This window comes from Phycicoccus sp. Root563, from assembly GCF_001427915.1.
GTDB lineage: Bacteria > Actinomycetota > Actinomycetes > Actinomycetales > Dermatophilaceae > Pedococcus.
In genome coordinates this window covers 461,964-517,902 of record NZ_LMGM01000001.1, presented here as the reverse complement: position 1 = coordinate 517,902, position 55,939 = coordinate 461,964, and the positions used below count along the sequence as shown (strand labels likewise).

Below are 55,939 nucleotides of genomic sequence, written 5' to 3'. Positions count from 1 at the left end.
AGCACCCAGGGGAGGTGCGGCTCCCGGCAGCGCTCGCGGTGGTGACGGCGATCGGCCTGTATGCCGCCCTGCCGCAGAGCCTCCTCTTCGCGCCGCGGCTCGTGGTCCCGGGCCTGGAGGCGCTGCTCTTCATCCCGCTCGTGGCTGCCAACCCGCGGAGGATGACCCGCGACAACCGCGGGTTGCGCAGGGTGTCGATCGGCCTGGTCCTGCTGATCGCCATCACGAACGGCTGCGCCCTGGTCCTGCTGGTCCGCGCCCTGGTTTCGGGGCAGGCCGAGCAAGGCAGCAGCCTGCTGCTGGCGGCCCTGCAGGTGTGGCTGACGAACGTGCTCATCTTCGCGCTCGCCTTCTGGGAGCTCGACCGTGGCGGTCCCGTGGCCCGCACCCAGACCTCCCGCCCCGGCCTGCCGGTCGCGGACTTCCGTTTCCCCCAGGACGAGGACCACGACGCCATCGGCGAGGTGGCGGCCCGCTCGTCGGCCAGGTCGGGTTGGGTCCCGGGCTACATCGACTACCTCTACGTCTCGGTGACGAACTCCTCCGCGTTCAGCCCGACCGACACGATGCCGCTGTCACCTCGGGCGAAGATCCTGATGGCGTTGGAGTCCGTGTCGGCGCTGATGCTCTCGGTCCTGGTCATCGCGCGGGGGGTCAGCCTGCTCAAGTAGGCGGCGTCGGAGGTGCGACCGCTCAGCGCATGTTGCCGGTGTGACCGAGGCTGAAGCGCCCGGGCTGAGGCCACACGCACAGGCCGTGCGGACCGGAGTCGACGGGGATCCTGTGCAGGAGCCTGCCCGTCGTGGTGTCGAACACGTAGACCACGGCGTCGTAGCGTCCGGCGAGCCACAGCTGCGACCCGTCGGCGGTCACGCCGCCCATGTCCGGCGACCCTCCGCCCGGGATCCTCCACAGAGCCGTCCTGGCCAGCGTGGTGGAGTCGAGCACGGTGATGGTGCCCTCATCGCGGTTGGAGACGTAGACGTGCCTGGCGTCGCGCGACGGGTAGATGCCGTGGGCGCCGAGCCCGGTGCGGATGAACCTGGTCACCGTCAGGCGGCGTGCGTCGACGACCCAGACGCCGTTGCGCAGCATGTCCGCGACCAGGAAGTGCCTGCCGTCTGGGGCCAGCCGGACGTCCTGGGGCATCGCGCTGGCGCCGGGGGCCAGGCCGTTCTTGGGACTGCCCGGCATGGCCATCGCCTCGCCCGGGGAGGTCGCTCCAGGTGTCCTCACCGCGTTGAGGTCGATGACCTTGCGGACCTTCGTCGCTGCCCTGTCGATGACGAGGAGCTTGCCGCTGAACTCGCAGCTCGCCACGAAGAAGGACTGGTCGGCCGAGTAGTCGGCGTGGTTGATGCCCGAACAGGGCACCGACAGCGAACGCTGCAGCTTCATCGTGTGCGCGTCGCGGACGTCGATGCGGTGCAGGCGCTCGGCCATCACCAGCGCGTGGGCGCCGTCCGGGGTGAAATACAGGTTGTAGGGGTCCTGGACGGCCACCGGCCTGCCCGCGTGACCGGTCACCGGGTTGATCGGGGTCAGCGTGTTGCCCTTGTCGGCGTTGACCCACAACGTCTTCAGGTCCCACGAGGGCACGACGTGCTGGGGCTCCCGCGCGGTGTGGAAGCGCCCCACGACCTTGTAGGTGCGCGGATCGATGAGCTGCACCGTGTTGCTCAGGGTGTCGGGCACGTAGACCATCGGTCGCGCGCGGCGCGTGACGGTGGTGAGCGCCTGGGCGCCGGCGGCGGCATACACGTCGGGCGTGGTGGTGGTGCCGGCAGCAGCCACGGGTGCGACGCCGGAGGACGTGGTGGCCGCCGACGACGAGGTGTGGGGCGTGCTGTGGCCGGCGGCGCAGCCTCCCGCGCCCACCGCCAGGAGGAGGGCGAGGGCGGCGGTTCGCGCCATCCGCGAACGGCCGCGGCCGGTGGAGCGCGAGGGGAGCAGCCGAACGGGCATCGCAGGCACAGGCGTCCTCACGCGTCACGCAGCATCGTCGAGAGGGTGACGGCCCGGAGACCCTTGCGCTGCAGGCCCGCGAGGATGGCGGGCAGCGCGTCCACCGTGCCCCGGTGGCCGAAGTGGAGGCTGACGATGGACCCGGCCTTCACCGCTCCGAGGGTGCGGTCGCGGACGGCGGCTCCGCCGGGGTCACGGAAGTCCTCGGGATCCACGTCGTAGGAGACGCACCGGTGGTAGCCGGCGGCCGCGGCGGCAGCGCGGATCGTCGGGGTGCTGCGTTGCGTACCCGAGGGACGGAACCACCAGCCGGGCGTCCCGATCGCTGCCTCGAGGGCGTGGGCGCCACGGACGGCCTCGTCCACGGCCTGCGCCGCACTCAGCTGCTTCATCTGCTGGTGGCTCCACGTGTGGTTGCCGAGCTCGTGGCCCGCCGCCACCACCTGCCGACCGAGGTGCGGGTTCTGTCGCAGCCACGTGCCGACGGCGAAGACGGTGATCCCTGCCTCCGCGTCGGCGCACGCCCGGAGGATCTCGTGGGCCAGGTCTGCCGGTCCCTGGCCGTGGAAGGTGAGGGCCACCTGGTGGGTGGACGACGGGCCGTGGGTGATGTCGTCGCCGGCGGTCAGGGCGATCGCCGGCGGACCCGAACCGGGCCCCGCGACGTGGGCGGCCGTCGTGGTCGGAGCGCTCGTCGAGGACGTCGGGCTGCCTGCGGACGCGGGCCTCGCAGGCGATGTGGGGGAGGCCTGCGGCTGGCCTGACGGGGTGGAGCAGCTCGCGACGGCCAGGGCGGACGCGCCGGTGAGGGCCGCGCCCAGGACCGCCCGACGGGTCGGCGCGGGCGGGGAGGTTTCGGTGACCGGGTCCGGGCGCTGCTCCACAACCGCCCACGCTAGGTGGGTCGACTTGAGCGGTTCCTGAGAGAGCGTCGTCGAGTCAGGTCCTTGGTCCCGCAACCGCCGGTCCGACCGGTTCCTCGGGGACGGATACGGGCTCAGGAACCCGCGTAGAGGCTCGTCATCTGGCCGTCGGCGTCCAGCGTCGACAACAGGGCGTCACCGAGCTCGCGGAGCTGGGCGACCTGTCGCGCGTCGAGCGCGTCGAAGACCAGCCGCCGCACCGCGCCGACGTGCCCGGGTGCCGCCGCCACCACGGCCTCCATTCCCTCGGGCGTCAGGCGCGCGTTGGTGGCCCGTTTGTCCTGGGGGCAGGGGAACCGTTCCACCAGGCCGCGGTCCTCGAGGCGGCGCACGACGTGGGACAACCGGGGGAGGGTGGCATTGGTGCGCTGGGCCAGGGCCGTCATGCGCAGCGTCCGGTCGTCGGCTTCGGAGAGCATGGCCAGGACGAAGTACTCGAAGTGCGTCACCCCGGCCTCGCGGCGCAGCTGCGAGTCGAGTGCCGCGGGCAGCAGCTCGACGACCGCCATGAGGCGCAGCCAGGCCGCCCGCTCGTCGGGCTCGAGCCAGTTCGGTTCCATGGGCCGAGGCTAGATGAATACTTGATGGAACAACTAATTGGTGTAGGCTCTTACTTGAAGCATCAACCAATCACCACACCCCCGGGAGAGCGTCATGGCACACCTCAGCATCATCGGCACCGGCACCATGGGTCAGGCGATCGCGGCCGTCGCGGGTCGCGGAGGCCACACCGTCCAGCTGCTCGGGCAGTCCGACGCGAGCACCTCGATCACGGGCGACATAGTGGTGCTCGCCGTCCCCTACCCGGCCGTCGCCGCGGTCATCGCGGAGCGCGGGGAGTCCTTCGCCGGCAAGGTCGTCGTCGACATCACCAACCCCCTCAACTTCGAGACGTTCGACTCGCTCACGGTTGCCCCCGACGGTTCGGCCGCGGCCGAGATCGCTGCCGCCCTGCCGCAGTCGCACGTGCTGAAGGCGTTCAACACCAACTTCGCCGCGACGCTGGCCGGCGGCACGGTCGGAGACCTGCCGACCACCGTCCTCATCGCCGGTGACGACGCCGACGCCAAGTCCACGCTCGCCGGCATCGTCACGTCGGGCGGTCTCAAGGCCATCGACGCCGGACAGCTCTCGCGGGCCCGTGAGCTCGAGGCCATCGGCTTCCTGCAGATCACGCTGGCCGCCGGCGAGAAGATCGCCTGGACCGGCGGTTTCGGCGTCGTCCCGGCCTGACACGCAGGGGCGCCCCTGGTGCCTCACCGTCCCGCGAGCGTCACACCACCCACCCCCTTGGAGCACCCGTGAGCACCCCCGTCAGCCCGACCACCGGACCGACCCAGCCGTTCGGCCGCCCCGTGGTGGCCTGGTCCGGCTCGACCGACCCGAGCGTTCCGCTCGTCGTCCTGCTGCACGGGCGTGGTTCCACCGAGCGGGAGATCCAGGCGCTGGTTCCCCACCTCCCGCAGCAAGTGTCGTATGCCGCGGTGCGGGCTCCGATCGCCGAGGGTGGCGGCTTCGCCTGGTTCGCCAACCGGGGGATCGGCCGTCCCGTGGCCTCGTCGCTCGAGGCCACGATGGGCTGGTTCGAAACGTGGCTCGGCGAGGTCGCCCCTGCCGGGCGGCCCGTGATCCTGGTCGGGTTCAGTGGTGGCGCCGCGTTCGCCGGCGGTCTCGTCCTGTCGGATCCCTCCCGCTACTCCGGAGCGGCGATCCTCTACGGCACCTTGCCGTTCGACGCCGGTGTCCCCGTCACGACGGGCCGACTGGCGAACCTCCCCGTCCTCGTGGCCCAGGGCGAGGCGGACCAGGTCATCCCGCGCGAGCTCCTCGATGCCACCTGGACCTATCTGCTGGGCGAGTCCGGGGCGCCGACGGTGGCGCACCGGGCCCCGGGCGGTCACGGGATCACAGCCGCCAGCCTGCAGCGGCTGTCCGGCTGGATCGCAGATCGGTGCGACCACCTGCAGCACCACCCCGCCGCGCTGGTCGGTGTGCCGGTGTACCCCCACTGGTCACTCGTTCCTGGCGGAGTCCTGCCGCAGCGGTCTGGCGGACGGCCGGACGTGTCCTGGTCCATCCCGCAGCAGCAGGTGTCGCAGAACGCTCCGCTGGACCTCCAGGAGGCCCTCTTCAGCAGGATCAGCGCGCTGGAGGGCGTGACCGTCGCGGACTCCATGATCTCTGTGCCGGGGGCCCGCGCGTTCCTCCTCGCGGATCCTGGTGGCCCGGCTGAGGCCTACCTCGTTCCCCAGGTGGGGGAGTTCGCCCACCTCCACCCGGGGTACGACGGCTCGCTGCACCTCGCCCTCCCCGCCGAACTGGCCGCCGACCTCGTCGCGCACGGCTGGGGCGCCCCGCACCCGTGGGCGGGTACGCGTCTGGCCGCCGGCTTCGTCATGGTCTTCGGGCCGCGGACCCCGCAGGAGCTGGAGACGGTCTTCGGCGTCGTCGCCACGGCGCACCAGCTGAGCGCCGCCACGGCGTAGCACCGGTCTCGGGGTCCAGGAGGCTGCGCGGTCTCCGGCCGCCGACGAGGATCACCCCGGCCGCCGCGACGGCGAAGGCGATCATCGCCGGACCGTGGAGTGGGTCCAGGGCCGGGACCCAGCGCGCCAGGTGCAGGGCGAGGACGACCGTCAGGCTCCACCAGGGCCAACGCCTTCGCGATCCCGCCACGTCCCACAGCAGCGCCCCTGCCGCCAGTCCGGCCGTGTAGTAGCGGTTGGTGCCCGGGTCGAGGGCCAGCCGGCTGGCCATGACGAGCAGCAGGACCCCGGTCGTCCTCCGGCGCCACACCGCGACCCCGCCGAGGACGAGGCCGATGGCGGTCTGGAGAGGCCGGTCCCAGAACGGCGTCCGGGCCGCGCGGGGGTCCAGGAGGTGCAACCTGGACAGGGGGCGGTTGACGATCGTGTAGTGCATGGCGCGGATCGTCTGCGGGTCGGCGACGAAGAACGGCAGCCACCCCGCGGTCACGCCGACCACCGCCGCGCCGACGCCGATGGCCCGGGAGCGCAGGCCGGGGAGGGCCAAGAGCACGACCGTCACCGGGAGGGCCCAGGGCTTGGAGTCGACCGCCGCGGCAACGGCCACTCCAGCCCAGACGGGGTGGTCGGAGAGAACGCACGACAGGGCGATGACGCAGAACGTCAGGGCCAGGACGTCGTCGAGGTGGGCCGAGCTGATCGCGGCGTACAGCCAGACAGGCGTGAAGCACAATGTGGCCAGCAGGAGGGGACCCTCGGCGCCCTTGCGGGCCGCTGCGCCGCGTTGCCGGCGGAGACGGGCGTCGATGCCGTGGACGAGGACCACCACGGCGGCGCCCGACGCGGTTCCGAGGGCCTCTGCGGCGAGCAGGCCGTGGCCGGCCGACAGCTGGGGCAGCGCCCAGGCCAGGCCGAGCGCCACGGGGCCGATCTGGAGCAGCGGGTGCTCGGCATACACGTGCAGTCCCGCCGTGGTGCCGTCGTCGAGGTCGGCCAGAACCCGGCCACCGGTGGCGAAGAAGTGCCACGAGCCGCCGCCGTGCACCGCCAGGGCGGCGAACCAGCCCGCAGCCCAGACGGCGAGGACCACGGTGCGCCACCACGCCACGACCAGCGCCACGACCGACGCCACGACCGACGCCGGGTCCGGCGCCAGGAGGCGTCGGACGGCGCCGGAGGTCGCCATACGGGTCACGGCCTGAGTGTCGGCCGCCCGCCCTGAGCAGCGTCTGAGAGGTCGTGGACCACGCGGTGCGGTGGGCCCGGTTCGGCCCGGAGGAGGCCGGGCGGGACGCTCGCGAGGCAGGGGTGATCCGCAGTACGGGCTGCTCGACGTCCACCTCGGCGGGGATGGCAGCATGAGGCGACCACTCGAACGAAGGCTCAACCGGAGGACATCGCGTGAAGGTATTGCTGCTGGAGAACGTGCACGCACGTGCTGCCGAGGCGTTCCGCAGGAGTGGCCACGAGGTGGACCTGCGGGCCGCCTCCATGACCGAGGACGAGCTCGTCGAGGCGCTCGAGGGAGTGTCCCTGCTCGGCATACGGTCGAACACCAAGGTGACCCGACGGGTCCTCGAGTCGGCGCCCGACCTCCTGGCCGTGGGCTGCTTCTGCATCGGGACCAACCAGGTCGACGTCGCCGCGGCCTCCACGCTCGGGGTGGCGGTCTTCAACGCGCCCTTCTCGAACACCCGAAGCGTCGTCGAGCTCGTGCTCGGCGAGCTGATCGCGCTGGCGCGCCGCCTGCCCGAGAAGACCCAGCGCATGCACGACGGCATCTGGGACAAGTCGGCCAAGGGCAGCCGCGAGATCCGCGGTCGCACGCTGGGCATCATCGGGTACGGCAACATCGGCACCCAGCTGTCCAACGTGGCCGAGGCGGTGGGCCTGCGGGTCGTGTTCTACGACACCGCGGACCGTCCGGCCCACGGCAACGCCCGACGGGTCGACACGCTCGAGGAGCTCCTCGGCCAGTCGGACGTCGTGAGCCTGCACGTGGACGGTCGGCCGGGCAACGCCGGCCTGTTCGGCGCCGAGCAGCTCGCACAGATGAAGCCGGGGGCGGTGCTCATCAACGCCTCCCGCGGGATGGTCGTCGACGACCTCGCCCTGCGCGACCACATCCTGTCGGGACACCTCTCGGGTGCTGCCATCGACGTGTTCCCCGCCGAGCCCAAGGCGCAGGGCGACCCGTTCGACTCGCCGCTGCGCGGCCTCGACAACGTCATCCTCACCCCCCACGTGGGCGGTTCGACGCAGGAGGCGCAGGAGGAGATCGCCGGCTTCGTGTCGACCAAGCTGCTCGGGTTCGTCGAGGGCGGCTCCACGTCGCTGTCGGTGAACCTGCCCGAGGTCGCCGCACCGTCGGCCGACAGCGTCCAGCGGCTCGGGTACCTGCACCACAACGTCCCCGGCGTGCTCGCCTCGATCAACCAGATCTTCGCCGAGGCCGGCACGAACATCACCGGCCAGTCCCTGTCGACCCGCGGGGAGTACGGCTACGTCGTCACCGACACCGACACCCCGGTCCCCGAGGAGACGGCCGAACGCCTGCGCCAGCTCGACAACACGATCTGGATCCGGTCATGGGCCGTCTGAGCGGTCCGTGCACGCCGGGCCGGGGGAGCCGGGCATGACCGACACCGCCGCGCTGCAGGATCTCGCCGAGCTGCTGCCCGGACGGGTGGTCACCGACGGCATCGCGATGGAGGCCTTCTCGACCGACGCGTCCCGCGCCGTCCTGGTGGGCCCCCCGGCTGCGGTCGTCACGGCGACGTCGACGTCGGACGTCAGCGTGGCCCTGCGCTGGGCGAGCCGCCACCAGGTGCCGGTCTCGGTGCGTGGCAGCGGCACCGGGCTCACCGGGGGCGCCGTCGCCTACCCCGGGGGCCTCGTCATCTCCCTCGCCAGCATGGACGCCATCGAGGCCGTCGACCCCGCGAACCGCCTGGCCCACGTCCAGGCCGGCGTCATCACGGCCGACATCGACCGCGCTGCCGCGGCGCACGGCCTGATGTACGCACCCGACCCGGCCAGCTACCAGGAGTCGACCATCGGCGGGAACATCGCCACCAACGCCGGTGGGCTCAGGTGCGTGAAGTTCGGCGTGACGGCGGACAGCATCGCGGGCCTCGAGGTCGTCCTCGCGACCGGCGAGGTCATCAGGACCGGTGGCCAGACCCGCAAGGACGTCGTGGGGTACGACCTGACCCGGTTGTTCGTCGGCTCCGAGGGCACACTGGGCGTCGTCACGTCTGCGACGGTCCGGCTGCTGCCCCGACCCACGGGCGACACCATCACCTTCCGGGCGGCCTTCCCCTCCCTCGTCGACGCGGGGGAGGCGGTGACGGCGATCATGCGTCGCCCGAGCCCGCCCGACGTCATGGAGCTCATGGACCGCCTCAGCGTCGAGGCCGTCGAACGGCTCCAACCCACGGGGGCCGTCGTCGAGGGTGCTGCCGCCGTGCTCGTGGGCCAGTTCATCGGACCGGGGGCACGCGAGGACGTCGTCGCGGTGGCCGAGATCTGCCGCCGACAGAACGCGCTCGGCGTCGACCAGGCCGACGGCGACGTGCTGCTCGAGGCGCGTCGCGTGACCGGCCGGGCCCTCTCGGCCGAAGGGCTGCGGGTGTCCTCGGACATCGCGGTCCCGATCTCTCGCCTCGCCGACATGTTCGCCGCGATCGAGCAGATCGGTATGGCGCACGGGGTCTCGATCCCGACCTTCGCCCACGCCGGTGACGGGAACCTGCACCCCTCGGTCATCGTCGACCCCGACGACGCCGAGGCCCGCGACAGGGGGGAGATGGTCCTCGACGAGGTCAGCGACGCGGCCCTCGCCCTGGGCGGCACCCTCACCGGGGAGCACGGCATCGGCTCGCTGAAGCGGCACGCGCTGCCCAAGCAGCTCGACGCCCCCACGCTGGCGGCCCACCGGCTCGTCAAGCAGGCGTTCGACCCGCTCGGCATCCTCTCGCCGGGCCGCGGGATCTAGCGTCCGGCTGGGCGGGCAGGGACCCGTCGGGCGTCGCAGCACCCTCCGGGTTCCGTCGACTAGGCCTGCTCGCCGACCACGTGGGGCAGCCTGACCGTGAACGTGCTGCCCCTGCCCTGGGCCGACGCCACCTCGATGTCGCCCTGGTGCTGGGCGACGATGGCATGGACGATGCTCAGCCCTAGACCGGTGCCCTGGATCGCCTGCTCGGTCACGGTCGAGGAACGGAAGAATCGCCGGAACAGCTGACCGTGCTCGGCCTCGGGGATCCCCATGCCCGTGTCGTGGACGACGATCTCGCTGCCCGACGTGGTGTGGGCCAGCCGGACCTCGATGGAGCCACCGTCCGGAGTGAACTTCACCGCGTTGGTCAACAGGTTGAGCAGTGCCCGTTCGAGCTGCACCGGGTCGACGTGGCTGACCAGCGGCCCCTCGGGCACGACGGTCGAAATCTCGAGCGAGCGAGAGGCCAGTACCGGCGCGAGCGACTCGAGGGCCCCGCTCACCGTGCGGCGCAGGTCGGTGGGGACCAGCTTGAGCTGCAGGTCGGAGGACTCGATCTGCGACAGCGTCAGGAGGTCCTCGACGAGCAGCAGCAGTCGGCGGCTGTTGCGCTCGACCCGGCCGATGATGTCGTGCTGGCGGGTCGTGAGCTCCCCGGCCACGCCGTCGTCGAGGACCTCGGTGTAGCCGATGATGTTGGTGATGGGGGTGCGCAGCTCGTGGCTCACCGTGGCCAGGAAGTCGGCCTTGACCCGGTCGGTCTCACGCAGCCGCTCAGCCGCCTCCCGCTCGTGCTGGAGGCTCATCATCAGGGCCTCGTGGGCGGCCTCGCGTTCGGTGACGTCCTCCGCGGTCGCCAGGAAGCCGGACACCCCGCCGTCCTCGTCAGGGATGGCGCTGAGGGTCATCCGGACCGACCGTTCCTCACCGTCGCTGCGCCGGAACGACCACAGCCGGTGGGTGTCGCCGAGCCCGACCGAGGCCCGACAGATGCCGGCGAAGGTGGGCTCGGCGCTCAGGTCCGAGGCGTGGCGACGGAGCTCGTCGGGGGACAGGTAGGCGTCCAGCAGGCTCCCGACCACGGCCTCGGGCCTGCGCCCCAGCATCGTCTCCGCGCCGGGGTTGAACAGGACGACCCTGCCGTCGCGGTCCGTGGTGACGACCGCGGTGCCGGTGGCCTGGGCCACGAGCCGTTCCCGGGTCTCGCGTTCCCGAGCCGCGCTCGCCGCCGACATCCGTTGCTGGGTGGCCATGACGGCCAGCGGCAGCAGGATCAGTCCCGAGTCGATGAGGAACAGCTGGAGCACGCCGGCGGCGAGCTCGGGTGAGAGGTCGTAGCGCGCCCTGATGTCCCAGATGGGCCCGAGGTGGGCCGCTGTCAGGCCGGAGCCGATCACCCCGACCGCGGTGAGGAGCAGAGTGGCCTCCCGCAAGGTTCCGCGGAACGCCAGCCAGGCGAACATCGGCATCACCACGAAGATGATCGGTGGCGCGTCGGCCACCACGAACACCACCACGGTCGTGGCGAGGAGGATCACCGACTGCACCAGGCGCTCGCGCTGACCGGCCAGCGGCTGGAACCTGGGGGTCCTCAGGAACAGCGGCAGCAGGACCATCAGTGAGGCGGTGTGGGAACCGAAGGCGGCCAGCGCACCCAGCAGGGGGTTGCCGGTGCCGGTGACGGCGCACACCGCGCCATACCCCAGGCCCGCCACGGCGGCGCCCATGGCCGTGGAGCCGATCATCGTGGACACGTCACCCTTGTCGAGCAGGGCAGCCCGTCCGCTGCTGCGGATGAGCAGCTGCCGAACCACGTGCGCCGCCACCACCGAGCTGGCGCTGAACCCCGTCGCGATGGCCAACGGGTAGCCGCGCAGGAGGTAGGCGACCACCATGACGGCGAAACCCGCCGCGAGCAGCCGTGGTCGCCAGACCCGGGACGAGGTCAGGTGGAATCCCGCGATGAGCCCCACAGCGGGCCACACGGCCGGGACCCGGCTCGACGCGTCGACATCGCCCAGGACCAGCCACGCCGCGGCGAACACGCTCAGCTGGAGCAGGACCACCCGGAACGCCCGGTGCCCGGGCACGTGTCCAGCACGCAGCCGCCATCCCTGTGCGGCTCTCATCGCATCCACGCCGTTCCCTCGCCAGAGTCTCGACACGGAGTCATCGAGTACGGACTCCCATCGGCCGGGGGAGCCGCGACCTGAGGCCTCGGACCCGGCGGATTACGGGGGCGACGCCTGGCCCTCGACGGGCAGGATGGGGGCATGACTCGACTCCTCGACACCACGGCGCCCGTCACCCTGGAGCCTGTTCCCGCCACCACCGTCGTCGAGGGCAGCCCTCAGGCCGGTGCGCGGCCGCTCGCCGAGGTCGTCGGGACAGAGGTCGGCGTGTGGGAGCTGACGGCCGGCACCGTCACGGACGTCGAGGTCGACGAGGTGTTCGTGGTGCTGAGCGGGTCCGCGACCGTCAGCTTCGAGGATGGCGAGGTGATCGACCTCGGGCCCGGCGTCACCGTCCACCTGCGGGCGGGCGACCGGACGACGTGGACGGTGCACGAGGTCCTGCGCAAGGTGTACGTCGCCGGGGCCTGAGACCAAAGCGGCTCGGACGTGCCTCGCCGCAGGACCTGACCCGGCGTCAGCAGGCGCTTGGGTTCAGGCCGAGACACGCGTCCGGCGCGCGTGCGGAGCCGTTGCCGCCGGTGACGCCGGTGACGCGGATGACGTCGGTGAAGCCGGTGTCGCGGACCCGGTCGCCAGGGCGCGGAGCCGGTCGGTGCTCACCCGCTGCACGAGCAGCGGGACGTAGTCACGGACCGGTCCGTCGAACGTGCCGTAGACCTCGTCGACGACCGTTCGCACCGCCTCGGGGTCCACGGACGGGAACTTCGACACCAACTGGCCGACGACCTGCTCGAGGGCGCTGGCCTCATGAATGCTGGACACGTCCAGCAGCGTCCTCCTCGCGCCTGTGCTCCGCAAGGCTTGCCGGCTCCGTCTCGCCTGTCGTCCGCAGGGGGTCGGGGTTTGCTTGACTGTGCGCATGCCGACCGATGACTGGCACACCGACTCGCTCGACCTCGAGGGGTACCTGCTTCGGGTCGGGCTGCCTGCCAGGGCCCCGGGGGTCGATGCGCTGGCGGAGCTGCACGAGGCCCACGTCCGCACCTTCACGTTCGACAACATCGACGTGCTGCTCGGCCAGCACCCCGGTGTCTCGCTCGACGCAGTGCAGGAGAAGTTCGTCGGCCGGGGACGGGGTGGGTACTGCTTCGAGCACAGCACCATCTTCGCCGCCGTCCTGCACCGACTGGGGTATGACGTGCGCCGGCACCTCGGTCGGGTCGGCGATCCCGCGGCCGGGACCCAGCAGGGTCGCACCCACATGGTCGTCGAGGTCGTCCTGGACGGGCGGCGGCTGCTGTGCGACACCGGGTTCGGGATGAGCCTGCTGCGGCCGATCCCGCTGGAGGACGGCGCCCGCGCCGAACAGGAGCCGGGCTGGGACTACCGGGTGCGGCACACCCCGGGAGGTTGGGCCCTGGACCGCCGGCACGGACAGGACTGGGAGGTCACGCACACCACCGACGAGCTCGAGGTGCGGCCGGTCGACGTCGTGATGGGGCACCACTTCACGAGCACCTTCCCGGGCTCGCACTTCACCCGCGGCCTCATGGTCACCAAGCACCTGCCGGGCCGCCACGTCGCGGTGACCCACGAGGCGCTGACCATCCGCACTCCCGGCGAACCGACCCAGCACCGCCCCCTGGCGGTCGACGAGGTCGATGAGTGGCTGACGACGCTGTCCGTGCCCTTGTCGTCGGAGGAGCGACGTCGCCTGCTGCGCACGCTTGGCTCGTGAGGTGCCTCCGCCCGGGCCGGGGTGGGACCGGCACGACGTGACCCCGCACCCGTGAGGGAGGGTGCGGGGCCACGCCTGTCGATCGGGCGGTGCCTGTCGACCTAGGGGATGTACGGCACCACCCACACGTGGCCCCTGCCGGACCTGGCACCCGCCGTGACGTCCTCGGTGACGTAGAGGTCCGAGCTCGTGGGGTCCACGAACAGACCCTGGGCGAACGGGAACCCGGTCGTGCCTCCCGGCGTCAGGCTCGGGTCTGCCGGACGGGTGCAGGTGAGGGAGCAGTACACCGTCGCCTCGGGTGACCCGGCCGCCGGAACCTTGCCAGCGGTGACGTACACGGTGCCCGCGGACCCACCGGGCAGCGCGGCCGTCAATGTCGAGGCGTCGAACCGGTAGATCGTGGCGTTCGCGGTGCCGGGCGACTCCGAGATGTAGACCAGGTTGTGCTTCGAGTCAGCAGCCACCCCGGCGATGAAGACCGGCGCGGGGGTCGGCAGGAAGTCGACCGTGGTCGTCTGGCACGGTGCCGGGTTGGGGCTGGCGGTGGGGTTGGCGCAGGCGGCCGTGGTGTCGAAGTAGGTCGCGGCGTTGTTCTCCGGCAGGAAGAGCCGGTTGCCGAGGAGACTCATCGTCCCGTTGATCCCGCGGCTGGCAGCGCCGACCTTCTGCGCCTGCGTCACCGCCACGACGTCCACGGTCTGCGACCTCGGGTCACCCGCGATGCCGTTGATGCGGCGGATGTTCCCGTCCACCAGGTCGCCGACGTACAGGGTGTCGTGGGCGGCGTCGAGGGCCAAGGAGTTGGTCTTCAGGTTGTCCAGCAGCCCGGGGGCCATGCCGACGGGCGCATCGATCGTCGCGGTGTCGGGGTGGAAGGTCAGTCGCCAGACGCCGGGGCTCCGGACCGCGTTGTCGGGCACGTACACCCAGTGCGTCCCGTCGGCCCTGGCGCGCGGGTCGTAGACGGCCTGGCCGGGGGAGCCGATGGTGAAGCCGGGGTCGCAGGCTGCGACGTTGGGCGCGTTCACCTTGGTCCCCGGCACGGGGTCGAGACGGCACAGCCCGTTGCCGTGGTCGGAGACCCAGTAGTGCCCACCGGACGAGGTGCCGTCGGGGATCCAGGTCACCCCACCCTTGGGCGCGGTCACTCCGGAGCTGTACAGCGTGCCGATCGGCGCGGCATACGTGAACCGGTCGGCGGCCACGGCGGCGCTGGTGCCGGCGGTGGTGGTGACCTGGACGTCAACCACGGAGCCGTCGGTGCCGGCGGGACTCACCACGGTGCACTGGGACCCGTCGGCCAGGCAGCTGACGCCCGTTCCGGACGCCGTCCCGAAGCTGATCGTCGCGGTGCCGTCGGGGCTGACCAGGGCCGTGCCCTTGACGGTGACCGCCGTCCCGCCCTTGGCGAGGCCTGTCGTCGGGCTGATGCCGGTGACGACCGGGCTCCCGGGCGCGGGGGCCGTCGCCGTGTAGGTGAACTGGTCGGCCCCCACCCTGGCGCTGGTCTGCGACTCGACGTTGGTCACCCGCACGTCCACGACGCCGGAACCGGTCGAGGCCGGCGAGGTCGCCGTGCAGGAGGTCCCGTCGGCCAGGCACGACACAGCCGTTGCGTGCAGGGTGCCGAAGCTGATGGTGGTCCCGAAGGCGACCGGGTCCGCCGACCCTGCGACGGAGTTCACGAGGTTCTTGCCCGTGACGGTCACCGCGAGCCCACCGGCGACGTCGCCCGTGGCGGGGGAGACACCGGTGACGCTGGGCTGTGAGGCGGCGCCCGCCACCTTCCACTCGTGCGCCTGGGCGTTGACCGGGGTCGCGAGGGGGAAGCTGGGGTCGTCCCCGACGTACACGTCGAGTGTCGCCGGGTCGACGGCCACGCCGGTGATGTTCTGGTACTGCGTGCGGCGGACCCCGTCGAACGTCGAGGTGTACGCCGGGCTGATGTCGGTGGACAGGACGTCCGTCGCGCCCGTGCGGGGGTTGTACGTCAGGACCTGCGACGGCGTGTTCCGCGGTGCGTCGGCGATGTAGAGGACCTTGCCGTCGTTGGCCAGGCCGCCCGGGAAGCTGAAGAGCGCGGCGCCGTTGGCGCTGGCCACCGTGGTGGCCGTGCACGCCGAGGCGCCACAGGCGGGCCGCCCGCCGGTGCCGTCGACGTCCTTGATGACCGACATCCCCGCGCCACCGAGCTCCGCAACGTACAGGTCGTGGTGGGTGACCCCGTCGGACCCCGTCAGGGAGATCAGGCTGAGGGCGTTGACCCCGCGGCCGTCAGAGGTCGAGCCGATCTTCGTCACCGTCGGCGTGACCGTGGCGCCCGTGCGGTCCTTCCCGGAGGGGTTGAGCACCTGCATGATGTCGCCGGACTTGAGGTAGCCGACGTAGAGCCGTTCGGCGCCGTCGGGTCCGGTGCCGAGGGCGATGCCCTGGGCGCGTCCACCACCCGATCCGCCGCCGACTGCCGTCACGTTCGGCACCTGGAGCGCCGTGGCACCGCCCAGCCCGTCCGAGGCGGCGGTGTAGGTGAAGCGGAGGACCTGGTTGGTCTTGCTCGACGAGTCCGCTTGGTAGACAAGGTTCTTCGTGGAGTCGTAGGCCACCTGGCCGCCCTTTGCCGTGCCGTTGCACTTGGTGGTGCCGGCCGTCGCGGGAAGGGTCTCGCACAGACCCAGCACCCCGTCGCTGACCCAGAAGTGGCCGCCTCCCCCGGGGAGGAAGACCCCGCCGCCGGGTCGGGTGAGGTTCTGCGCCACCAGGGTGCCCGTGACGAGGGCTGCCTGGGCCGTGGTGGCCAGCGTCGCGGAACCCGCGACCGCCAGCAGGGACGCGACCGCGACGGCGCCCAGCGCCTTGCGACGCCTGCTCCCGACCGTGCTCGCTGCTGGTGGGACCGGAACCGCGAGGCCAGCCTGCCCCCAGCTCTGCCTCCGAGGCTGTGTGCTCATTTCGTCCTCCGTGGTCTCGGGCGGTGGTCCGAGGGATCCCGTCCCTGTTCGTCGACACCGGATGTGTCGTACCGATGCATCGTCTCTGCGTGACCTCGGGGTCACCTCGGGCCGCCAGCCCCCTCAGATGGGGGACCTGCTCAGGCGGAGCTGGCCACCCTCAGGCCGCAGCGGTGCCGGGCCGTGGCGATGAGGGCGTCGAGGGCCCGACAGGCCTCCTCGAGGCCCGTGGCGTCGCCGGTGCGCTCGACGGAACGAAGGGGTGGGGGAGAGAGCTCGGCGTGCACGCGCAGGACCGCTTGCAGCAGGCTCCCCAGCCCCCCGTCGTCACCCCGGGTCCCGGCGAGCAGTCGGCTGAAGGCCGCCCTGACCCCGGGACCGGGGGCGCAGCCGAGCTCTCGGTCGAAGAGTCGCCGGCAGGTGTCGTAGGCGCGCACACCGTCAGCGTGCAGGCCGCGCACCTCCAACGACTCCAGCAGCACCCTCCAGGCCGTCTCGTCGAAGGCGTCACGGTCCAGGGCCCGACGGGCCCAGTGTTCGGCGAGGACGGGCTGGTCGGCGTCGAGCGCCAGCATCCCGGCCTCGACCACCACCTTGCCGACGAGGGCGGCGTGCGCTCGGCGCTCTTCCTCGAGCCACGACGGGGCGAGCTCGTCCGGGACGAGGCCACCCTCCACGAGCAGGAGGCCGGCGGCGTAGTCCACCAGCGCCCGCGTCGGAGGGTTCCCGGGGCGTCGCGCGGCTGCCACGAGGGCACGGAAGCGCTCGACGTCCACCTCGACCAGCGACGGGTCCGCGAGGTACCCCCCGGGCACGGTGCGGACCGGGCTGTCCTGTCCCGGGTGCAGGGGCTCGATGCGCTTGCGCAGCAGGCTGACGTAGCCCTCGAGCGTGCCTGTCGCCCCCGACGGCGGCGCGTCTCCCCAGAGCGCCTCGACGAGGCGCGCCTTCGTGACCGGCTGGCCGGCCCGCAGGAGCAGTGCGATGAGGATGTGGCGCGGTTTCGTCCCCCCGAGCTCGCGCGGACCGAGCACCGATCCGTGCCCCGTGACCGTCACCCGTCCGCACAGCGTGGCCCGCAGCACCGCGGTGCCTGTGATGTCCTCGACCCCATCCCCACCGGTCATGGCCGTTCCCCTTCCGCCACGACCATGCTCGCGCCGAGCAGCGATCCAGGGCTCCGGCAGCCTCGGGGTCGAACGACACCCAATCTGGGGCGGTGGGATCCACGCGCCCACGGCGGTCGCGATCGTTCGCTGCGGTTTGCTGTGGTTCACGACACCATCGGGTGGCCACGATGGTTCGCACGGACTATGGCCCGGGGGACGGGCCGCGCGGATACTGGGCTTGCTGGGCGGGGGTCCACGGCGTGGGGGACGCCGCGCCCTGCATCGGGGGTGACCTGTGGGGAGGTGGCGGCTCTGGTGGGCGAGGTGATGACGCGCGTGCTCGTCGTCGACGACCACGGGACCGTCGCCGACGCCGTGGCCGTCGCCATCTCGAGGGAGGACGACCTCGAGTGCATCGCGACCACGGGCGACGCGGACGAGGCGCTGAGGTTGGCCGGCGAGCTCCGCCCGGACGTGGTCGTCATGGACGTCCGACTCCGCGACGCGGACGGGATCGACACGACGTCGCGGCTGCTCGCCACCGCACCAGCGACGCGGGTCATCATCCTCACCGGGTTCGTCACACGTGGGCTGCTCGAGCGTGCCGTCGCTGCGGGCGCCTGCGGGCTCATGCCCAAGGACGGGCAGCTCGACGACCTCCTGGCCGCGGTCCGGTCGTCGCGCCGGGACGACTTCATGGTGCACCCCAGCCTGGTGCGGCTCCTCGTCGGTGGTGGTGCCGGGAAGCACCACCCCCCGACCACCCCCCTCACCTCCCGGGAGCGGGACGTCCTTGCGCGCCTGGCGGCGGGCGAGGACGCCGGCGGGATCGCCCGCGGCCTCGGCATCTCGCTCCTGACGTGTCGGGGCCACATCAAGAACATCCTGTCCAAGCTGGGTGCCCACACCCAGCTCGAGGCGGTCGTGACGGCGCACCGCCGCGGACTCATCCAGCTCGATGACCCCGACTAGGCTCCTGGCGCGGTGGAGGAGACCGGTCGGGGGCCGGTCCCTGGCCTTCGCCGTCACGCGGTACCTCCTCTCCAGCGCGGTGGTCCTCGTGGCCGTCGGCATCGCGGTGGTGCTCGTCGCCCGCACCCTTGCCGCCGACATCGCGCTGGGTGAGGCGCGCGTGCGCGGTGCGGCCTTCGCCCACACCGTCGCCGCGCCCCTCGTCGACGCGGCCGTGCGTAGGGGTGACCCGGCGCGGACCACGGTGTTCGCCAACGTGATGCGGGCGCGACTGCAGGACGGGTCGATCGTCCACGTGAAGCTCTGGGGGCCGGACGGGAAGGTCATCTGGTCCGACGAGTCCGCCCTGATCGGCGAGCGCTACCCCCTGGACGCCGACGTGGCGGAGCTGTTCGGCACCGAGAAGGTCACCGCAGCAGTGTCCGACCTGACCAAGGTCGAGAACGTCGAGGACCGCCCCAGCCGCCAGCTGCTCGAGGTGTACGCCGGTGCGCACGACGCCGAAGGACAGCCGATCGTGTTCGAGTCCTACTGGTCGACCGACCGGATGCGCGCCGACAACCGCGACATCGTCGTCAAGCTGTCGTTGCTCGCCCTGGGTGCCCTGGCCCTCTTCCAGCTCGCGCTGCTGCCCCTGGTGCGCACCCTCGTGCGCAGGGTCGACAAGGCCCGGGACGAGCGGAACGTCATGGTGCGCCACGCGTTGTCCGCGTCGGACCTGGAGCGGCGCCGGATCGCCGCGGACCTCCACGACGGCCTCGTCCAGGACCTGACGGGGCTGGCGTACACGCTCCCGGCGGTGATCCGGGCGATCCCGGAGTCCGACGCCGACTCACGGCGGGTGCTGGTCGCCGTGCGTGAGGGGCTCGACCGGGACGTCATCGCCCTGCGTGGTCTGCTGACCGACATCTACCCTGCGGACCTGGCCGACGAGGGGCTGCTCGTCGCCGTCGAGGAGCTGGCCGAACGAGCACGCGAGAAGGGGCTGGACGTGCACGTGCGCATCGACCCCGAGATCCCACGCGCCTCCGCCGAGTCGGTCCAGCTCGTCTACCGGGTCGTGCGGGAAGCGCTGCGCAACGTCGTGCGCCACGCCCACGCCTCGTCCGCGTGGGTGGAGGCGTGGGTGGAAGGGCCGGTGGCCCGCGTGACGGTGGCCGACGACGGAGTGGGTATGGCGCCGGGTGCCACGGAGCGCGGTCATGTCGGCCTTCGCCTGCTCGCGGACACCCTGGTCGACTTCGGGGGCGGCCTCGAGCTGGGCACCCCGAAGGGTGGCGGGGTCGAGGTCCGGGCGACCATCCCGTTGACCCTCGACCCGCGGCTGACCTCGCTGGACACCGTGCGCTCCGATCCGGCGTCCCGCCGTGACTAGCAGGTGTTCGTCGGGCCCGAGGTCAGCCCGAGGCCGTTCGGCGACGATGCGTCCACGGGCCTGGTGCAGTGGCCCTTCCGCTACGACAAGGAGGTCGAGGTGATCCGGGTCCTCGTCGTCGACGACTCGGCCCCGGTGCGGCTGGGGCTGCTGGCCCTGTTCGCCTCGCAGCACGACCTCGTGGTCTGCGGGGATGCACGGGACGGCCACGCAGGGGTGCTCATGGCCACGACCACGTCCCCCGACGTGGTCGTCATGGATCTCTCGATGCCCGGACTCGACGGCCTGGAGGCCACCCGCCAGATCCTCGAAGCAGCCCCCCACGTCCGAGTGGTCGTGCTGACCGGACGCTCCCGCGCTCGCTCGGAGAAGGCGGCTCTGGAGGCGGGGGCCACCGTCTTCGTCATGAAGGGAGACGGGCCGGAGTCGTTGCTGGCGGCCGTCCGGGCGGCGAGCCCAGTGACCTGAGCACAACACTTCTCAGTGGTGGTGCCCCGCGACGGTGGAGCCGTGGGCGGGGGCGACGCCGAAGCCGTCGAAGCCCGCGAGCCCGGTGCCGGAGAACCCGACCGTGGTCACCGTGAGCAGGGCCATGACGGCGATCCAGCCGCGGTGTGGCCCGGTCCCTGGCCGGGACCCCAGCCCGGGTCGCGCGAGGACGAGGACGACTGCTGCCGCCAGGGTGGCGAGCTCGAGCAGGCAGGCGGAGACGTCCGCCAGCCCGACGGCCTCGGCGGTGCCCGGCTCGGGCCCGAACGGCAGCCCCACGGTCCGCGAGCAGAGCCACACCAGGAGCGGTCCCAGCGAGGCGACCGCCGCGGCCACCAGGGTGGATGCCCGGGGTCGTCGGATGACGAGGATCGCGGCGGCGAGCTCGACACCGGTGAGTGCGACGAAGAAGGCGCCGGCCGCGGGCCACTCGACCAGGTGCTCGGGTACCACGGCGCCGTGGATCACCGCGCTGCACACCAGTCCGACGGCGAGCAGGCGGCGCAGGTCGTCCGCGCGGGAGCGTGCCGCGCCCTCGGCCCGCCCGGGCGCGCTGACCCGGAGCCTTCCCCCGCGCACCGCCACCACCCAGCCGACCAGGACGAGGTTGGTGAGCAGGATCAGCCCCATCCCCATGACGACCGAACGCTCCTGCAGGGCGAGCGTCGCCCGGCGCTGGATGCCCAGGCAGTCTCCGGCCACGCACCGGCCCTGCATCGTGGCCATGAGGCCGAGCTGGCTGCTCTCGAGCTCGTAGTCGTAGGCCGTGCTGGCCCCGAGGGCGAGGAGTCCGGCGACGGTCCCGGCGAGGGCGATGAGCAGGGCCGTGACAGGGACCGAGGGCCGGGCTCGCAGCACCGGGCCGTACAGCCGGGCCGAGAGGACGAGCGCTGCGAGCACGGCCAGCACGAAGGCGGGGACGAGGACGGTGGAGTCACGCACCCAGCTGCCGAACAGGTCCTGCGTGCGTTGGATGGCTCCGAAGGCGCCCCGCAGCGACGTCATCCAGTACCCGTCCGCGAACGACATCAGCACGGCAAGCGGCAGGACGGTCAGCCAGGGGACGGCTGCGCGGCCGGCGACCGCGGGACGGTTCGTGGCGATGGAGGTGGACATGGAGGTGGACATGGAGGTGGACACGGCGCACTCTCTCGTTTCGGCTGTCGCCGGTCAGGAGGTGATCTCCCAGCCGAACATCATGGCGTGGTCCTCGTGGGCGAGGTTGTGGCAGTGGGCGACGTACGGGCCCACGAAGTCGCGGAACCCTCGGTAGACGATCACCGACTCACCGGGGTCGAGGGCGGCGAGGTCCTCGCGGGAGACGTCGTCAGGATGGCCCTTGTCGCCTCCGGCAGTGACGTCCTTGCCGCCGCGCATCACGGTGCGGTGCTCCTCCATGTGGAGGTGGAACGGGTGGACCCAGCCGCCTCCGCCGTTGCGGATCTCCCACAGGTTGAAGCTGTTCTTCCGCTGCTGGGCGAGGGGGGTCTTGCCGGCGTTGTTCTTCAGGCTCGTGGCGACGACGTCCGGGGTGAACGGGCTGCCGTTGATCAACCACTCGATCTCGCCGCCGGCGCTGCCTCGCTGGACCTCGAAGATCAAGCGGTTGTCCAGCATGGTCTTCCAGTTGCTGGGCAGAGGGGGGAGGGGCCGCATGGCCGTGGGGACCTGGCTGTCGTCGGGGGCGCTGTCGCCGATGACGAACTTGAGCACCGGCACCTTGTAGTTCGGGTCGGGGGAGAACCTCGAGGAGTTCGACCACATCCGGCCGTTCGGCATCTTCATGACGTCGGTGAGGTAGATGACGTCGCCCTTGGTGGTGGGCGTCCCGTCCTGGTACCGGGTGAAGTCGATGATGACCTCGCGGCGCTTGGCCGGCCAGAGCTCGAACGAGTCGCGCTTCACGGGGAACGGCAGCAGCCCGCCGTCGGAGGCGATCTGGGTGAACTGCATGCACTGCTGGCCGTCCGGGATGCGGTACTGGCCCTCGAGCTCGTCATCGGTGTAGCCGAGCGAGGCTGCCGTCCGGGGGCCCTGGGTCGAGGCCATCAGCTTGAACTCGTAGATCCGGGCGACCGAGCAGTCGAGGAAGCGGAAGCGGTACTTGCGGCGCTTCACCTCCAGGACCGGGTATGCGGTGCCGTTGACCGTGAAGATGTCGCCGACGAACCCGTGGCTGGGAAAGTGCTTGAAGAACGTCTTGCCCCACCACTCCGGGTGGACCGACGGGTTCTTGGCCGCGGGGAACTCACCGAGGGTGTCGTGCATGTCCTTGTGCATGGTGACACCGTCGTCGAGCCGGCAGTCGTAGAAGGCCAGCGGGATGTCGTAGTCCACGTCGAAGGAGCCGTCAGGGTGGTCGGTGCGGACGCCGGGCAGCCGAAGGCCCTGCCGCTCGTCGCCCATGTCCATCCCGTTCTTCGGGTCGTAGATGGGGTAGAGCCCGACCATGCCCTTGTAGACGTTGGCTCCGGTGTGGTCCATCCGGTGGTCGTGGAACCAGAAGAAGCTCTGCTTCTCCCGGTCGTCGTTGCCCGCCGGCCAGTTGAGGTAGAGGTTGTCGCAGAAGGTCTGCGGAAGGTAGCCGTGGTACTTCGGACCGGCCGTCATCGAGTAGTGCGGGTTGCCGTCGCTCTCGGGGGCCGTGTGGCCGTTGTGCAGGTGGGTCAGGAAGGACCAGTCGGGTGCGCCGAAGTCCTGGCGGTCCAGCCCGAGCGGGTTCTCGTCGAGGTGGTTCTCGAACCGCACGAGGACGGGCCGCCCGTACTCGGCGTTGATCATGGGACCGGGGAAGGCGCCGTTGAAGCCGTAGATGGTGCTGAGGGGGAGGAACCGCTTCGTCCCGGCGGCGACCGGGTGCCCCTGCTGGTCGAAGGAGAGCGTTGGACGCCCGTTCTTGTCGATGGGCAGGACCATGGACGTCGTGAAGGCGTGCTGGCGAACCAGCAGGTCGATCTTGTAGACGAGCGGGTCCGGGCACCCGATGTCGCTCGACCAGATCTGGTGGCGCTCGTTCTGCATCGAGTTCTGTTGGCCTGACCCGGGACCGGGTGGCTTGGACCACGAGCTGAACTCCGACACGGGCACGGGTGCGAGGGCCTTGGGCACCGGCAGGACGTCGGTGAACGGCGACAGGATCAGTGGGCTCGTGGGGAAGGCCTCGATGTAGACGAGGTCGGCCAGGGCTGTGGAGGTGGCGGCGAAGGCGCCGCTCGGCGAGAGCAGCCCCCGCTGGGAGAGGAAGAGGCTCCCCGGTCCCTGGGCGGCCGCGACGGCGAGGCCGAGGCTGCCGGCGGCCCCGAGGCGCAGGACGGTTCGCCGCGTCACCCCGGCGCTGTCATTGTCCTTCGTGGCGGTGCCGACGGGGTCGGCTCCCCCGAGCGGTTCGCCTGGGTCGATGGTCACGTCGTTCATGAGGTCACCGTCCCGCCGGGACCTCGGGATTTCCTCGGGTCAGGGACTAGTCCACACTGCGGTCAGGGTGCCTGCCCCTCACCTCGGGCCGTGCGAGCCGCTGGGTCGACGGCGTCGGCGAACCAGGCCCTGCACCTCCGCGCGGAGGGCCTGCGCCCTCCGCAGCTCGCGTTCGTGGAGGACGCCGAACACGAAGCTCTCGCCCGGCGAGGAGCCTGCGGCCGAGCCGAGCCGCAGCAGCAGCTCGGCACCCACGGTGCAGTCCCGGTGCTCTCCCAGCGCCTCCTGCAGCCGCTCGTGGCGCCGTGCCGACTTCGCGGCCGCCGGTCCCACGACCGGCAAGAGCACCTCTGCGGCATACCGGGCCCGCTTCGCCGCCTTGCGGGCACGGTGCAGCTCGTCGAGGTCGTCTGAGGCGGCCGCCCGGCGCAGCGTCCGGTCGACCGTCCGGTCGGCCCTGTCCACCATCGTGGCGACGGCGGAGGAGGACCGGAGGACGCCGCCGCTCCAGGCCGGACGGGCACCCCAGCTCGTGACGGCAACGAGGAGGGCGCGGTGCCTCACCCCGGCGTGCGCCTCCCGGACCCGGGTCCAGTGCTCGAGCCTGTCCCGCTCCAGCGCGGCATCGATCCGAGCCCTGACACGGTCCCGCGGCAGTGCCGGGTCGACCCCGGACACCAGCGTGTCGAGTCGGCCCTGGAGCACTTGCAGGTCGCGCACGGCGCCGAGAAGCCCTGACCACCAACGCAGCTCGCCATCGAGGGCATCGGCCGCCTCCCTGTCGAACAGCGGTGAGTACACCCGCAACGTGCTGCGGATCCGACGACCGGCGACCCGCGTGTCGTGGACCGCGGAGTCGTCGCCGGCACCGAGGCGCTGGTCGCCGACCACGAGGGCGGCGCACTGCTGCGCGAGGTAGGCCGCGACGAGGCGGCGAGCGCCCTCCTGGTCCAGCACCGGTAGAGCCGCCCCGGCCCAGCGGTCGCCTGACGCTCGGTGCCCCATGCGAGGACCCTACCCACGCACGGGAAGGGCCCCCGGGTCGCCTGGCGACTCGGGGGCCCTGCGTCCGTACGGGTCACTTCACCTCGGTGCGACGGACGACGAGGAGTCCGACAGCCATCGGCAGGAGGAACCACAGCGCCCCGGACACCCCGAGCTGCTGCCACTGCTGGCTGTTCAGGCTGCCGTCGAACAGCGGCCGCTGCGCGTAGCTGTAGTCCACCCAGGGCTGCAGGTCGGCGAACCACTTCTGGTTGGCGGCCAGCAGGCCCAGCAGGGGAGGCAGCACCAGGGTGTAGACGAAGTAGGTGACGATCGCCCCGGCGGAGTTGCGGATGACCAGCCCCAGCATGAAGCCGAACAGCATGCCGAGGACGCTGCCGAGGACGATCAGGGCGAAGTGGGCCACCGAGACGTTCCAGACGGGGTCGACCCCGGCGACGGCGCTGCCGACGAGCGTGCCGACCGCGCCCACGGCCAGGGCGACGAACATCGACACGACCCCCACACCGGTGGCGGCGAGGAACTTCGCGCCCAGCACCCGGCCGCGGTGGGGGACGAGGGTGAAGGTGGTCAGGCCGCTGCGCTGGGTCCACTCACTCGTCACGGCGAGGATGCCGATCATGGGCAGGATGACGGTCATCGGTGCGCCGATCGCCGCGGCGAAGTTGTCGAACGTCAGCTGGTCGTCGGGCGCGAACACGATGATCGCGGCGGTGGCCAGGAGGTTCGTGATGACCAGGCTCGCCATCAGCCAGAACCCGGCGCGGGTGTCGAACATCTTGCGCAGCTCGACCCCGACGAGACGGGTCAGGGGGATGCGCGTCTGCGTTCTCCGGGGACGGGGCGCGACGGTGCCGCTCGTGGACCGGGGCGGGCCCGCGGTCGGGGTCGACGGGGTCAGGGTCGTGGTGGTCATGCTGCTGCTCCTTCGCGCTGGGTGTCTGCGGTGAGCTCGAGGAACATCTCCTCGAGCCCTGCCCCCTCGGCGGCACGGAGCTCGGTGAGCACCACACGCGCGGCGAGGGCCGCCTCACCGACCTGGTCGGGCGAGGCGTCGGTGCGCACGCTGCCGTCGGCGTGCACGGTGGCGGCGAGTCCGGCCTGCTCCATCGCGCGGGCGAGGGCCGCGGCATCACGGGTGCGGGCGAGGGTGCCCGCAGCAGCGAGGAGGTCGGCCTTGGTTCCCTGGGCCACGATCCGCCCGTGCCCGATGACGACGAGGTCGTCGGCGATGACCTCGATCTCGTGCAGGAGGTGGGAGGAGAGCAGGACGGTCCCGCCCTGGTCTGCGAACCCGCGCAGGAGGTCACGCATCCAGCGGATCCCGGCAGGGTCGAGCCCGTTGGCCGGCTCGTCCAGGATGAGGATGCGCGGGTCGCCGAGGAGCGCGGTGCCGATCCCGAGCCGTTGACGCATGCCCAACGAGTAGTCGCGGACCCGGCGGTCGGCCTCCGCGGAGGTCAGGCTGACCAGGTCGAGCATCTCCTGGACCCGCGTGCGGGGCAGCCCCATCGTCCGCTGGGCCAGGGTGAGGATCTCGCGCCCGGTCCGGCCGGCGTGCTGCGCCGACGCGTCGAGCAGGACGCCGACCTCGGCACCGGGGTTCGGCAGGTCGGCGAACCGGTGCCCGTCCATGGTGACGGTCCCGGAGGTGGGAGGGGTGAGGCCGACCATGATGCGCATGGTGGTCGACTTGCCGGCGCCGTTCGGGCCGAGGAAGCCGGTCACCCGCCCGGTGGCCGCGGTGAACGAGACGTCGTCGACGGCGGTCATCGCGCGTCCGTAGGTCTTGGTGAGTGATTCGACGGTGATCATGACGAGCATCGTGTCGCCGCACGGGTGCCCGCCACATCGGGGAGGAACCCCTGCCCGTCCCTGACCGCACCCTGAGGCGGCCTCAGGGTTCCTCGATGAGTACCCTTGCGGGTACGTAACCGACCGGGTACTCTCGCTGCATGGATGCAGTGCTGCAGGCGTTGGCGGACCCGAGCAGGCGCACGGTGATGGGGATCCTTCGGGACCACCCGGCCACCGCGGGCGAGCTCGCCGACGCCCTGCCCATCGCGAGGCCCGGGGTGTCACGGCACCTGCGGGTGATGCGGGAGGCCGGGCTGGTCGAGGTCCGCCAGGACGCGCAGCGCCGGATCTACAGCCTGAGGCCCGAGGCGCTCGTCGAGGTCGACGAGTGGCTGGAGGACTACCGCGCCCTGTGGCAGAACCGCCTCGGTGCGCTGCACACGGAGATCGCTCGAGGAAAGAAGGCACGCAGATGACCGTCAACGGGACGATGAGGGCCTTGGACCAGACCAGGGGAGCAGTACGCGTGGAGGACGTCTACGACACCGACATCCACGACCTGTGGGACGCGTGCACCGTCCCCGAGCGGCTGGCGCGCTGGATCGCCGAGGTGTCCGGCGACCTGCGGGAGGGCGGCACCGCGCAGGCGGTGTTCACGAGCTCGTGGGCGGGGGCGGTGCGGATCGAGGTCTGCGACGCACCGCACCACCTCCTGATCAGCTCCGAGCCGGGGTCGGACGAGGCGTCCACGATCGAGGCCTGGTTCACCGTCGAGGGTTCCGGCACCCGTCTCGTGGTGGAGGAGCGCGGGCTGCCGGTGGGTGCGCTGGCCTTCTACGGCGCCGGCTGGCAGGCCCACCTCGAGGACCTCGGACGGTCCCTGCGGGGCGACGGGCCCGTCCACGCCACGGGGTGGTCCGCCGAGCAGCCCGCCCCGGCCTGGCACGCACGGTGGACCGAGCTCACTCCCCGTTACCAGGACGCCGGGGCCGCGACGTCCCCCTGAGCGGCCGCAGGTGGCTCAGACCGTGGTGCGCATGACCCAGCGCCACTTGGCGATCTGCCGGTCACGGACGAAGCCGAACTGCTCGAAGAGCTCCTCCGGGCCGGTGTGCAGGAAGGCGCCTCGCTGCGGAGGACGCTCGGCGGTCTGCTCGGGGTAGGCCTCGACCACACCGCCCCCGGCCGCCCGGATGGCCTCGAGGGCGCCGTCGACGGCAGCCCGGGCGACCCCCGCGCCACGATGCTTCGCACCGGTGAAGATGCACCCGATGCGCCAGTCGGGCAGGACGTCCGCACCGCGCTCGTACCTCGCGCGGTTCTGGATGTTGGGGAGCTCGACCGGCGAGCCGTACTGGCACCAGCCCACGCAGGTCGCGCCGTCGTAGACGAGCACCTGGTGCACCGTGCCGCGTTCGACGTGCCCCAGCTTCGCCTGCCGGTTTCCCTCGCGCGTGTGGCCCGCGCCGACGCCCTCGGGATGGAACCCCATGCACCAGCACCCGCCCCATACGCCGTTGTTGGCCTCGACGAGCGCGCTGAAGTCCGGCCACGTCTCGATGGTCAGGGGTGCGGTGCGGTAGGCGGTCCGGCGCTCCTCGCTCACGAGGGAGATGGTGCCACGGGCCACCGACACGGGTCGTGCCCCGAGGACGGCGCCGCAGCTGCGGCGCCGCCCTCGGGGCGATGGGTCGGGTGGCCCGGGATGCGTGACCGGTCAGGCGTCGCTGCGGGCGGGCAGGGCGGCCACGGCCCTGCGGTCGAAGCCCTTGAAGGTCATCCAGCAGCCGAGGGCGAGCTCCCACGCCGCGATCGGGAGGGCCAGGACCGAGGCGACGGGGGAGACCTGGTCGAAGGCACCGAACAGCGTGGCGAGGACCGAGCCCAGGAGCAGCGGTGCACCGACCAGCCCCACGGTGGTGATCAGGCGGGGCACGAGCCGTGCGCGGTGCAGGACGGTGGCGAGGAGGATGGCGTTGAGGGCCGGCATGAGCCCGGGCCCGAGCAGGAAGGTCCAGTTCCGCACGGCCACGAGCGCCTGCCCGGTGGCCGTCAGGGCCGTCGTGTCACCGGCGAGGCCGGCCGCGTCCTGGCGCAGGGTGACCACGGCCAGGAGGCTCACCACCCCGATCATCACGACGGCGCCCTCCATCAGCCGGGAGGTGACGAAACCCAGTGCCATGGACTCGTTGCGCCGCTTCAGCACCGGGAACAGGGCGACCGCGGACCCGACGGCGGTCAGGGCGTTCACGACGTCGAGGACGCAGCCCCAGATGACGCGGGTGTCCTGTCCGCCGCCGGTGATGTAGTCGGCGTCGTGGAGCACGGGCCCGAGCAGGATGAGCGCGGGGATGGAGGACGCGAACGTGAGCAGGTAGAAGATGCCTGCCAGTCGGGTGTGGTTGCGCGTGGCGTCGATGGGCGCCCCTCCGGTCAGGACGGGCGGTGCTGCGGCGGTGGTGGTCATGTCAGGCTCCTGTGGGTGAGGGGTCCTGCCGTGGTGTGCCGGGTGGGTCCCGTGGTCGGGCTGCGTGACCGAGGCCAGGGGCAGCCCGAGGTCGCGGAGCTGCTGGAGTAGGCCGTGCAGGGCGGCCTGGTCGGCGACGGGACCGCTGAGCTGGCTGAAGCCGTCACGGGTGGTCAGGGCCATGCCCTCGAACCGGGTCGCCCACCGCGGCTCGAGACGGCCGCGGAGGCGGATCTCGTACCACCCGGACTCGTCCGGGCGGCTGGTCGGTGCGGTGTCCATGCCCGAAACCTAGGAGCGCCGGTGGCGGCCTGGCCTCACCACATCTGGTGAACCGTGTGGTGGTCCTGCCTGGTGGTCGCAGGGGGTGGTCCCGGGCGGCGCGCCCCGGTGGGGCCGTCAGCGTCGGTCGGGGAGCAGGCCGAGCTCTCGGCCGCGCGTCACGGCGGTGAGCCGGCTGTTGACGCCGAGCTTGGCGTAGATGCTCTTGGTGTGGGTGCGGACGGTGTTGAGCGACACCACGAGCTCGCGCGCGATGGCAGGCCCGTCGAGGTCGCTCGCCAGCAGCCGGAGCACGTCGAGCTCTCGCCCGCTCAGGGGGTCGACCAGCCCTTGCTGCACTGCCGGGGCGGGAGGTGTTGGCACAGAACGGAATCCGTCGAGGACTCGACGGGGATGGCCCCACGTCGGGTTCGCGCGGACCAACGCCTCCATCAGGCTGCGCATCGGCGACCCCTCGTCGACGAAGACGCGGACGTGGCCCTCCACCTCCGCCAGGCGCACGGCCTGTTCGAGGACGCGTATGGCGCCGGGCTCGTCCCGACGGCCGTGCCGGGCCCGGTGGGCGAGGGACTGGAGGACCAGGGTCTCGATCACCGTCCCGGTCCGCCCGCCGCCCTGGGCCGCCTCGTGGAGCCGGCCGAGGAGGTCCTCGGCCGCTGCGAGGACGCGGGTCGAACCTTCGAGTGCGTTCTGGCGCAACAGGATCCGTGCGAGAGTGAGGTGTTCGTACTCCCGCACGTAGTGGAGCTCGTCGTCCGCGCCGAGGTGCTGCTCGCGCACCCAGTCGAGGGCGTCGGCGAGACGGTCCACGGCGAGGAGCGCCCTGGCCCGTTGCGCCGGGACGGGCCGGACGTTCGGTGAGAAGTCCCCGACGTAGACGCGGTCCGCCTCCTCGAGCAGGCGGATCGCCCCCGCCGGGTCTGCCGTCGCCCGGAGCAGGCCGGCCCGGGCGACGCGCAGGCGGTAGGGATGCTGGGGCAGCCCGTTGGGCTCGCCGAGCTCGTCTGCGCGACGGAGGTGCTCCGCGGCGGCCGACAGCTCACCGCGCTCGAGGGCGACCATGGCCAGCCCCACCATCATGTCCGCGCTGCCTCGCAGGGCGCCGCCCTCCGAGTGCTGTTCCGCCAGGCGCAGGGCCCCCTCGTAGGTGTCCACCGCATCACCGAGACGTCCCTGGGTGATGCGCAGGTCGGCCAGGGTGATCGAGCAGCCCAGCACGTCGGAGTGGTTGCCGGCCCGGCGCAGGCCCGCGACCGCGGCGGAGTAGCCGCGGTGGGCGGTGTCGAGGTCCCCCGTGGCCCAGGAGGCCAGACCGGACAGGGCTGACCCGGCAGCCACGGTGAGGTCGTCACCGGGCGCTGCCCGCGCCACCGCGAGGTCGGCGTGGGCGGTGGCGCCGGCCAGGTCGCCGCGGACCAGGGCGAGCGCCGCCCGGTAGGTCTCCATCGCCCCCGGCAGGCGTGGGAGCTCCGAGGCGACCAGCACGCGCGTGTCCGGTGGGGGGTCGTCGAGGACCGACTGGAGGTCGCCCAGGCGCTCCTCGACATCGGCGAATTCGCCGCTGGACATGAGGGCCCCGATGAGCCCGAGCGCCAGGACCGGGCGCCGGTGGGCGACCACCGCGGGGATGTCGGCGATCCAGCGTCGGACGGTGCTCTCCCGGCGGTCGCGCAGCATGCCGATCACGCACCCCTCGACGACGTCGGCCGCGAGCTCGACATCGTGGCCGGCCACGGCGTGACGCACCGCCGCCTCGGGCTCGCCGTGGGCGGCATACCAGCGGGCTGCGCGCCGGTGGAGCTCGACGGCGCGCCCCGGCGCCTCGTCGTCGAGGTGGGAGCGCAGCACCTCGGCGAAGAGGTGGTGGTAGCGGTACCACTGCCGGGTGTCGTCGAGGGGGACGACGAAGAGGTTCAACCGCTCGAGCTGCTGCAGCACGGAACGGCCGTCGTCGCCCCCGGTGACGGCATCGCAGAGCGGACCGCTGAGGCGGTCGAGGACCGAGGTGTCGAGCAGGAACCGGCGCACCTCCTCGGGTTGGCGGGCCACCACCTCCTCCACGAGGTAGTCGACGACGTACCGGTCGTCGCCGGCGAAACCCGCGATGAAGGCGGTGGGATCAGGACGGTCCTGCAGCGACAGGGCCGCCAGCTGCAGGGCCGCGATCCACCCCTCGGTCCGGCCCTCGAGGGCCGCGATGTCGCTGGCCCGCAGACCCAGGCCCACGACGCCGTTGAGGTAGGCGGTGACCTCGTCGCCGGTGAAGCGCAGGTCTGCGGCCCGGACCTCGAGCAGCTCGCCGCGGGCCCGCAACCGGGCCAGCGGGAGGTCGGGGTCGGCACGCGTGCCGATCACCAGCCGCACCTGCGGGGGCAGGTGCTGGAGCAGGAACTCGACATCGGCCGCGACCTGCGGGCCGTCGACCAGGTGGTAGTCGTCGAGGACGAGGTCGATCCCGTCGGGGTGGGCCGCGAGCTCGTTGAGCAGCAGGGTGATCGCGGCACGGACCGGGGTACGTCCGTCGTCGAGCAGGGTCGCCGCCCCCGCACCGACCCCCGGGGCGGCCTGCTCGAGGGCTGCGACGACGTGGGCCCAGAACGTGTCGGGGTGGCGTTCGGAGGACTCCAACGACACCCACGCGACGGCGCGCCCGGCGGCCGCTGCCGTGGCCGCCCAGGTCGCGAGGAGCGTGGACTTGCCGAAGCCGGGTGGCGCCGACACCAGCACCAGCCGCGGGCCTACGGAGCCGTGGAGACCCACGGAGCGTCGGTCGGGGTGGCCGGCGGAGGGGGCCGACAGCCGGGAGGACAGCCGTGGCCGGGGGACCAGGTCGTCGCGCGCGGGAGGGACGTGCAGCTTGGTGCGGACGAGGGGGGTCGGCAACGGGTCACCTCACTCTTCTCGCGGCGACGATCCCGACCCTAGGGCACGGGTGGCGCGCGATCAGGCGGGCTGCCAGAGCTCCACCCGGTTGCCCTCGGGATCGGTGACCCAGCCGAACCGGCCGACCCCGTCCATGTCCTGCGTCTCGGGGGAGACCGCGGCGCCGCGGGCCCGCAGCTGCGCCAGCATGGCGTCCAGGTCACTCACCCGGAAGTTGAGCATCACCTGCTGGCTGGGGGAGCCGAAGTAGTCCGTGTCGGAAGGGAATGCCGCGACGACGGTGGGCCCGGCCTGCGGCTGCCACGAACCGTGCTCGTCGAGGTCGAGGCCGAGGCACTCGCGGTACCAGGCCACCAGGGCTTCCGGGTCGGTCGCCCGCACGAACCATCCGCCGATGCCGAGGACACGTTCCATGGGGTCATCCTGCCAGCCCGGCCGCTACAGTCGCTGGCGTGCACCGAGCTGCGCGCGCCTTCTGGACGGTGGGCCCCTCGACGGGGGAGATCCGGCCCGTCGGGCTGGCGTCGGTGGGGCCCGACGACGTGCTCGTCCGGGCCACCCACTCGGGGGTGAGCCGGGGGACCGAACGCCTCGTCTTCGAGGGTCGGGTGCCGCCCGGGGAGTATGCCGCGATGCGGGCACCGTTCCAGGAGGGCGACTTCCCGTGGCCGGTGAAGTACGGGTACCTCAGTGTCGGCGTCGTCGAGGAGGGGCCACGAGAACTGTTGGGGCGCAGCGTGTTCGCGCTCCACCCGCACCAGACCGCGTACGTCGTCCCGGTGGCTTCGGTGTCGGTGGTGCCCGATGACGTCCCACCCGAGCGGGCCGTGCTGACGGGCACGGTCGAGACGGCTGTGAACGCCCTGTGGGACGCGGCACCGCGCATCGGCGACCGGGTCGCGGTGGTGGGCGCGGGCATGGTGGGGTGCTGCGTCGCGCGGCTGCTCGCAGGGGTCCCGGGGAGCCGCGTCACGCTCGTCGACGTCGACCCCACCCGGGAGGCGGTGGCGTCGGCCCTGGGGGTCGGCTTCGCCCCCGCCGAACGGGCCCGCGACCTCGCCGGCGGTTGCGACCTCACCGTGCACACCAGCGCGACGTCGGCCGGGCTCCAGCTGGCCGTCGACCTGCTGGGCGCCGAGGGTCAGGTGCTGGAGCTCAGCTGGTACGGCGACCAGGAGGTCACCGTGTCGCTGGGCGGTTCGTTCCACTCGGGGCGGCTGTCGATCCGTGCCAGCCAGGTCGGCGCAGTGGCCGCGGCCCGACGCCCGAGGCGTTCGCCCGCCGACCGGCGCGCCCTCGCGCTGGAGCTGCTGCGGGACCCGGCCCTCGACGTGCTGCTCACGGGCCGTTCGGACTTCGACGCGCTGCCCGAGGTCATGGGCCGGCTGGCCGACGGCAGCCTCCCCGCGATCTGCCACACGATCACCTACGACGCGGAGGCGCCATGTTCACCGTGACCGTCCGGGACCACATGATGGTCGCGCACAGCCTGCGGGGTGAGGTCTTCGGGCCGGCCCAACGCCTGCACGGAGCCACCTACGTGGTCGACGCGAGCTTTCGCAGCGCGTCCCTCGACGAGGACTCCGTCGTGGTCGACATCGGGCGGGCAACCGAGCAGCTGCACGAGGTGCTCGGGGAGCTCGGCTACCGGAACCTCGACGAGGTGCCGGCCCTGGCGGGGCTCAACACCACGACCGAGGCACTGGCCCGGGTGGTCGCGGACGCCCTCGCCGTCCGCATCCGTGCCGGCGGGCTCGGGGAGGGGGCACGTCGGCTGGCGGGGATCACCGTGACGTTGCGGGAGTCCCACCTCGCCTGGGCCAGCTACGAGCTCGACCTGTGAGGACCGTCCACGTCGTGCTGCCCGACATCGTCGACGACCCGCTGCACCCCAGCGGGGGCAACACCTATGACACCAAGGTCTGTGCGGCCCTAGCCGAGCTCGGCTGGGGCGTTCACCGGCACCTGCTGCCCGGAGCCTGGCCGGACGCGGACCCGGCGGCCCGTGGCGGGCTGGCGGCAGTCCTTGCCGAGCTGCCGGACGGCGCGACGGTGCTGCTCGACGGCCTCGTCGCCTCGGGCACGGCGGAGCTCCTCGTGCCCGCGTCGTCGAGGCTGAGGGTCGTGGTGCTCGTGCACCTTCCGCTCGGTGCGGCTGACACCGTGAGCGGCGCGGTGCCCGTCCGGACCCGACGCGATGCCGAGGGGGCGGTCCTTCGCCGTGCCGCCGCCGTGGTCGCGACCAGCGACTGGAGCCGGGAGTGGTTGCTCGAGCACTACGCGATCTCCCCACAGCGTGTGCAGGTCGCCGAACCGGGGTCGGACCCCGCGCCCGTCGCCACCGGGGCCCCCGGGGGGCGCGAGCTGCTGTCCGTCGCGGCGGTGGTGCCGGCCAAGGGGCACGAAGAGCTGGTGACGGCCCTGACGGGTGTCCGTGATCTTCCCTGGCGCATGACCTGCGCAGGCGCCGTCGACCTCGACCCGGGGCACGTGCGGCGGTTGGCCCGCCGGTGCGAGGAGGAGGGGATCGGCGACCGTGTCCGCTTCGTGGGCCCGCAGTCGGCCGGTCGGCTCCAGCACACGTATGCCGCGTCCGACCTGCTCGTCCACCCCTCCCGGCTGGAGACGTACGGGCTGGTGGTGACCGAGGCGCTGGCGAGGGCGCTGCCGGTGGTTGCGACCGCCGTGGGCGGGGTCGCGCAGGCACTGGGGACGGCTCCCGACGGCGAGGTGCCCGGACGCCTCGTGCCCGCAGGCGACGCCTGTGCCCTCACCGGTGCGCTCCGGGACTGGCTCGGCGACCCGGACCTGCGGGACCGGTGGCGCCGGGCGGCCCTCGGCCGCCGAGGCACGCTGCCGTCGTGGACGGCGACGGCCCGGACGGTCTCCGCCGTCCTGGAGCCCGCCGCCCTGTCGGCGTGAACCTCCGGGGCGGCTCCTCCGTGTACCCACTGAGCGCCCTCCGAGGGAAGGTGGTGTCCGCCAGTGGACAGGGATCATCGTCGTCCCGCCACGGCCCGAGCCGGACGCCTGAGTCGGTGGGGTTGGGTGCGCGCTGCCGTGGCGGTGGCCGTCCTCGCGACCGTGGGCTGGCGGGTCGGGACGGACGCGTTCCTTGCCGGGCTGTCCCGGGTGGACGCACGGTCCCTCGCCGTGGGCTGCGGCGTCGCCCTCGTCACCACCGTCTGCTGCGCGTGGCGGTGGACCCTCGTGGCCCGGAGCCTCGGGGTGCCGGTGCCGCTCACTGCGGCGGTGGCCGCCTACTACCGGTCGCAGTTCCTCAACGTCGCGACGCCCGGCGGCGTGGTCGGGGACGTCGATCGCGCCCTGCGCCGTGGGAGCGCCGTGGGGGACACGGGCCGGGTCGTGCGGTCGGTCGTCTGGGACCGGGTGGCCGGCCAGGTCGTCCTCGTCGCGGTGGCGATCGCGGGGTTGACCGTCCTGCCCTCGCCGGTGAGGGATCAGGTGCGCCTGGCCGCGATCGCCGTGCTGGCAACGGGTTTCGTCGTCACCCTGGTCACCCTGGCTGCACGTCGTGGGGGATCTTCGAGACCCACCGGCGACAGGAGCCGCCGGTGGTCGGCGATCCCGGGGTCGGGTGACCTCCGTGCGGTGCTCCTCACCCGGCACACCTCGTCGCGCGTGCTGCTCGCATCGGTGGTGGCCCTGGCGGGGCACGTGCTGACGTTCCTGGTCGCGGCACGGACGGCGGGGGCGAGCGCGGCCACCGCGGCGGTCCTCCCGCTCGCGCTCGTGGTCCTGCTGGCCATGGGACTGCCGAACGTGGCGGGCTGGGGACCCCGCGAGGGCGTCGCGGCGTGGAGCTTCGGCGCAGCGGGGATGGGCGCACAGCAGGGTGTCACGACGGCCGTCGTCTACGGCGTGATCGTCTTCGTCGGGGCCCTCCCGGGTGCGGTCGTCCTGCTGGTGTCGGCGGCTGGACGGGTACGGGGAGGGCGCCGTGGCTGACCGCCCGTACACGTTGCTGAGCTGCTGCATGTCGCTGGACGGGTACCTCGGCAGCGCCTCGCGCGGGCGGCTGCAGCTGTCGAACCTCGCGGACTTCGACCGGGTGGACGGTGAGCGCGCCGACTCCGACGCCATCCTCGTCGGTGCAGGGACGATCCGCTGCGACGACCCGCGGCTGCTCGTGCGGTCGCAGCAGCGACAGGCCGAGCGGGTGGCCCGCGGGTGGTCGCCCTCCCCGGTCAAGGTGACCGTGACCAGACACGGGTGCCTCGACCCCGCTGCGGAGTTCTTCGCCAGCGGTGACGGCGAGAAGCTGGTGTTCTGTGCGGGGCCGGCCCTCGCCACGACGCGGGAACGACTCGCAGGCGTGGCCACGGTGATCGACGCGGGCGAGCCGGTGGAGCTCCGGTGGGTGGCCGAGCAGCTGCACGCGCGAGGGGTGCGCCGACTCATGGTGGAGGGCGGGGGCACCGTCCACACGCAGATGCTCACGCAGGGTCTCGGCGACGAGCTGCAGCTCGTGGTGGCGCCCTTCTTCGTGGGGGAGTCGGCCGCGCCGCGCTTCGTCGGCGACGGGGCGTTCCCGTGGAGCGTCGCCCGCCGGGCAACCCTGGCCGAGGTGCGTCAGATCGACGACGTGGCCCTGCTGAGGTACGCGTTGTCCCCCCGGTACGGCGAGGGGTGAGGGTCGGGATGCTGGTGCCGCTGCCGTCGCCCCCACCCCCTGCGTCGATCCGGACCCAGGTCGAGGTCCCGTTGGCGCTCCCGGACGGCTCCACGACGACGGCGAGGGTGGTCACCTTCAACGGACTCGTCGACGGGCTCGAGCACCTCGCGTTCGGGCTCGGGAGGTACGCGGAACGCCATACGGCAGTGGGGAGCTCGCCCGCCACCCCGGTCCGGCTGCACAGTGAGTGCCTGACCGGGGACGTCTTCGGCAGCCAGCGCTGCGACTGCGGTGCCCAGCTGCGTGAGTCCATCGTGCAGCTGGCGACCGAGGGGGGCTTCCTGCTCTACCTCCGGCAGGAGGGACGCGGCATCGGCCTCTACGCCAAGCTGGACACCTACGTGCTGCAGGACGTGGGGCTCGACACCTACGAGGCCAACGTCGCGCTCGGGTACGCCGTGGACCAGCGCAACTACACGGTGGCTGCGCAGATGCTCCTGGCCCTCGGGCAGCCGCGGGTCGCGATGCTGACGAACAACCCGGACAAGGTCGCCCAGCTGCGGCGCCTCGGCATCGACGTCGTCACCCAGGTCCCCACGGGGCTGCACGTGAGCGACGCCAACGTGCGCTACCTCGCCGCGAAGGCGCGCCACGGTGACCACACCCTGGACCTCGCGCAGCTCACCGGGGCAGGGCGAGCACGTCCTCGTGCTGCACCGTGACCGCGAGTCGGCCCGCAGAGGCCTCGGCGAGGCGACGCTCCGCGTAGGTGCCCGCCCGTGCGACCAGGGACGGGTCCTGCTCCAGTGCAGCACCGAGCCAGCCGGTGAACCACTCGCGCACGAGCTCGCGGTCCTGCGCTTCGAGCAGCCACGGACTGGGCCGCCGCAGCACGTCGAACCCCAGGCGACCGAACGCGTCGACCGCGGCGCGGGCGCCGTCGGGACCGAGCAGCCGGTGGCCGCCCACCGTCCGGCGCTGGTGGGCGTTGAACGCCGCCTCCACCTGCCGGTCGAAGGGATCAGCGGGCTCGAGGGAGACCCTCCCGACGACGCTCAGGGTGACCAGGACCGGGCAGCGCGCTGCCGCGCACGAGCGGACGAAGCGGTCGAGCTCGGCACCGGTCAGCATGTCCAGCAGCGCCGAGGCCGTGACCAGGTCGCTCCCCGAGAGCCCGTCGGGGCCGAGTCGGGTGATGTCCCTCTGGTGGCTCTCGAGGGTCACGGCAGCTCCGCCGGCCGCCCGCTCCGGCACCCTCGTCGCGGCCACGGCGAGCAGGTCGGCGTCGCGGTCGAGCAGCACCCAGTGCTGCGGTCCGGGGAGCAGCGGGGCAAGCCACCGGGACATCGACCCCGTCCCGCACCCGAGGTCATGGACGACGAGCCGGCGCCCCGGTGCCCTCCGCTCGCGCCGACGACCTGCAGCCGCAAGGTCGGCGTCGGTGTCGGTGCCAGCCAGCGCGTCGACCAGTGCGTCGACCAGCTCGCTCGATCTCGCCGCGGCATCGGCAGGCTCGCGCAGCGCCAGCCAGGTGGGGGTCGCCCGACCGTGTCCGTCCTCCACCGCACCTCCTCGCGTCGCGGTCGGCGGACCCACCGCCGGTGGATTCCTGCTCGTGGATCCGGCCGGTGAACCGACCACCGATGACGACCGTAGTAATGCTGTACGCCCAGAACGGTTCCACGTCCAGATGGGGAGGCGCTGTGCTGACGGTGCGTCGCCTCACCGGGGCCGGGGTCGTCGGCGTGGCCGTGCTGCTGGCCGTGGTCGGGAACAGCGTCGGCCTGACCGCCACGGGGTGGGCCGTCGGCCTGCTGTGCGGCGTCACCGTCAACCTCGTCGTCGCCCAGGGCCTGCGGGCTGCCGGCGTCGACCCGGGTCCGGCCGACGCCGTGACCCTCGGTCGCGCGGTCATCACCTGTGCCGTGGCCGCCCTGACGGCGGATGCCCTGCTGCACGGGCGCACCACCGCGCTGCTGGTGCCGATCACCGTGGTGGCCCTGCTGCTCGACGCCCTCGACGGCTGGGTCGCCAGGCGCACCGGGACCACGTCGGCCTTCGGCGGCCGCTTCGACGGTGAGGTCGACGCGTTCCTCATCCTCGTGCTGAGCGTCTACGTGGCACCGGACCTCGGTCCGTGGGTCCTGCTCGCCGGCCTGGTGCGGTACCTGTTCGCGGTGGCCGGCTGGGGACTGCCCTGGCTCCGCGCGCAGCTGCCGTTCCGCTACTGGCGCAAGGTGGTGACGGCGTCCGTGGGGATCGTGCTGACCGTCGCGGCTGCCGATGCCGGTCCGCACTGGTTCGTGGTCACCGCCGTCATTGGCGGGCTGGTGCTGCTGGCCGAGTCGTTCGGCCGTGACGTCTGGTGGCTGTGGCGGCACCGCGTCACCGCCCCCGTGGGTGCCGTGCGGATGCGGGGCCTGTCGTGGCGTCGCGTCGGGGGCGTCGTCGTCGACACCGTCGCCGTCGCGCTGGTCTGGGTCGTCCTCGTGGCCCCGGTCGAGCCGGGCCGGCTGGCGCCGGTGGCGTTCCTGCGGCTCCCTGTCGAGGGCCTCGCCCTGGCGGCCCTCGTCGTGGTCCTCTCGGGGAGGTCCTCGAGGGTGGTGGCCCGGGTCGCTGGACTCGCGCTGGGCCTGCTGGGGGTGCTGGAGGTGGTTGAGCTGGCGTTCGTCGAGGTGCTGGACCGACCGGTCGACCTCGTGACGGACGCCGGTCACCTCGGGGCCGCGGTCGACTTCGTCCGTGCGTCGTACGGTCCGTGGGCGGCCACCGGCGCGCAGGCGGGCGCGGTGGTGCTCCTGCTCGCCCTCGTCGCGGGCGTCACCGCCTCGGTGGGTCGTCTCGCGCGGCAGCTTCGGCGCCGACGCAGGCGGTCCGCTCTCGCCGTCGTCGCCCTGACCGTCGCCTGGGCGCTCACGGCGGTGTCCGGGGCGCAGGTCGGGAAGGACGAGCCGGTCGCGGCCAGGGCAGCCCTCGGTTTCGCGGTGGGGCAGGCGCGCGGCATCTCGACCTCGCTGCGCGAGCAGCGCGCCTTCGACGCGGCGGTGCGGCACGACGCATACGCGGACCAGCGGACCGGTGACCTCGCGGGCCTGGCCGGCAAGGACGTCCTCGTCGCCTTCGTCGAGAGCTACGGCCGGGTGGCCGTGGAGGGTGACGCGTCGGCGGGCGTCCGCACGATGCTCGACGCGGCCTCGGCCCGGCTCGGGGCCTCCGGGTATGCCGCGCGGAGTGCCTACCTCACGTCCCCCACCTTCGGGGGAGTCAGCTGGCTGGCCCACTCCACCTTCCTGTCGGGGGTGTGGGTCGACAACCAGACCAGCTACGACACGCTCCTCGCGGGGAACCACACCACCCTGCCCAGCGTGTTCGCGCGCTCGGGGTGGCGGACCGTGGGGTTGCTCCCCTCGAACCGGGGGACCTGGCCGCAGGGGCAGCGGTACTACGGGTTCGACACCATCTACGACAGCTCGGACCTCGGGTACGCCGGGCCCGCGTTCGGGTTCTCCTCGATGCCCGACCAGTACGCCCTCGACGCGTTCGGGCGGCGCGAGCTCGGCCCGGGCCGGACGTCCCCGGTCATGGCCGAGATCGACCTCGCGTCGAGCCACGGGCCGTGGGCGCCGCTGCCACGCATGGTGGGGTGGGACGACCTGGGGGACGGCACGGTCTTCGATGCCGTGCACGCCGGGGCCGAGTCCGCGTCCCACCTCTGGAGCCACCGCGAGCGGGTCCCGGCGGCCTACATGGACTCGATCGAGTACTCCTTCACGGCCCTGCTCGGCTTCGTCGAGCGGTACGGCAGCGACTCCCTCGTGCTCGTCCTCCTCGGCGACCACCAGCCCGCCACGATCGTCAGCGGGTTCGGGGGCAACCACGACGTGCCCGTCACCGTCCTGGCTCGCGATCCCTCCGTCCTGGCCCGCATCTCCTCGTGGGGTTGGCAGGACGGCCTGCGCCCCGGTCCCCGGGCGCCGGTATGGCGCATGGACGCCTTCAGGGACCGGTTCCTGGGCGCGTTCGGCGACCGGTCGCCGGAGGTGGTCACGGCCGGGCAGACCGCTCCCGCGGCCGGCGTCGCGAGCGCCCCACCCACCCGGGCCATCAGGTGAGGACCATCGGCCGGGAGGTGGTCGAGGCCGGGCTGCTCGCCGCCCGCCTCCAGGCCTACGAGCCCGGCGAGTACGTCGGGCAGGAGAGCTTCATGCGGGCGACCGAGATCCGGGACCTCGCCACCAGGGCCGCCATCGGGGCGGGGACCTCGGTCCTGGACCTGTGCTGCGGTGTCGCGGGTCCCGGCCGGCTCATCGCCGAGGCGCTCGGCTGCACCTACCTCGGGGTCGACCGTTCCCCGGATGCGATCGCCGTGGCACGCAGGCGGGCCGGCCCCCGGTGCCGGTTCACCGTCGCCGACGTCCCCCCGGTGCCCGAGGGCGGGTTCGACGTGGTCCTGCTCCTGGAGACGATGCTCGCGTTCGCCGACAAGGCGCCCCTGCTGGGCGCGGTCGCCGGCGCCCTCGTCCCCGGTGGCCGGTTCGCCTGCACCGTCGAGACCGGGGCGCCCCTCACGGCGGCGGAACGGTCCCTCATGCCGGCGTCCGACACGGTCTGGCCGGTGCCGGACGCCGAGCTGAGGTCCTCCCTGGAGGACGCCGGCCTGAGGGTGACGTGGGAGACCGACAGTACCCGTGCCCACCACACTGCCGCCCGAGCCCTGACCCGCGCGTTCTCGGAGCACGCGGGGGACATCCGAGCGCATCTCGGCGACGCCTTCCTCGACGACCTGCTGACGGCCCACCGGCTCTGGACCCACTGGCTCGAGCAGGGGCGCATCCGCAAGCTCACCCTCGTCGCGACCCGAGGGGGTGGGTGAACGCGGGGTCCGCGACCGTCGTCCTACCTCCTGCCACCCGGGAGCGGGGCCGGGACGGCCAGACCACCATGCAGGACCGCACCCGTCGCGGTGCGCGACCAGAGAGGCACCACCGATGACCGCACTGAGGAAGACGTCCCTTCTGGCTGCCGTGTTCGCGGCGGCCGCCACGCTGGCCCTCGCCGCTCCACCGGCGACGGCCGACCATGACGACCACGCCGACCACCGCCACCACGTGGACCGGGCGATCGTCCTACCCGGCGCCACGGGCACCGAGGGGGTCGCCAGCGGTGGCGGCTCGACCTTCTACGCCGGGGACCTGCTCACGGGCGACGTCTTCCGCGGAGACGTCGGCAAGGGCACCGCGGCCAAGTTCATCGATGCACCGGCCGGCCGTTTCGCCACCGGCATGAAGGTGGACCGCGACGACCACCTGCTGTTCGTCGCCGGAGGCCCGACGGGCCAGGGCTACGTCTACAGCACCTCCACGGGGATGCCGGTGGCGTCGTACACCTTCGCTGCAGCCCCTACCTTCATCAACGACGTCGCACTCACGGAGAAGGGTGCGTGGTTCACCGACTCCGCGCGGGCGGTGCTGTACTTCGTCCCCGTCAGGCACGGCACGCCCGGCGCCTTCCGGACCCTCTCCCTGAGTGGGCCCGCCGCAGAGCTCGCCGGCGCGTTCAACAACAACGGCATCCAGGCCACGCAGGACGGTTCGCGGCTGCTCGTCGCCCACAGCGCCCAAGGTGCCGTCAACGTCGTCGACCCCCGCACCGGGGCGAGCCGGGCCGTCGCGGGGTTGAGCGTCCCGAACGTCGACGGCATCCTCCTCGACGGGCGGACCCTGTGGTCGGTGCGCAATAACGACAACCTGGTCGTCGAGGCCCGGCTGGCCAAGGACCTGTCGTCGGCCACGGTGCGCAAGGTCATCACGAGTCCTCTCTTCGAGACACCCACCACGGTGGCCCGTGTCGGCGGCCGGCTCGTCCTGGCGAACGCCAAGTTCGACACCGGTTTCCCGCCCACGGCGACGCAGTTCGAGGTCGTCGTCGTGAAGCGGTAGACCTCGTCCGGTCAGCGCCTGAGCGTGACCGGTCCGCACCCCGGGGCACGGCCGCGACCCAGGTGGCCGCACCCGGGGTTGCGGCGCGTCGCCGTGCGTGCTTCAGTCGGAGGACCAGCTCGAGAGTTGCCCTGGACCCGGCGGCACGACGCCGACACGAGGTCCCATGGAACAGCCACCAGCGGCAACCAGCGCACCGTCCGCGACCCAGCGCGTTGCCCCACGGCGACCGCGACCCCCCAGCGACTACGCCGTCCTGTCCGAGCGGATCCGCGGGGCGGGCCTGCTGCAGCGCCGAAGGTTGCCCTACCTCGTGCTGCTGGTGTCCCTGGGTGCGGCGCTGACCGGCACCGGCGCGCTCCTCGTCGTCCTGGGCGACTCGTGGTGGCAGCTGGGCACCGCGGCCGGGCTCGCGCTGGTCCTCGCCCAGCTCGGATTCCTCGGTCACGAGGCAGCCCACCAGCAGGTGCTGGGCACGAGGAGGGGCAACGAGTGGTTGGCGCGCTGCCTGTCCTGCGGCGTGGTCGGCCTCAGCTACGCGTGGTGGACCCACAAGCACAACCGGCACCACAGCGCCCCGAACCAGGTGGGTCGGGACCCGGACATCGCTCCGGGGGCGATCGCCTTCACCCGTGAGGCCGCCGCCGACCGCACGGGGTTCCCCGGCTGGTTCGCCGACCACCAGGGCTGGTGGTTCTTCCCCCTCCTGCTGCTCGAGGGACTCAACCTCCACCAGGCCGGTGTGCGCGTGCTGCTGCAGCGTCGTGAGCTCCCGTGGCGCCGGCTCGAGCTCGGGCTGGTCGCCGTGCGGTTGGCCGGGTACGTCGTGGTCCTGCTGCTCGTGCTCGACCCCGTCAAGGCGCTCGCGTTCCTCGCGGTCCAGCTGGGGTTATTCGGGTTCCTGCTCGGTGCCGCCTTCGCGCCCAACCACAAGGGGATGCCGATCGTGCCACGAGACGCCCGGATCGACTTCCTGCGCCGCCAGGTGCTCATGTCGCGGAACATCCGCGGCGGGTGGCTCGTCACGTTCCTCATGGGCGGGCTCAACTACCAGGTGGAGCACCACCTGTTCCCGTCGATGCCGAGGGCCAACCTGCGCCGCGCCCGTCCCCTCGTCCAGCAGTTCTGTGCCGAACGCGGGGTCACGTACACCGAGACCACCCTGATGGCCTCATACGCCATCGTCGTCAGGTACCTCGACTCCGTCGGCCCGGGAAACCGTGATCCCTTCAGCTGTCCACTCGTCGAGCAGTACCGCGGCTGAGGCGGCCGGGGCGAGCACCGCCCCCGGCGCCGGGGACGACTGCCGTCACGTCGGCGGCCCGTGGCCGCCGACGTAGGGTCCACCTGTGATCCTCGCCCTCCTCGCCGCCCTCGTCGGCACCCTCGGGTATGGCGCGGGGTCGGTCCTGCAGAGCGTGGGCGCCTCCCGGGCCAGTGGCGTCGCCGTGGCGCGCCAACCGACCTACGTCGCCGGTCTCGCCTTCGACGCCGTCGCGTGGATGGGCTCGCTCGTGGCCCTGCGCCAGCTGCCGCTGTTCGCGGTCCAGGCCCTGCTCGCGGGCTCGCTGGCCGTGACCGTCGTCCTCGCCCGCCTCGTCCTCGGCGTCCGGGTCCGCCGCCGGGAAGGCGTCGCGGCGGCCGTCATCACCGCCGCCCTCGTCGTCCTGGCCGCCGGTGCCGGACCGCTGTCGGCGGTGCGACCGCCACGGCCCTTCAGCCCGGTCATGCTCGTCTCCCTGGGGGTGTTGGCGGTGGCGACGGTGCTCGCCGGGCGCCGTGCCCGCTCGACGGAGCTGGCGGTCCTCGGCGGCGTCGCCTTCTCGGGTGCGGCCCTGTGCGCCCGCGCCGCCCACGGGTCCGGCGACTGGGCGAGCCTGCTGCACGAACCCCTGGCCTGGGCTGTGCTCGGCTACGGGGCCCTCGGCATGATCGGCTACACGGGAGCGCTGGAGCACGGCTCGGTCGGTCCGGCGACGGCGATCCTCTGGGTGGTCGAGGTCGCCCTGCCGGCCGTCGTCGGCGTGTGGGTCCTCGGCGACGCGGTCCGTCCGGGCTGGGCAGCACCGGCGGCGCTCGCGCTGCTGCTGGCCCTGGGTGCCTGCGTCGTGCTGGCAGCCGCCCCCGGTCAGTCGGGCGGGGCGACCGTCCCGTAACCGACGAGCCAGCTGGGCTTGAGGCGGTACATCCGGATGTCGTCGCTCCACGTTGTCGGGTCCGAGCCGTAGTGGGCCGTCCAGTGCGCGATGGTCTCGTCCCAGGTCGGGTCGCCGGGGGAGAGCAGGACGGCTCGTCCGTGGCAGAAGACCCCGAGTCGCTCACCGTCGAGGTGGGCAGCGCTCACCGCGGGTCGAGCCTCGAGGTGACGGGCCTTGGCAGCCCGACCGTCGGTGCCGAACGTCCAGCACCCGTGCAGGAAGTGCCCGTCCACGGCACTCACCCGGGGTTCACCCCTGGCCGTGACGGTGGCCAGGCTCAGCACCTTCATCCCGTCCAGGGCGGCCACCACCTGCGCGGCGGTGAGACGGCGGTCGCCGGTGATGATCTCGCGCAGGTGGCTCGTGCCGGCCGCGTGGGACGCGTCCATCAGGACCTGCAGATCGTCGACCTCGCGTGCCGTCTCCTTCACGGTGTCGACGGTACTCGCGGGCCCCGACACCCGGTCGGTGCTGACGTGCCGATCCGGTCAGGAATCGAGAAGCACGGGCGGGGGTGAGCGGCCTAGCCTTCCATCGAGGGGCCCGGAAGGGCGCCATACCGGGATCACACCACGAGGGGACGATGACATGGCCACCAAGACCGCCGACACCAAGAACGCCGGCACCACGGACGGGTTCACCGCGCAGGAGCGTGCCGCGATGAAGGAACGGGCCGCGGAGCTGCGCGCCGAGGGGAAGAAGGGCGCGAAGCTGGCGGACGGGTTGCAGGACCTGCTCGACAAGATCGCGGCGATGGCGCCCGACGACCGTGCCCTCGCCGAACGCGTCCACGTCGCCGTGACGACGACCGCGCCCGACCTCCTGCCGAAGACCTGGTACGGGATGCCCGCCTACGCGAACGCGGACGGCAAGGTCGTCCTCTTCTTCCAGGACTCGGGCAAGTTCAACTACCGCTACTCGACCCTGGGCTTCCAGGACGCTGCGAACCTCGACGACGGTGACATGTGGGCGGCCTCGTTCGCCCTGCTGCGGTGGAGCCCCGCGGTCGAGAAGAAGGTCGTCGCGCTGGTGAAGGCCGCCGTGTCCTGACGCCGGGCACGGTGGGCGCAGTCGGTGACCACCGGGCCCTGCGCCGGCCCGCGCCCCGTAGGTTGGTCCCCTCGGGGCAGCAAGCCCCACGAAGGGACGTGCCATGAGGAGCCGACTGGCCAGGGCGGTGCTGCGGCTCTCGCGGTGGACCGCCGTCGGCGAGGTGCCCCGCAGCGGCATCCTCGTCGGGGCCCCCCACACGTCCAACTGGGACTTCGTCATGATGCTGCTGATCATGTGGCGCGGCGGGGTCACCCCGCGGGTCCTCATCAAGCACAGCCTGTTCAGGGGGCCGTTGGGGTGGTTGCTGCCCCGGCTCGGCGGGGTCTCCCTGGACCGCGAGAACCCCGGTGCCGTGGTGCGGGACCTCGTGCGCGAGGCGCGCAGCGGAGAGCCGTTCCTGCTGATCCTGGCCGCCGAGGGGACCCGCACGAAGGGCGAGTACTGGAAGTCCGGCTTCTGGCGCATCGCCCGCGAGGCGCGGCTGCCGATCGCCCTGGCGTTCATCGACGGCCCCTCGCGCACAGCGGGATTCGGGCCGACCATCGTGGCGGACGAGGACGTCGTGGTGGTCATGGACCAGGTCCGAGCCTTCTACCGGGACAAAAGGGGCATCCACCCCGAGCGCCGGACGGAGCCACGGCTGCGGGAGGAAGGGGGCGCCGCCGGGCGCGCCCCCGGGCGGTCCTCCGGCGCCTGAGCGCCGACCCCGCCCCTCGCCCCACGGCTGGTCCTCGACATGGTCCGGAGTCGTCAAGGAGATGGCAAAGGGCACGCATAACGGCAGGTGGCGCCCCTGCGACCCTGACATGGTCTGCCGGATGGAGCTCACCGTCATGGCCGACTGGAACGCGGACCCGGTCTGGACCAAGCAGGGCATGGTCGACCTCGAGACCCTCCCGCTCTCGCCGCGGTTGACCGCGGACCTGCTCGCCTGGGCGCGTCGCTGGGAGGAGCTGCACGACCGCACCCGTACCGCGCCGCAGCAGGACTCCTACTCGGACTGGGTCAGCTCCGGGCGCCGGCTGTCGCGCGACCTGCAGCTCGAGCTCGGACCGGCGTACGACGTGGAGTACGCCCACGACCACGAGGGCTGACCTCAGCCCCCGGCCGCGATCGTGCTCGCGGTGTCGAGGAACGTCCGGGCCTCCTCCGGGTACCCGTGCCACGCGAGGTACAGCCCGGTCGTCACCCGCTCGACGTAGGCCCAGCGCCAGACACGCTCCGCCTCCACCCCGGCCAGCTCTGCGGCGTGCTCGCACCCCTGGCGCAACAGGTCGGTGCCCGAGCCGGGCTCGGCCTCCTCCAGGTCGCGCAGCTCGTGGCAGGCGTCGCGCAGCGCCACCCCGAGGTCGTAGGCGCGTTCCCCGACGAAGCCGTCCGGGTCGATCAGGGCCCAGCCGGTCCCTCGCCGCAGGACGTTCCCGCCGTGCGGGTCGCCGTGGCAGACCACCTCCGGTCGCTCTGTCGTCGCGAGCTCGCGCGCGTGGGCCGAGGCCAGGGCGAGGGCACCCTCGTGTCCGCCGCCGTACCTGGGTCCGAGGTCGTCGAGGATGGCCACGAGACCGGCAGCCTTGCCCTCGAACCGTTTCCCTGACCCGGCCGGCACCTGCCACGCCTCGAGGAGCAGGGGCGCGACCACCTCGACCTGCGCGGACACCGTGCGGTGCTCGGTCCAGAGGTCGGCGCCGAGCCGCTCGGTCAGCAGGGCGCCGGCGGCTTCGTCCCAGGCCAGGACCTCGGCGTAGCCACGCCCCTCGGCGGCGAGCATGACCGTCGCAGCCCGGTCGAGGGCGCCGGGGTCCGCGATCTTGAGCACCGCCCCGGTGCCGTCCACGCGCACCACGTCGAGCGTCGGAGCCCCCGCTCCGCCGTCGAACCACGCGCGGGCGGTGAGGTCCCAGGCGGTGCAGACGGGGCCGACGGTGGCCCGGAAGTGCGCGACGGTGGTCCTGAGGTCGCGGTCGGACCGGTCACGGCGCCGGTCGGCCTCGGCCACCGCGCCGGCGATGACGTCGTCGTGCTCGGGTGGGCGCCTCACCGCCTCAGGCTAACCACCGGCTCCCGTGCCGGGGCAGGCCACGGCTGGTTGGATGAGCAGATGGCCCCTGTCGTGAACGTCACCGGTGGACTCGCTCGCGGCACCAGCCGCGACGGTGTCGACGCCTTCCTCGGACTCCCGTATGCCGCGCCGGCCGTGGGCGCCGACCGGTACCGGCTGCCGCAGCCCGTCGTGCCGTGGGAGGGGGAACGCGACGCGGGCGTGCACGGGCCGAGCGCAGCCCAGACGGCGTACCCGAGCCCGATGGACCAGTTCCTGCCGGCCTCGGTGGCCCCGGGGGACGAGTACCTCAACGTCAGCGTGTGGGCGCCGTCGGAGGGCGGGACGGACCTGCCCGTGATGGTCTGGATCCATGGTGGGGCGTTCGTCCGAGGCGCGAACAGCGTTGCCACGTATGACGGTTCGGCCTTCGCCCGTGACGGGGTCGTCCTCGTCTCGGTCAACTACCGCCTCGGCGCGCCGGGCTTCGCCGTGCTGGACGGTGCTCCCACCAACCTCGGTCTCCGCGACCAGGTCGCCGCTCTGCGGTGGGTGCGCGACAACGTCGCGGCGTTCGGCGGCAACCCCGACGACGTGACCGTCTTCGGTGAGTCGGCGGGCGGCATGAGCGTCGCGACGCTGATGGCCTCGCCTGCCGCAGGAGGCCTCTTCCACCGTGCCATCGTTCAGTCCGGAGGCGGCACGGCCGTCTGCGCACTCGAGGACGCCCGACGGGTGGGGGTCGAGCTCGCTGCGATCCTCGGTGTGGCCGCCACGGCGGAGGCGTTCGCAGCGCTGGATCCCGAAACCGTCGCCGCGGCCCAGGGGGCCCTGACGCTGGCGGTCCAGGCCGACCCCGACCCGGCCCGCTGGGGTTCCTCTGTCCTGCGCGGCGGTCTCGGCATCATGAGTCTGTTCCCCGTCGTGGACGGTGACGTCGTGCCCGAGGTCCCGGCGACCCGGATCGCGGCGGGGTCGGCCGCGGGGGTGCCGCTGCTCATCGGCACGACGACCGAGGAGATGCGCCTGTTCATGGTGCCGACCGGAGTCGCCGCCACGATCTCCGAGCCGGCCCTGCCGTTCCTCGCAGCACGCTACGGCTGGCCGCAGCACGCGGTCGAGACGTACGTGCGCAACCGTCCTGAGGCGTCTGCGGGCGACGTCGCTGCGGCCATCCTCACCGATGCCGGTTTCCGGGTCCCCACGGCGCAGCTCGCCGCGGCCCAGCACGGCGTCGGGGCGCCGGTGCACGTGTACGAGTTCGCCTGGCGGACACCGTTGGCCGACCTCGGCGCCTGCCACGCCCTCGAGCTGCCGTTCGTCTTCGACACGCTCGGCGCCGGGGCGCTGATGGCGGGTGGGGCGGCGCCGCAGCCGGTGGCGGACGCGATGCACCGGGCCTGGGTCGAGTTCGCCAAGGGTGGCGACCCGGGGTGGCCGTCCTGGGCGCCCGACGAGCCGCTCGTCAGGACGTTCGGCGCGTCGCCGGAGGAGCCCTCGTCGGACGTGTCCGCCGTGAAGGTGTCGACCTGGCCGCGTCAGGACGAGCTGGCGCTCTGGGGCTGACCCGCACCGCCCGGCGTGCCGGCGGCCAGCAGCTGCGCGCCGACGGCCCGGGCCACCTCCTGGAGCTCGGTGCACCCGACGATCCGGAACGGTGCGCGCAGCACCGCCAGCTGCTCGGCGTACCACCACAGGCTGCTCGTCGTCCCGACCAGCCGCGTCGTCTGCTCGTCGACCGCCTCGAGCCGCCCCAGCGCCCGGGGGAGCCAGTGCGACACGATCTCGACCGGGGCCTCGACCAGGACGTCGACGGCATACTCCCAGCCCGTCGCGAGGTGCTGCTCGAGGAGGGCGACGGGGTCGAGGTCCGGGGGAGGGGTGAAGGTGAGGTCGAGCACCTCGACGGCCGAGACCCGGTCGACGCGGTACGTCCGCACCGCCGCCTCGTCGGACGTGGGACGGGTGAGGCAGAGCAGGTACCAGCGTCCGTGGCGGACGACGACCGCCCACGGGTCCACCTCCACGTCCCACGTGCGACCTGACTCCGAGTGGTAGGTGACCCTGACCCGGCGGTGCTCCGCGCTGGCGTCCACCAGGGTGGCGGCCGTGGTCGGGTCCGGGCGGGCCGCAGCCCGGTCGGGTGCGGAGGCAGCCGTGCGGCGGACGGCATCCGCCTGTGCGGCAACGGAGTCGGGCAGGGCCCGGAGGATCTTGGCCAGGGCGCTGCCGACGGGGTCGGCGGGGTTGCCGGCGTCGTGGTGACCGTCGAGAACGGCCATGACCAGACCGAGCGCCTCGGCGGAGCTGAACGTCAGCGGGGGCAGCCGCAGACCCCGACCCACGCGGTAGCCGCCGTAAGGGCCCCGGGTGGACTGGACGGGGATCCCGGCCTCGCGGAGGATGCCCACGTAGCGGCGGGCCGCGCGTGACGTGACCCCGAGCCGCTCGCCGAGGCGGTCCGCGGTGATGCCCGGTGAGTCCTGCAGCAGCTCCAGGCAGAGCAGGGCCCGGGCGGTCGGGTTCGTGGTGTCCACGTGAACAGATTGGCACACGTTGCGGAAGCGATCCGTCCGGAACCAGCCGTACCGTGCACCCATGACGACCGAGCAGAGCACCGACACCGGACCGGCCGCCGCCCCGGACGGCGTTGCAGCGCAATGGGTTCCGCCGAGCTGGGAACCACCGTTCGCCGGCACCGAGCTGGAGCACCTGACAGGAGCGTTGGACCGGCTGCGCACGACGTTCCGCTGGAAGGCGGGCGGGCTCGACCGCGAGGGCCTGGACACCAGCGTCGGGGCGTCGTCCCTGACCCTGGGAGGTCTGCTCAAGCACCTGGCCGCCTGCGAGGACCACGTCTTCACGACGAAGCTCAAGGGGGAGCCGCTGGGGTCGCCCTGGACGGAGATGGACCAGGACGACGACGAGGGGTGGCACTTCCGGTCCGCCGCCGCCGACACGCCCGAGGAGCTGTACGCCCTGTGGGACCGCGCGGTCGCGAGGTCCCGGGCCACCCTGGCCGCAGCGGTCGCCGAGGGTGGGCTGGAGCAGGAGGCCCACGTGACGGCCCCCGACGGACGGCACGCGAGCCTGCGTCGGCTGGTCTTCGACCTGGTCGAGGAGTACGGCCGCCACACCGGGCACGCCGACCTCCTCCGGGAGGCCGTCGACGGACTGGTCGGCGAGGACCCGCCCGGCGACTGGCGACCGTGACGGGCGCAGGTGCGAACCGGCTCCGGACCGGGCAGCCGGCTGCTCCCTATCCTGCTGCGATGGAGCTCGAGTTCAGCGGTGACGTGTGGTTCTGGCGAGGGCCGTCGCCGTGGCACTTCGTCACCGTCCCCGACGAGGAGTGCGGGGCGCTCGAGGCGGTCGCGTCCCGCGTGAGCTACGGCTGGGGCATGATCCCCGTGCGGGCCCGGATCGGGCCGACGACGTGGACGACCTCGTTGTTCCCCAAGGACGGTGCGTATGCCGTGCCCCTCAAGTTCGCGGTGCTGCGGGCCGAGCAGATCGAGGTCGGCGACCTGGTGACCGTCCACCTCTGCGTCGACACCTGAGCCGCAGGGTCACGCCGCGAAGAGCAGGACCAGGCCACCACACGTGTAGCCGACCATCACCACGAGCATGGGGACCTGGCCGCGGACGGCCGCCTTCCGGTCGAACAGGCGCAGGGCGCGTTCGTGGGCGTGGACGATGCCCAGGACGTGGCCCGTGACGATGGCCGTCACCTGCAGGCAGGCGACGAACGTCGGGCCGATGAGGGCGGAGCCGGGGGTCAGTCCACGCGTCCCGAGCCAGTTGGCGCCGGTGCCGAGCGGGTCGGACAGCAGGGCGAGGGTGAGCTGTCCGCCGTAGACCCACAGGGACCAGTAGTGCGCGACGACGTACCCCGCGGCGATGGGCACCAGCGACGGGGCGAACGCCGTGGCGCACCCGCGCAGCGACACGACGCCCGCGATCCTGGCCGCCAGCCCTGCTGCGGCCGCCAGCGTCCCGGCCACCAGCACGCAGAACCCGAGGAGGCCCAGGGTCTGCGCCGCCACCGGGGAGGCCGACGACTGCGTCCAGCTGAACCACGCGGTGAGCCCGGAGAAGCCGTCGTACGCCGTGCCGCCCAGCAGGACGGACACCGTCGCCAGCAGCCCGTGGTCGGCCTCGATCCGGTCCACGCCGTGCAGCGGGGTGCGGACGACCCACGTGCGGTCGGGTCGTCGCCCCAACGGGCTGAGCGCGCCGTAGAGGGAGGACAGGACCTCGAAGGGGTCGGCCCGCTCGAACCAGCGTGGACCGAACACCACCGCGCCGAGGAGGGTGAGCAGCATGACGCCGAGGATCGTGGGCAGGAGGACGGCTCGCGTCGTGCGGTCGGGCGCGATGAGCTCGAGCCAGGTGAACGCGAAGAGCCCGACGGCGGCCGGCCAGTAGCCCAGCCGGTACCGCAGGATGCCGTTGAGCGGGTCCAGTCCGCCCGCCCGGCACAGGAGGAGGAAGAGCGCGCGGAGGGGGTTGAGCACCCTCCAGACGGGACCCAGCACCAGGGACAGGAACGGCAGCCCGATCCAGAGCCAGACGTAGACGACGTACGGCGTGGGGTTGTTGGCGTTGTCGGCCCCGGCGACCAGGGCCATCAGGGTCCAGGCCGACAGGGCGAGCGCGAGGGCGACGGCGCCGCCCCGCAGCCACCGGCTGTCCAGGAGCCTGGCCGTCGTGGCAGGGAGGGGGTGGCCGCCACCCGGGTGCAGGCGCGGGGTGCGCCAGAGTGCTCCCAGGGCCACGAACGAGACCACGAGGGCGACGGACGCGCCGGCGACGACCAGGGGGAACGGCAGCGGCAGGTCCTCGCGCTTGCCCACCCCGTGCGCGACCCACGCGGCGGGGTTCAGCACAGGGGTCACGGGCGGTTCCTCCGGGGGCCGGCCGTCGTGCGCGACGGTCCCTGAACGGTACTGCCGGGACGTGCCCGGCCACCGGTGTTTCGGCGAGGCCGCGACCTGGTGGACCCGCGGAGAAATCTCCGCCGTCGACGGGCTGGCGACCCTAGACTCTGGACGCGGACCGGCTGCGGTCCGTCGGCTCCGGGAGGTCCCATGCACGCGTCGTCACGGTGGCCACGCGTGCTGCTGCTGGCGGTGCTCGTGGTGGCCCACCTGGTGTGGCTCGGGCAGGCGCCTGCCTCGGCCCACTCACCCATCTCGACCATCGTGCTGCAGGTGTCCGGCAGCGGTGGTGACGTGGTGGTCACGGCCTCGATCCGTTACCCCGACAGCGATCCCGTCGTCGGCGAGACCGTCCGTGCCGTGGCGTACCTGCCCGACACGGCCGAGTCCCGCCCGCTCACGCTCAGCGAGACCAAGGGTGCCCGTGGGCAGTGGCGGGGCACCGTGCACGCGACCCCCGGGCGGTGGCAGCTCGAGGTCGACGCCGTCCGCAAGAGCAAGGGCCTGCAGAGCATCGGGTTCGTGGTCGGCGACGACGGGTCCATCAGCGACGTGGCGAGTCCGTCACCCCTCCCGGCGACCGTCGTCGTGCCGGGAGCTCCCGCCGAGGCCGCGCGGTCCGGGCTCCGCGAGGCGCCGAGGACCAGCGCCACCCGGTCCCAGCTCACCTGGGCGGTGGTCATGGGAGTGGCCGGGATGCTCGTGATGCTCGTCATCGTCCGCCGGATGGCAGCCAGACCCGAGGAGCCGGCCGAGGCCGCGGACGTCGGATGGTGAGCGCCCGCTCCCGGTGCGGTGCCCGTATGGCGTGAGCCACGACGCCCGGGTGACGTGCGCCCGCGCGGTCGGTGCCCGGTAGTCAGGCGCCGGTCGGCAGCTCGGCCCAGACGACCTTGCCGTCCGAGACCGCGTCGCAGCCCCACCGGTCGGCGACGGCCTCGACGATGCTCACGCCGCGCCCGTTGACCTCGCCGGCCGAGGGGTGGCCCAGCTCGAACCATCCGCGCTGGGCATCGTGGACCGACAGGTGCAGCACGCCCGGGCTGTGGTGCAGGAAGACCCGGAACGGTGACTCGGCGTGCAGCACGGCGTTCGTGGCCAGCTCGGAGACGAGCAGCAGGGCGTCCGGTGCCACGTGGTCGAGGTCCCAGTGCTCGAGCGTGGCGCCCACGAAGCGGCGGGCCGCGATCACGGCCGTGGTGGTGGGAACGAAGACCTCGGTGCGCTGGGCGGTCGTGAGGTCGTGGACCAGGGCGCCCGGGTCCTCCGGGAGGGGGCGGAGGGAGCCGTACCCGGGTGGTGCGTGCACCTCGGAGTGCCGGACGCAGGTCTCGCGGATGCCCGGCAGGCCCGCGGAGGCGAGGAGGGCGGTGGGGTAGGCGCAGAGCAGGCCGGTCCGGTGACCGGTCAGCACGGTGTTCCAGGCGGACTCGAGCCCGATCGCGGCGGCGACCTCACCCTCCTCCCAGAGCAGGGCGACCAGCTCACCGAAGACGCGGGCGCGGGTGTCCTTGGTCGTCACGGAGGCGAGCAGCTCGCGCAGGTGGGACTCGAACCGCTCGAGGTCCAGCTCGCCCTCGGCCCGGAACTGGGCCAGGGTTGCGGCCGCGTCGCGCAGGTGGAGCGTGCCACGCGCGGTGGCCTCGGCGACGTCGAAGCCTAGTGCCGACAGGACCTCGAGGATCACCGGTGCGTGCGTCGCCGTGGCGATGAGGAGGACGACCTCCCCGGACTGCAGGCCCTCATGCGCGTACCCGGCCACCGCCGAGACGATCTCGGAGTCGTGGTCGTAGAAGATCACCGCATGGTCGTCGGGAGCGGCCACCGGGTCGCCGGACAGCACGCCTCGCACTGTACGCCCGTATGGACGGGCGTCGGCAGGTTTCTGGCGACTTGTCTCGCCGGGGGACGGTGGTGGACTCCTCGGGGGCACCGGCACCAGAATGTTGCGGCGCCCGCGACGGCGGACCGGTGCGCGCGCCATACCTCGCCGTCCGGTGCCCGGACCCGGAACCGGGCCGCCCTTCCCGCCCTCCCCACACCTGCCGAGAGGTCCTCCCGTGCTGCAGACCGACCACTTCATCCGCTTCGAGAAGGTCGGGGAGGTGACGGCCACGGACCGCGGGCTGCTCGCCGAGGTGGAGACCGAACAGCTGCGGGTGGACCTCGTCAGCGACGACGTCGTGCGCGTGAAGATGAGCCGTGGCGGGGTGTTCGACGAGGAGCCGACGTTCGCGGTCTGCGTCGACCCGCTGTCGGGCCCGGTCGACTTCACCGTGGACCGCGACGACCAGCGAGTGACCGTCAGGACCTCCGCGATGGTCGTGTCGTTGTGGCTGGAGCCGTTCCGCCTCGACGTGCACCGCACCGACGGCACCGCGGTGGTGGAGACCGCTGCCGACGAGCACGGCCGTTACTGGGGGTACGCCACGCTCAACGACACCTTCACGATTCGTCGGCGCTGTCGGCAGGAGGACGCCGTCTTCGGGCTGGGGGAGAAGTCGGGACGGCACAACCGCAAGGGTCGGGGCTTCACGATGTGGAACACCGACGTCCTCAGCCCTGACGCGGCAGGGGAGTTCACCGCCGGCAAGGAAGCGGGTGACCCGCGCGGCGACCGCACCAGCGTCGAGTTCGACCCGTTCTACGTGACGATCCCGTTCTTCTACCACCAGACCTACCCGGCGGGGACGATGGCCGGGTCGTTCATGGACAACGGGTACCGGGGTGAGTACGAGTTCTCCGCCCACGACGAGTACCGCATGACCTTCCGCGGCGGTCAGTGGACCGAGTACATCTTCGCGGGCCCGGACATGCCCGCGATCCTCACGGGGTACACCGCGCTCACGGGACGCACCCAGCTCCCTCCCCTGTGGTCGCTGGGCTACCACCAGTGCCGTTGGTTCGACTACACCCAGGAGGCGGTCGAGGCGCTCGGCCAGCGGCACCGGGACGACGAGATCCCGTGTGACGCACTGTGGCTCGACATCGACTACATGGACGGCTACCGCGTCTTCACCTGGGACACCGACAAGTTCCCCGACGCCCCGGGGATGCTGGAGCGGCTGTCCGACCAGGGGTTCAAGGTGATCACCATCATCGACCCCGGCGTGAAGTGGGACCCGGGGTACGCCGTGTTCGACG

At 72.6% G+C, this 55,939-nt stretch carries 53 protein-coding genes and 1 pseudogene (2 of these 54 only partly in view); 31 read left to right on the top strand and 23 right to left on the bottom strand.

Going from position 1 to position 55,939, the window contains the following annotated elements:
* A protein-coding gene (locus ASD62_RS02455; protein WP_056914612.1) for a hypothetical protein crosses the window boundary here: on the top strand, nucleotides 1-671 show its 3' portion. It extends 25 nt beyond the left edge of the window; 671 of the gene's 696 nt are visible here — the last part of the coding sequence; the start codon falls outside the window, past its left edge; the stop codon is at nucleotides 669-671.
* Between the two features lie 22 nt (nucleotides 672-693).
* Here ASD62_RS02455 and ASD62_RS02450 read toward each other — a convergent pair whose 3' ends face one another.
* The 3 genes from ASD62_RS02450 to ASD62_RS02440 form a co-directional block, all read right to left on the bottom strand.
* On the bottom strand, nucleotides 694-1,965 hold the full coding sequence (locus tag ASD62_RS02450; protein WP_056914611.1) for a YncE family protein: 1,272 nt from the start codon (nucleotides 1,963-1,965) through the stop codon (nucleotides 694-696).
* Between the two features lie 17 nt (nucleotides 1,966-1,982).
* On the bottom strand, nucleotides 1,983-2,849 hold the full coding sequence (locus ASD62_RS02445; protein ID WP_235530604.1) for a polysaccharide deacetylase family protein: 867 nt from the start codon (nucleotides 2,847-2,849) through the stop codon (nucleotides 1,983-1,985).
* A 113-nt stretch (nucleotides 2,850-2,962) separates the two neighbouring features.
* Nucleotides 2,963-3,448 carry a MarR family winged helix-turn-helix transcriptional regulator gene (locus ASD62_RS02440; RefSeq protein ID WP_056914610.1) on the bottom strand — a complete coding sequence of 162 codons (486 nt, stop codon included), beginning with the start codon at nucleotides 3,446-3,448 and terminating at the stop codon, nucleotides 2,963-2,965.
* A gap of 94 nt (nucleotides 3,449-3,542) precedes the next feature.
* Here ASD62_RS02440 and ASD62_RS02435 point away from each other — a divergent pair, with 94 nt between their 5' ends.
* On the top strand, nucleotides 3,543-4,121 hold the full coding sequence (locus ASD62_RS02435) for an NADPH-dependent F420 reductase (RefSeq protein ID WP_056914609.1): 579 nt from the start codon (nucleotides 3,543-3,545) through the stop codon (nucleotides 4,119-4,121).
* 68 nt (nucleotides 4,122-4,189) lie between these two features.
* Nucleotides 4,190-5,374 carry a luciferase family protein gene (locus tag ASD62_RS02430; protein WP_082580526.1) on the top strand — a complete coding sequence of 395 codons (1,185 nt, stop codon included), beginning with the start codon at nucleotides 4,190-4,192 and terminating at the stop codon, nucleotides 5,372-5,374.
* On the opposite strand, the gene ASD62_RS02425 is transcribed toward ASD62_RS02430, so the two are convergent.
* A complete protein-coding gene (locus ASD62_RS02425; RefSeq protein WP_157581228.1) occupies nucleotides 5,283-6,569 on the bottom strand; it encodes a hypothetical protein in 1,287 nt (428 codons plus the stop codon). The genes ASD62_RS02430 and ASD62_RS02425 overlap by 92 nt on opposite strands.
* A gap of 203 nt (nucleotides 6,570-6,772) precedes the next feature.
* Between ASD62_RS02425 and serA the strand changes: the two are divergent.
* Nucleotides 6,773-7,975, top strand: a pseudogene (serA, locus tag ASD62_RS02420) (phosphoglycerate dehydrogenase); the annotation flags it as partial.
* A 34-nt stretch (nucleotides 7,976-8,009) separates the two neighbouring features.
* Nucleotides 8,010-9,371, top strand: coding sequence for an FAD-binding oxidoreductase (locus ASD62_RS02415; protein ID WP_056914606.1), 1,362 nt, complete (start codon nucleotides 8,010-8,012; stop codon nucleotides 9,369-9,371).
* Nucleotides 9,372-9,430: 59 nt separating this feature from the next.
* Here the strand turns inward: ASD62_RS02415 and ASD62_RS02410 are convergent, their stop codons facing one another.
* Complete coding sequence (locus ASD62_RS02410) at nucleotides 9,431-11,503, bottom strand: ATP-binding protein (RefSeq protein ID WP_235530603.1); 2,073 nt, start codon at nucleotides 11,501-11,503, stop codon at nucleotides 9,431-9,433.
* Between the two features lie 144 nt (nucleotides 11,504-11,647).
* Here ASD62_RS02410 and ASD62_RS02405 point away from each other — a divergent pair, with 144 nt between their 5' ends.
* Nucleotides 11,648-11,977, top strand: coding sequence for a cupin domain-containing protein (locus ASD62_RS02405; RefSeq protein ID WP_056914604.1), 330 nt, complete (start codon nucleotides 11,648-11,650; stop codon nucleotides 11,975-11,977).
* A gap of 63 nt (nucleotides 11,978-12,040) precedes the next feature.
* On the opposite strand, the gene ASD62_RS02400 is transcribed toward ASD62_RS02405, so the two are convergent.
* Nucleotides 12,041-12,331 carry a three-helix bundle dimerization domain-containing protein gene (locus ASD62_RS02400; protein WP_056914603.1) on the bottom strand — a complete coding sequence of 97 codons (291 nt, stop codon included), beginning with the start codon at nucleotides 12,329-12,331 and terminating at the stop codon, nucleotides 12,041-12,043.
* A gap of 97 nt (nucleotides 12,332-12,428) precedes the next feature.
* On the opposite strand from ASD62_RS02400, the gene ASD62_RS02395 reads away from it, so the two are divergent.
* Complete coding sequence (locus ASD62_RS02395) at nucleotides 12,429-13,247, top strand: arylamine N-acetyltransferase (protein WP_056917101.1); 819 nt, start codon at nucleotides 12,429-12,431, stop codon at nucleotides 13,245-13,247.
* 101 nt (nucleotides 13,248-13,348) lie between these two features.
* Here the strand turns inward: ASD62_RS02395 and ASD62_RS02390 are convergent, their stop codons facing one another.
* Together ASD62_RS02390 and ASD62_RS02385 are read right to left on the bottom strand one after the other, a co-directional pair.
* Nucleotides 13,349-16,198 carry an IPT/TIG domain-containing protein gene (locus ASD62_RS02390; protein ID WP_056914602.1) on the bottom strand — a complete coding sequence of 950 codons (2,850 nt, stop codon included), beginning with the start codon at nucleotides 16,196-16,198 and terminating at the stop codon, nucleotides 13,349-13,351.
* Between the two features lie 140 nt (nucleotides 16,199-16,338).
* Nucleotides 16,339-17,325, bottom strand: coding sequence for a BTAD domain-containing putative transcriptional regulator (locus ASD62_RS02385; RefSeq protein ID WP_056914601.1), 987 nt, complete (start codon nucleotides 17,323-17,325; stop codon nucleotides 16,339-16,341).
* Between the two features lie 309 nt (nucleotides 17,326-17,634).
* Between ASD62_RS02385 and ASD62_RS02380 the strand changes: the two genes are divergently transcribed.
* From ASD62_RS02380 to ASD62_RS02370, 3 genes are read left to right on the top strand one after another with little or no spacing between them, the layout of a single operon-like run.
* Nucleotides 17,635-18,279, top strand: a complete 645-nt coding sequence (locus ASD62_RS02380) for a response regulator transcription factor (RefSeq protein ID WP_162254747.1) — start codon at nucleotides 17,635-17,637, stop codon at nucleotides 18,277-18,279.
* Entirely contained in the window at nucleotides 18,266-19,654 is a 1,389-nt protein-coding gene (locus ASD62_RS02375; protein ID WP_056914599.1) for a sensor histidine kinase, read from the top strand. The genes ASD62_RS02380 and ASD62_RS02375 overlap by 14 nt, the downstream gene beginning before the upstream one ends.
* A 3-nt stretch (nucleotides 19,655-19,657) precedes the next feature.
* Nucleotides 19,658-20,122 carry a response regulator transcription factor gene (locus ASD62_RS02370; protein WP_056914598.1) on the top strand — a complete coding sequence of 155 codons (465 nt, stop codon included), beginning with the start codon at nucleotides 19,658-19,660 and terminating at the stop codon, nucleotides 20,120-20,122.
* Between the two features lie 12 nt (nucleotides 20,123-20,134).
* On the opposite strand, the gene ASD62_RS02365 is transcribed toward ASD62_RS02370, so the two are convergent.
* The 5 genes from ASD62_RS02365 to ASD62_RS02345 form a co-directional block, all read right to left on the bottom strand.
* Nucleotides 20,135-21,283 (bottom strand): hypothetical protein, encoded by a 1,149-nt coding sequence (locus ASD62_RS02365; protein WP_056914597.1) that lies wholly within the window; start codon nucleotides 21,281-21,283, stop codon nucleotides 20,135-20,137.
* 30 nt (nucleotides 21,284-21,313) lie between these two features.
* Nucleotides 21,314-23,557: a multicopper oxidase family protein gene (locus tag ASD62_RS02360; RefSeq protein ID WP_056914596.1), complete on the bottom strand. Its 2,244-nt coding sequence runs from the start codon at nucleotides 23,555-23,557 to the stop codon at nucleotides 21,314-21,316.
* Nucleotides 23,558-23,635: 78 nt separating this feature from the next.
* On the bottom strand, nucleotides 23,636-24,562 hold the full coding sequence (locus ASD62_RS02355) for a CHAD domain-containing protein (RefSeq protein WP_082580524.1): 927 nt from the start codon (nucleotides 24,560-24,562) through the stop codon (nucleotides 23,636-23,638).
* A 73-nt stretch (nucleotides 24,563-24,635) separates the two neighbouring features.
* Complete coding sequence (locus ASD62_RS02350; RefSeq protein WP_056914594.1) at nucleotides 24,636-25,478, bottom strand: ABC transporter permease; 843 nt, start codon at nucleotides 25,476-25,478, stop codon at nucleotides 24,636-24,638.
* Complete coding sequence (locus ASD62_RS02345; protein WP_200956834.1) at nucleotides 25,475-26,377, bottom strand: ABC transporter ATP-binding protein; 903 nt, start codon at nucleotides 26,375-26,377, stop codon at nucleotides 25,475-25,477. The genes ASD62_RS02350 and ASD62_RS02345 overlap by 4 nt, the downstream gene beginning before the upstream one ends.
* 140 nt (nucleotides 26,378-26,517) lie before the next feature.
* Between ASD62_RS02345 and ASD62_RS02340 the strand changes: the two genes are divergently transcribed.
* Together ASD62_RS02340 and ASD62_RS02335 are read left to right on the top strand one after the other, a co-directional pair.
* Entirely contained in the window at nucleotides 26,518-26,835 is a 318-nt protein-coding gene (locus ASD62_RS02340) for a helix-turn-helix transcriptional regulator (protein WP_056914592.1), read from the top strand.
* Nucleotides 26,832-27,365 carry an SRPBCC domain-containing protein gene (locus ASD62_RS02335; protein WP_056914591.1) on the top strand — a complete coding sequence of 178 codons (534 nt, stop codon included), beginning with the start codon at nucleotides 26,832-26,834 and terminating at the stop codon, nucleotides 27,363-27,365. The genes ASD62_RS02340 and ASD62_RS02335 overlap by 4 nt, the downstream gene beginning before the upstream one ends.
* A gap of 15 nt (nucleotides 27,366-27,380) precedes the next feature.
* On the opposite strand, the gene ASD62_RS02330 is transcribed toward ASD62_RS02335, so the two are convergent.
* From ASD62_RS02330 to ASD62_RS02315, 4 genes are all read right to left on the bottom strand, one after another.
* Nucleotides 27,381-27,965 (bottom strand): hypothetical protein, encoded by a 585-nt coding sequence (locus ASD62_RS02330; protein WP_056917100.1) that lies wholly within the window; start codon nucleotides 27,963-27,965, stop codon nucleotides 27,381-27,383.
* Nucleotides 27,966-28,076: 111 nt separating this feature from the next.
* On the bottom strand, nucleotides 28,077-29,108 hold the full coding sequence (locus tag ASD62_RS02325; RefSeq protein WP_235530602.1) for a DUF4386 domain-containing protein: 1,032 nt from the start codon (nucleotides 29,106-29,108) through the stop codon (nucleotides 28,077-28,079).
* A gap of 117 nt (nucleotides 29,109-29,225) precedes the next feature.
* Entirely contained in the window at nucleotides 29,226-31,991 is a 2,766-nt protein-coding gene (locus ASD62_RS02320; protein ID WP_056914590.1) for a LuxR C-terminal-related transcriptional regulator, read from the bottom strand.
* A gap of 60 nt (nucleotides 31,992-32,051) precedes the next feature.
* Nucleotides 32,052-32,405, bottom strand: coding sequence for a VOC family protein (locus ASD62_RS02315; protein ID WP_056914589.1), 354 nt, complete (start codon nucleotides 32,403-32,405; stop codon nucleotides 32,052-32,054).
* A 38-nt stretch (nucleotides 32,406-32,443) separates the two neighbouring features.
* Between ASD62_RS02315 and ASD62_RS02310 the strand changes: the two genes are divergently transcribed.
* The 6 genes from ASD62_RS02310 to ribA all read left to right on the top strand — a co-directional run bounded on the left by ASD62_RS02310 (nucleotide 32,444) and on the right by ribA (nucleotide 37,349).
* On the top strand, nucleotides 32,444-33,448 hold the full coding sequence (locus ASD62_RS02310) for a zinc-binding alcohol dehydrogenase (protein ID WP_056914588.1): 1,005 nt from the start codon (nucleotides 32,444-32,446) through the stop codon (nucleotides 33,446-33,448).
* Nucleotides 33,436-33,834 carry a 6-carboxytetrahydropterin synthase gene (locus ASD62_RS02305; RefSeq protein WP_056914587.1) on the top strand — a complete coding sequence of 133 codons (399 nt, stop codon included), beginning with the start codon at nucleotides 33,436-33,438 and terminating at the stop codon, nucleotides 33,832-33,834. Before ASD62_RS02310 ends, ASD62_RS02305 begins: the two co-directional genes overlap by 13 nt.
* On the top strand, nucleotides 33,831-34,913 hold the full coding sequence (locus ASD62_RS02300; RefSeq protein ID WP_056914586.1) for a glycosyltransferase family 4 protein: 1,083 nt from the start codon (nucleotides 33,831-33,833) through the stop codon (nucleotides 34,911-34,913). The genes ASD62_RS02305 and ASD62_RS02300 overlap by 4 nt, the downstream gene beginning before the upstream one ends.
* A gap of 126 nt (nucleotides 34,914-35,039) precedes the next feature.
* A complete protein-coding gene (locus ASD62_RS02295; RefSeq protein WP_235530601.1) occupies nucleotides 35,040-35,960 on the top strand; it encodes a lysylphosphatidylglycerol synthase transmembrane domain-containing protein in 921 nt (306 codons plus the stop codon).
* Entirely contained in the window at nucleotides 35,953-36,645 is a 693-nt protein-coding gene (locus ASD62_RS02290; RefSeq protein WP_082580522.1) for a dihydrofolate reductase family protein, read from the top strand. Before ASD62_RS02295 ends, ASD62_RS02290 begins: the two co-directional genes overlap by 8 nt.
* A gap of 8 nt (nucleotides 36,646-36,653) precedes the next feature.
* On the top strand, nucleotides 36,654-37,349 hold the full coding sequence (ribA, locus tag ASD62_RS02285) for a GTP cyclohydrolase II (protein WP_056914585.1): 696 nt from the start codon (nucleotides 36,654-36,656) through the stop codon (nucleotides 37,347-37,349).
* Here the strand turns inward: ribA and ASD62_RS02280 are convergent.
* Nucleotides 37,309-38,190 (bottom strand): class I SAM-dependent methyltransferase, encoded by an 882-nt coding sequence (locus ASD62_RS02280; protein ID WP_056914584.1) that lies wholly within the window; start codon nucleotides 38,188-38,190, stop codon nucleotides 37,309-37,311. The genes ribA and ASD62_RS02280 overlap by 41 nt on opposite strands.
* Nucleotides 38,191-38,255: 65 nt before the next feature.
* Between ASD62_RS02280 and ASD62_RS02275 the strand changes: the two genes are divergently transcribed.
* From ASD62_RS02275 to ASD62_RS02255, 5 genes are all read left to right on the top strand, one after another.
* Complete coding sequence (locus ASD62_RS02275; protein WP_200956833.1) at nucleotides 38,256-40,739, top strand: CDP-alcohol phosphatidyltransferase family protein; 2,484 nt, start codon at nucleotides 38,256-38,258, stop codon at nucleotides 40,737-40,739.
* Entirely contained in the window at nucleotides 40,736-41,500 is a 765-nt protein-coding gene (locus tag ASD62_RS02270; RefSeq protein ID WP_200956832.1) for a class I SAM-dependent methyltransferase, read from the top strand. The genes ASD62_RS02275 and ASD62_RS02270 overlap by 4 nt, the downstream gene beginning before the upstream one ends.
* Before the next feature lie 115 nt (nucleotides 41,501-41,615).
* Nucleotides 41,616-42,566 (top strand): hypothetical protein, encoded by a 951-nt coding sequence (locus ASD62_RS02265; protein WP_056914582.1) that lies wholly within the window; start codon nucleotides 41,616-41,618, stop codon nucleotides 42,564-42,566.
* Nucleotides 42,567-42,732: 166 nt separating this feature from the next.
* The gene (locus ASD62_RS02260; RefSeq protein ID WP_082580520.1) at nucleotides 42,733-43,830 is read left to right on the top strand and encodes an acyl-CoA desaturase; all 1,098 of its coding nucleotides are present in this window, start codon (nucleotides 42,733-42,735) and stop codon (nucleotides 43,828-43,830) included.
* An 85-nt stretch (nucleotides 43,831-43,915) separates the two neighbouring features.
* On the top strand, nucleotides 43,916-44,722 hold the full coding sequence (locus tag ASD62_RS02255) for a hypothetical protein (RefSeq protein WP_056914581.1): 807 nt from the start codon (nucleotides 43,916-43,918) through the stop codon (nucleotides 44,720-44,722).
* Here the strand turns inward: ASD62_RS02255 and ASD62_RS02250 are convergent.
* The gene (locus ASD62_RS02250) at nucleotides 44,695-45,195 is read right to left on the bottom strand and encodes a pyridoxamine 5'-phosphate oxidase family protein (RefSeq protein WP_056917094.1); all 501 of its coding nucleotides are present in this window, start codon (nucleotides 45,193-45,195) and stop codon (nucleotides 44,695-44,697) included. The genes ASD62_RS02255 and ASD62_RS02250 overlap by 28 nt on opposite strands.
* A 157-nt stretch (nucleotides 45,196-45,352) precedes the next feature.
* Here ASD62_RS02250 and ASD62_RS02245 point away from each other — a divergent pair, with 157 nt between their 5' ends.
* From ASD62_RS02245 to ASD62_RS02235, 3 genes are all read left to right on the top strand, one after another.
* A complete protein-coding gene (locus tag ASD62_RS02245) occupies nucleotides 45,353-45,814 on the top strand; it encodes an iron chaperone (protein WP_056914580.1) in 462 nt (153 codons plus the stop codon).
* A 103-nt stretch (nucleotides 45,815-45,917) separates the two neighbouring features.
* Entirely contained in the window at nucleotides 45,918-46,514 is a 597-nt protein-coding gene (locus tag ASD62_RS02240; protein WP_056914579.1) for a 1-acyl-sn-glycerol-3-phosphate acyltransferase, read from the top strand.
* Nucleotides 46,515-46,635: 121 nt separating this feature from the next.
* Entirely contained in the window at nucleotides 46,636-46,911 is a 276-nt protein-coding gene (locus tag ASD62_RS02235) for a hypothetical protein (protein ID WP_056914578.1), read from the top strand.
* Nucleotides 46,912-46,913: 2 nt separating this feature from the next.
* Here the strand turns inward: ASD62_RS02235 and ASD62_RS02230 are convergent, their stop codons facing one another.
* Nucleotides 46,914-47,855 (bottom strand): aminoglycoside phosphotransferase family protein, encoded by a 942-nt coding sequence (locus ASD62_RS02230; RefSeq protein ID WP_056914577.1) that lies wholly within the window; start codon nucleotides 47,853-47,855, stop codon nucleotides 46,914-46,916.
* Nucleotides 47,856-47,915: 60 nt separating this feature from the next.
* On the opposite strand from ASD62_RS02230, the gene ASD62_RS02225 reads away from it, so the two are divergent.
* Nucleotides 47,916-49,421 carry a carboxylesterase/lipase family protein gene (locus ASD62_RS02225; RefSeq protein WP_056914576.1) on the top strand — a complete coding sequence of 502 codons (1,506 nt, stop codon included), beginning with the start codon at nucleotides 47,916-47,918 and terminating at the stop codon, nucleotides 49,419-49,421.
* On the opposite strand, the gene ASD62_RS02220 is transcribed toward ASD62_RS02225, so the two are convergent.
* A complete protein-coding gene (locus ASD62_RS02220; protein ID WP_056914575.1) occupies nucleotides 49,394-50,392 on the bottom strand; it encodes a YafY family protein in 999 nt (332 codons plus the stop codon). The genes ASD62_RS02225 and ASD62_RS02220 overlap by 28 nt on opposite strands.
* A 61-nt stretch (nucleotides 50,393-50,453) precedes the next feature.
* On the opposite strand from ASD62_RS02220, the gene ASD62_RS02215 reads away from it, so the two are divergent.
* Together ASD62_RS02215 and ASD62_RS02210 are read left to right on the top strand one after the other, a co-directional pair.
* Nucleotides 50,454-51,068, top strand: coding sequence for a DUF664 domain-containing protein (locus ASD62_RS02215; RefSeq protein WP_082580519.1), 615 nt, complete (start codon nucleotides 50,454-50,456; stop codon nucleotides 51,066-51,068).
* A 59-nt stretch (nucleotides 51,069-51,127) separates the two neighbouring features.
* Nucleotides 51,128-51,415: a DUF1905 domain-containing protein gene (locus tag ASD62_RS02210; RefSeq protein ID WP_056914574.1), complete on the top strand. Its 288-nt coding sequence runs from the start codon at nucleotides 51,128-51,130 to the stop codon at nucleotides 51,413-51,415.
* 9 nt (nucleotides 51,416-51,424) lie between these two features.
* On the opposite strand, the gene ASD62_RS02205 is transcribed toward ASD62_RS02210, so the two are convergent.
* A complete protein-coding gene (locus ASD62_RS02205) occupies nucleotides 51,425-52,753 on the bottom strand; it encodes a hypothetical protein (protein WP_082580518.1) in 1,329 nt (442 codons plus the stop codon).
* 219 nt (nucleotides 52,754-52,972) lie between these two features.
* Between ASD62_RS02205 and ASD62_RS02200 the strand changes: the two genes are divergently transcribed.
* On the top strand, nucleotides 52,973-53,572 hold the full coding sequence (locus ASD62_RS02200; RefSeq protein ID WP_056914573.1) for a hypothetical protein: 600 nt from the start codon (nucleotides 52,973-52,975) through the stop codon (nucleotides 53,570-53,572).
* 82 nt (nucleotides 53,573-53,654) lie between these two features.
* Here the strand turns inward: ASD62_RS02200 and ASD62_RS02195 are convergent, their stop codons facing one another.
* Complete coding sequence (locus ASD62_RS02195; RefSeq protein ID WP_056914572.1) at nucleotides 53,655-54,638, bottom strand: MEDS domain-containing protein; 984 nt, start codon at nucleotides 54,636-54,638, stop codon at nucleotides 53,655-53,657.
* Between the two features lie 217 nt (nucleotides 54,639-54,855).
* Between ASD62_RS02195 and ASD62_RS02190 the strand changes: the two genes are divergently transcribed.
* Nucleotides 54,856-55,939: the 5' end (the start) of a glycoside hydrolase family 31 protein gene (locus ASD62_RS02190; protein WP_082580516.1), read on the top strand. 1,334 nt of this gene lie beyond the right edge of the window; the window shows 1,084 of its 2,418 coding nt (coding positions 1-1,084); the start codon lies at nucleotides 54,856-54,858; its stop codon lies beyond the right edge, outside the window.

Bases quoted from the DNA above. Each gene is read 5' to 3' on its own strand.
- ASD62_RS02450 (WP_056914611.1), bottom strand. From the start codon at position 1,965: ATGCCCGTTCGGCTGCTCCCCTCGCGCTCCACCGGCCGCGGCCGTTCG.
- ASD62_RS02440 (WP_056914610.1), bottom strand. From the start codon at position 3,448: ATGGAACCGAACTGGCTCGAGCCCGACGAGCGGGCGGCCTGGCTGCGC.
- ASD62_RS02435 (WP_056914609.1), top strand. From the start codon at position 3,543: ATGGCACACCTCAGCATCATCGGCACCGGCACCATGGGTCAGGCGATC.
- ASD62_RS02415 (WP_056914606.1), top strand. From the start codon at position 8,010: ATGACCGACACCGCCGCGCTGCAGGATCTCGCCGAGCTGCTGCCCGGA.
- ASD62_RS02410 (WP_235530603.1), bottom strand. From the start codon at position 11,503: ATGAGAGCCGCACAGGGATGGCGGCTGCGTGCTGGACACGTGCCCGGG.
- ASD62_RS02405 (WP_056914604.1), top strand. From the start codon at position 11,648: ATGACTCGACTCCTCGACACCACGGCGCCCGTCACCCTGGAGCCTGTT.
- ASD62_RS02395 (WP_056917101.1), top strand. From the start codon at position 12,429: ATGCCGACCGATGACTGGCACACCGACTCGCTCGACCTCGAGGGGTAC.
- ASD62_RS02390 (WP_056914602.1), bottom strand. From the start codon at position 16,198: ATGAGCACACAGCCTCGGAGGCAGAGCTGGGGGCAGGCTGGCCTCGCG.
- ASD62_RS02385 (WP_056914601.1), bottom strand. From the start codon at position 17,325: ATGACCGGTGGGGATGGGGTCGAGGACATCACAGGCACCGCGGTGCTG.
- ASD62_RS02380 (WP_162254747.1), top strand. From the start codon at position 17,635: ATGACGCGCGTGCTCGTCGTCGACGACCACGGGACCGTCGCCGACGCC.
- ASD62_RS02375 (WP_056914599.1), top strand. From the start codon at position 18,266: ATGACCCCGACTAGGCTCCTGGCGCGGTGGAGGAGACCGGTCGGGGGC.
- ASD62_RS02360 (WP_056914596.1), bottom strand. From the start codon at position 23,557: ATGAACGACGTGACCATCGACCCAGGCGAACCGCTCGGGGGAGCCGAC.
- ASD62_RS02355 (WP_082580524.1), bottom strand. From the start codon at position 24,562: ATGGGGCACCGAGCGTCAGGCGACCGCTGGGCCGGGGCGGCTCTACCG.
- ASD62_RS02350 (WP_056914594.1), bottom strand. From the start codon at position 25,478: ATGACCACCACGACCCTGACCCCGTCGACCCCGACCGCGGGCCCGCCC.
- ASD62_RS02345 (WP_200956834.1), bottom strand. From the start codon at position 26,377: ATGATCACCGTCGAATCACTCACCAAGACCTACGGACGCGCGATGACC.
- ASD62_RS02340 (WP_056914592.1), top strand. From the start codon at position 26,518: ATGGATGCAGTGCTGCAGGCGTTGGCGGACCCGAGCAGGCGCACGGTG.
- ASD62_RS02335 (WP_056914591.1), top strand. From the start codon at position 26,832: ATGACCGTCAACGGGACGATGAGGGCCTTGGACCAGACCAGGGGAGCA.
- ASD62_RS02325 (WP_235530602.1), bottom strand. From the start codon at position 29,108: ATGGACACCGCACCGACCAGCCGCCCGGACGAGTCCGGGTGGTACGAG.
- ASD62_RS02315 (WP_056914589.1), bottom strand. From the start codon at position 32,405: ATGGAACGTGTCCTCGGCATCGGCGGATGGTTCGTGCGGGCGACCGAC.
- ASD62_RS02305 (WP_056914587.1), top strand. From the start codon at position 33,436: ATGTTCACCGTGACCGTCCGGGACCACATGATGGTCGCGCACAGCCTG.
- ribA (WP_056914585.1), top strand. From the start codon at position 36,654: ATGCTGGTGCCGCTGCCGTCGCCCCCACCCCCTGCGTCGATCCGGACC.
- ASD62_RS02265 (WP_056914582.1), top strand. From the start codon at position 41,616: ATGACCGCACTGAGGAAGACGTCCCTTCTGGCTGCCGTGTTCGCGGCG.
- ASD62_RS02260 (WP_082580520.1), top strand. From the start codon at position 42,733: ATGGAACAGCCACCAGCGGCAACCAGCGCACCGTCCGCGACCCAGCGC.
- ASD62_RS02245 (WP_056914580.1), top strand. From the start codon at position 45,353: ATGGCCACCAAGACCGCCGACACCAAGAACGCCGGCACCACGGACGGG.
- ASD62_RS02240 (WP_056914579.1), top strand. From the start codon at position 45,918: ATGAGGAGCCGACTGGCCAGGGCGGTGCTGCGGCTCTCGCGGTGGACC.
- ASD62_RS02235 (WP_056914578.1), top strand. From the start codon at position 46,636: ATGGAGCTCACCGTCATGGCCGACTGGAACGCGGACCCGGTCTGGACC.
- ASD62_RS02225 (WP_056914576.1), top strand. From the start codon at position 47,916: ATGGCCCCTGTCGTGAACGTCACCGGTGGACTCGCTCGCGGCACCAGC.
- ASD62_RS02215 (WP_082580519.1), top strand. From the start codon at position 50,454: ATGACGACCGAGCAGAGCACCGACACCGGACCGGCCGCCGCCCCGGAC.
- ASD62_RS02210 (WP_056914574.1), top strand. From the start codon at position 51,128: ATGGAGCTCGAGTTCAGCGGTGACGTGTGGTTCTGGCGAGGGCCGTCG.